This window comes from Sphingomonas aquatilis (assembly GCF_014196115.1).
GTDB classification, from domain to species: Bacteria; Pseudomonadota; Alphaproteobacteria; order Sphingomonadales; family Sphingomonadaceae; genus Sphingomonas; species Sphingomonas aquatilis.
The window spans coordinates 56,864-114,534 of record NZ_JACIDB010000002.1; the positions used below are offsets into that span (position 1 = coordinate 56,864).

The 57,671-nt window shown below is 67.4% G+C and carries 45 protein-coding genes (2 of these 45 running past the window's edge); 23 read left to right on the plus strand and 22 right to left on the minus strand.

The window, feature by feature from the left end:
- On the plus strand, positions 1-582 hold the 3' portion of the coding sequence (locus GGR47_RS06240) for a MarC family protein (RefSeq protein WP_043060971.1). The gene continues 39 nt to the left of window position 1, outside the view; 582 of the gene's 621 nt are visible here — the last part of the coding sequence; the start codon falls outside the window, past its left edge; its stop codon occupies positions 580-582.
- Between the two features lie 6 nt (positions 583-588).
- On the opposite strand, the gene GGR47_RS06245 is transcribed toward GGR47_RS06240, so the two are convergent.
- On the minus strand, positions 589-1,173 hold the full coding sequence (locus GGR47_RS06245) for an NADPH-dependent FMN reductase (protein ID WP_017980384.1): 585 nt from the start codon (positions 1,171-1,173) through the stop codon (positions 589-591).
- Positions 1,174-1,306: 133 nt separating this feature from the next.
- Between GGR47_RS06245 and GGR47_RS06250 the strand changes: the two genes are divergently transcribed.
- A complete protein-coding gene (locus GGR47_RS06250) occupies positions 1,307-3,505 on the plus strand; it encodes a transglycosylase domain-containing protein (RefSeq protein WP_147035887.1) in 2,199 nt (732 codons plus the stop codon).
- Positions 3,506-3,884: 379 nt separating this feature from the next.
- Here GGR47_RS06250 and GGR47_RS06255 read toward each other — a convergent pair whose 3' ends face one another.
- Positions 3,885-5,687, minus strand: coding sequence for a DUF885 domain-containing protein (locus GGR47_RS06255; RefSeq protein WP_147035888.1), 1,803 nt, complete (start codon positions 5,685-5,687; stop codon positions 3,885-3,887).
- 96 nt (positions 5,688-5,783) lie between these two features.
- Between GGR47_RS06255 and GGR47_RS06260 the strand changes: the two genes are divergently transcribed.
- The gene (locus GGR47_RS06260; RefSeq protein WP_147035889.1) at positions 5,784-6,785 is read left to right on the plus strand and encodes a threonine aldolase family protein; all 1,002 of its coding nucleotides are present in this window, start codon (positions 5,784-5,786) and stop codon (positions 6,783-6,785) included.
- Entirely contained in the window at positions 6,782-7,714 is a 933-nt protein-coding gene (locus GGR47_RS06265; protein WP_147035890.1) for a DMT family transporter, read from the plus strand. Before GGR47_RS06260 ends, GGR47_RS06265 begins: the two co-directional genes overlap by 4 nt.
- Here GGR47_RS06265 and GGR47_RS06270 read toward each other — a convergent pair.
- Positions 7,627-8,442 (minus strand): Rossmann-fold NAD(P)-binding domain-containing protein, encoded by an 816-nt coding sequence (locus tag GGR47_RS06270; protein WP_147035891.1) that lies wholly within the window; start codon positions 8,440-8,442, stop codon positions 7,627-7,629. The genes GGR47_RS06265 and GGR47_RS06270 overlap by 88 nt on opposite strands.
- A 142-nt stretch (positions 8,443-8,584) precedes the next feature.
- Positions 8,585-10,258, minus strand: coding sequence for a M28 family metallopeptidase (locus GGR47_RS06275; RefSeq protein ID WP_147035892.1), 1,674 nt, complete (start codon positions 10,256-10,258; stop codon positions 8,585-8,587).
- A gap of 119 nt (positions 10,259-10,377) precedes the next feature.
- Between GGR47_RS06275 and pepN the strand changes: the two genes are divergently transcribed.
- From pepN to ung, 4 genes are all read left to right on the plus strand, one after another.
- Entirely contained in the window at positions 10,378-12,996 is a 2,619-nt protein-coding gene (gene pepN, locus GGR47_RS06280; protein ID WP_147035893.1) for an aminopeptidase N, read from the plus strand.
- A 249-nt stretch (positions 12,997-13,245) separates the two neighbouring features.
- Positions 13,246-14,736, plus strand: coding sequence for a S41 family peptidase (locus GGR47_RS06285; protein ID WP_276509315.1), 1,491 nt, complete (start codon positions 13,246-13,248; stop codon positions 14,734-14,736).
- 51 nt (positions 14,737-14,787) lie between these two features.
- Entirely contained in the window at positions 14,788-15,117 is a 330-nt protein-coding gene (locus GGR47_RS06290) for an alkylphosphonate utilization protein (protein ID WP_017980375.1), read from the plus strand.
- Positions 15,118-15,825, plus strand: a complete 708-nt coding sequence (gene ung, locus GGR47_RS06295) for a uracil-DNA glycosylase (protein WP_147035894.1) — start codon at positions 15,118-15,120, stop codon at positions 15,823-15,825. It begins immediately after the preceding gene.
- A gap of 247 nt (positions 15,826-16,072) precedes the next feature.
- Here the strand turns inward: ung and GGR47_RS06300 are convergent, their stop codons facing one another.
- Entirely contained in the window at positions 16,073-16,786 is a 714-nt protein-coding gene (locus tag GGR47_RS06300; protein ID WP_017980373.1) for a hypothetical protein, read from the minus strand.
- Between the two features lie 98 nt (positions 16,787-16,884).
- Between GGR47_RS06300 and GGR47_RS06305 the strand changes: the two genes are divergently transcribed.
- From GGR47_RS06305 to GGR47_RS06315, 3 genes are all read left to right on the plus strand, one after another.
- Positions 16,885-17,184 (plus strand): type II toxin-antitoxin system Phd/YefM family antitoxin, encoded by a 300-nt coding sequence (locus GGR47_RS06305; protein ID WP_244305016.1) that lies wholly within the window; start codon positions 16,885-16,887, stop codon positions 17,182-17,184.
- A gap of 55 nt (positions 17,185-17,239) precedes the next feature.
- Positions 17,240-17,338: a type II toxin-antitoxin system RelE/ParE family toxin gene (locus tag GGR47_RS19105; protein ID WP_244305017.1), complete on the plus strand. Its 99-nt coding sequence runs from the start codon at positions 17,240-17,242 to the stop codon at positions 17,336-17,338.
- 138 nt (positions 17,339-17,476) lie between these two features.
- Entirely contained in the window at positions 17,477-18,247 is a 771-nt protein-coding gene (locus GGR47_RS06315) for a DUF3800 domain-containing protein (RefSeq protein WP_147035895.1), read from the plus strand.
- 146 nt (positions 18,248-18,393) lie between these two features.
- On the opposite strand, the gene thiC is transcribed toward GGR47_RS06315, so the two are convergent.
- The 5 genes from thiC to GGR47_RS06340 form a co-directional block, all read right to left on the minus strand.
- Complete coding sequence (thiC, locus tag GGR47_RS06320; protein ID WP_147035896.1) at positions 18,394-20,301, minus strand: phosphomethylpyrimidine synthase ThiC; 1,908 nt, start codon at positions 20,299-20,301, stop codon at positions 18,394-18,396.
- A 375-nt stretch (positions 20,302-20,676) separates the two neighbouring features.
- Positions 20,677-21,699, minus strand: a complete 1,023-nt coding sequence (locus tag GGR47_RS06325; RefSeq protein ID WP_147037283.1) for a ferritin-like domain-containing protein — start codon at positions 21,697-21,699, stop codon at positions 20,677-20,679.
- A 41-nt stretch (positions 21,700-21,740) separates the two neighbouring features.
- A complete protein-coding gene (locus GGR47_RS06330; protein ID WP_147037284.1) occupies positions 21,741-22,850 on the minus strand; it encodes a ferritin-like domain-containing protein in 1,110 nt (369 codons plus the stop codon).
- A gap of 701 nt (positions 22,851-23,551) precedes the next feature.
- Positions 23,552-24,604: a ferritin-like domain-containing protein gene (locus GGR47_RS06335; RefSeq protein WP_017980366.1), complete on the minus strand. Its 1,053-nt coding sequence runs from the start codon at positions 24,602-24,604 to the stop codon at positions 23,552-23,554.
- 11 nt (positions 24,605-24,615) lie between these two features.
- On the minus strand, positions 24,616-25,629 hold the full coding sequence (locus GGR47_RS06340; protein WP_147037285.1) for a ferritin-like domain-containing protein: 1,014 nt from the start codon (positions 25,627-25,629) through the stop codon (positions 24,616-24,618).
- A gap of 199 nt (positions 25,630-25,828) precedes the next feature.
- Between GGR47_RS06340 and GGR47_RS06345 the strand changes: the two genes are divergently transcribed.
- Together GGR47_RS06345 and GGR47_RS06350 are read left to right on the plus strand one after the other, a co-directional pair.
- Entirely contained in the window at positions 25,829-26,422 is a 594-nt protein-coding gene (locus tag GGR47_RS06345; protein ID WP_147037286.1) for a sigma-70 family RNA polymerase sigma factor, read from the plus strand.
- A complete protein-coding gene (locus GGR47_RS06350; protein ID WP_183949474.1) occupies positions 26,409-27,149 on the plus strand; it encodes an anti-sigma factor in 741 nt (246 codons plus the stop codon). The genes GGR47_RS06345 and GGR47_RS06350 overlap by 14 nt, the downstream gene beginning before the upstream one ends.
- A gap of 177 nt (positions 27,150-27,326) precedes the next feature.
- Here GGR47_RS06350 and GGR47_RS06355 read toward each other — a convergent pair whose 3' ends face one another.
- The 7 genes from GGR47_RS06355 to hemC form a co-directional block, all read right to left on the minus strand.
- A complete protein-coding gene (locus tag GGR47_RS06355; RefSeq protein WP_147037445.1) occupies positions 27,327-28,172 on the minus strand; it encodes a MipA/OmpV family protein in 846 nt (281 codons plus the stop codon).
- Between the two features lie 67 nt (positions 28,173-28,239).
- Positions 28,240-28,626, minus strand: a complete 387-nt coding sequence (locus GGR47_RS06360) for a DUF2141 domain-containing protein (protein ID WP_017980361.1) — start codon at positions 28,624-28,626, stop codon at positions 28,240-28,242.
- On the minus strand, positions 28,595-29,407 hold the full coding sequence (locus GGR47_RS06365; protein WP_017980360.1) for a sterol desaturase family protein: 813 nt from the start codon (positions 29,405-29,407) through the stop codon (positions 28,595-28,597). Before GGR47_RS06365 ends, GGR47_RS06360 begins: the two co-directional genes overlap by 32 nt.
- A 656-nt stretch (positions 29,408-30,063) precedes the next feature.
- Positions 30,064-30,570, minus strand: coding sequence for a GNAT family N-acetyltransferase (locus tag GGR47_RS06370; protein ID WP_147037485.1), 507 nt, complete (start codon positions 30,568-30,570; stop codon positions 30,064-30,066).
- Positions 30,571-30,578: 8 nt separating this feature from the next.
- A complete protein-coding gene (locus tag GGR47_RS06375; RefSeq protein ID WP_017980358.1) occupies positions 30,579-31,529 on the minus strand; it encodes an MICOS complex subunit MIC60 in 951 nt (316 codons plus the stop codon).
- Positions 31,526-32,224 (minus strand): uroporphyrinogen-III synthase, encoded by a 699-nt coding sequence (locus tag GGR47_RS06380; protein WP_147037461.1) that lies wholly within the window; start codon positions 32,222-32,224, stop codon positions 31,526-31,528. The genes GGR47_RS06375 and GGR47_RS06380 overlap by 4 nt, the downstream gene beginning before the upstream one ends.
- A complete protein-coding gene (gene hemC / locus GGR47_RS06385) occupies positions 32,221-33,135 on the minus strand; it encodes a hydroxymethylbilane synthase (protein WP_420877033.1) in 915 nt (304 codons plus the stop codon). The genes GGR47_RS06380 and hemC overlap by 4 nt, the downstream gene beginning before the upstream one ends.
- A 179-nt stretch (positions 33,136-33,314) precedes the next feature.
- On the opposite strand from hemC, the gene tsaD reads away from it, so the two are divergent.
- The 3 genes from tsaD to GGR47_RS06400 all read left to right on the plus strand — a co-directional run bounded on the left by tsaD (position 33,315) and on the right by GGR47_RS06400 (position 38,755).
- Entirely contained in the window at positions 33,315-34,343 is a 1,029-nt protein-coding gene (gene tsaD, locus GGR47_RS06390) for a tRNA (adenosine(37)-N6)-threonylcarbamoyltransferase complex transferase subunit TsaD (protein WP_147037450.1), read from the plus strand.
- A gap of 159 nt (positions 34,344-34,502) precedes the next feature.
- Positions 34,503-35,480 (plus strand): NAD(P)H-dependent glycerol-3-phosphate dehydrogenase, encoded by a 978-nt coding sequence (locus GGR47_RS06395; RefSeq protein ID WP_183949476.1) that lies wholly within the window; start codon positions 34,503-34,505, stop codon positions 35,478-35,480.
- A gap of 257 nt (positions 35,481-35,737) precedes the next feature.
- A complete protein-coding gene (locus tag GGR47_RS06400; protein WP_307724556.1) occupies positions 35,738-38,755 on the plus strand; it encodes a TonB-dependent receptor domain-containing protein in 3,018 nt (1,005 codons plus the stop codon).
- A gap of 211 nt (positions 38,756-38,966) precedes the next feature.
- Here GGR47_RS06400 and purD read toward each other — a convergent pair whose 3' ends face one another.
- On the minus strand, positions 38,967-40,226 hold the full coding sequence (purD, locus tag GGR47_RS06405; protein ID WP_147037302.1) for a phosphoribosylamine--glycine ligase: 1,260 nt from the start codon (positions 40,224-40,226) through the stop codon (positions 38,967-38,969).
- Here purD and xseA point away from each other — a divergent pair.
- From xseA to GGR47_RS06425, 4 genes are all read left to right on the plus strand, one after another.
- Positions 40,225-41,664, plus strand: coding sequence for an exodeoxyribonuclease VII large subunit (xseA, locus tag GGR47_RS06410; protein WP_183949477.1), 1,440 nt, complete (start codon positions 40,225-40,227; stop codon positions 41,662-41,664). The genes purD and xseA overlap by 2 nt on opposite strands.
- A gap of 28 nt (positions 41,665-41,692) precedes the next feature.
- Positions 41,693-41,893 (plus strand): DUF2093 domain-containing protein, encoded by a 201-nt coding sequence (locus tag GGR47_RS06415; RefSeq protein WP_147035946.1) that lies wholly within the window; start codon positions 41,693-41,695, stop codon positions 41,891-41,893.
- Positions 41,890-42,768 (plus strand): M23 family metallopeptidase, encoded by an 879-nt coding sequence (locus tag GGR47_RS06420; RefSeq protein ID WP_147035947.1) that lies wholly within the window; start codon positions 41,890-41,892, stop codon positions 42,766-42,768. Before GGR47_RS06415 ends, GGR47_RS06420 begins: the two co-directional genes overlap by 4 nt.
- Positions 42,769-43,320: 552 nt before the next feature.
- Positions 43,321-46,395, plus strand: coding sequence for a TonB-dependent receptor domain-containing protein (locus GGR47_RS06425; RefSeq protein WP_147035948.1), 3,075 nt, complete (start codon positions 43,321-43,323; stop codon positions 46,393-46,395).
- A 250-nt stretch (positions 46,396-46,645) separates the two neighbouring features.
- Here the strand turns inward: GGR47_RS06425 and GGR47_RS06430 are convergent, their stop codons facing one another.
- Together GGR47_RS06430 and clpB are read right to left on the minus strand one after the other, a co-directional pair.
- Positions 46,646-49,591: a TonB-dependent receptor domain-containing protein gene (locus GGR47_RS06430; RefSeq protein ID WP_244305024.1), complete on the minus strand. Its 2,946-nt coding sequence runs from the start codon at positions 49,589-49,591 to the stop codon at positions 46,646-46,648.
- A 219-nt stretch (positions 49,592-49,810) separates the two neighbouring features.
- Complete coding sequence (clpB, locus tag GGR47_RS06435; protein WP_147035949.1) at positions 49,811-52,390, minus strand: ATP-dependent chaperone ClpB; 2,580 nt, start codon at positions 52,388-52,390, stop codon at positions 49,811-49,813.
- A gap of 155 nt (positions 52,391-52,545) precedes the next feature.
- On the opposite strand from clpB, the gene GGR47_RS06440 reads away from it, so the two are divergent.
- The 3 genes from GGR47_RS06440 (at position 52,546) to GGR47_RS06450 (ending at position 56,409) form a co-directional block, all read left to right on the plus strand.
- Entirely contained in the window at positions 52,546-55,380 is a 2,835-nt protein-coding gene (locus GGR47_RS06440) for a M16 family metallopeptidase (RefSeq protein WP_147035950.1), read from the plus strand.
- A gap of 12 nt (positions 55,381-55,392) precedes the next feature.
- On the plus strand, positions 55,393-55,692 hold the full coding sequence (locus GGR47_RS06445) for a hypothetical protein (protein WP_017980344.1): 300 nt from the start codon (positions 55,393-55,395) through the stop codon (positions 55,690-55,692).
- 303 nt (positions 55,693-55,995) lie between these two features.
- Positions 55,996-56,409, plus strand: coding sequence for a protein NO VEIN domain-containing protein (locus tag GGR47_RS06450; RefSeq protein WP_147035951.1), 414 nt, complete (start codon positions 55,996-55,998; stop codon positions 56,407-56,409).
- Positions 56,410-56,411: 2 nt separating this feature from the next.
- On the opposite strand, the gene GGR47_RS06455 is transcribed toward GGR47_RS06450, so the two are convergent.
- Positions 56,412-57,467 carry a 5-(carboxyamino)imidazole ribonucleotide synthase gene (locus GGR47_RS06455; protein ID WP_147035952.1) on the minus strand — a complete coding sequence of 352 codons (1,056 nt, stop codon included), beginning with the start codon at positions 57,465-57,467 and terminating at the stop codon, positions 56,412-56,414.
- A protein-coding gene (gene purE / locus GGR47_RS06460) for a 5-(carboxyamino)imidazole ribonucleotide mutase (protein ID WP_147035953.1) crosses the window boundary here: on the minus strand, positions 57,467-57,671 show its end. Its footprint extends 278 nt past the window's final position; 205 of the gene's 483 nt are visible here — the last part of the coding sequence; its start codon lies off the right edge, out of view; its stop codon occupies positions 57,467-57,469. The genes GGR47_RS06455 and purE overlap by 1 nt, the downstream gene beginning before the upstream one ends.

The window sequence follows — 57,671 nt, forward strand, 5'->3', positions numbered from 1 at the left end:
GTGGTGATCGACCCGCCGGGGTGCGCGCCCATCTACGCCGGCCTGTCGTCGGGCGCGTCGCCGCTGCAACGCCGCAGCATGGCCATCCGCGCGGTCGGCGTGGCAAGCGCGATCCTGTTCGTCTTCGCGCTGTTCGGCGAGAAACTGCTGCACGGCCTGGGCATCAGCCTGGCGAGCTTTCGCATCGCGGGCGGCATCATGCTGTTCCTAATCGCGCTCGAAATGGTGTTCGAGAAGCGCACGCAGCGCCGCGAGGATCGCGCCGCGGAGGTCGCCGCCGATCCGGAAGTGGAAGACGTGTCGATTTTTCCGATGGCGATGCCGATGATCGCCGGCCCAGGATCGATCGCGACCGTGATGCTGCTGATGGCGCGTACCAACGGGCTGGAAGCGACGCTGGTCGTGCTGGCCGCGATGGTGACGATCCTGCTGCTTACGCTGGTCGCGTTGCTCGCCGCGGGGCCGCTGATGCGGCTGCTCGGTACGCGGATCGAGGCGGTGATCACGCGCTTGCTCGGTGTGCTGCTGGCGGCGCTGGCGGTGCAGTTCGTGATGGACGGGTTGCAGGTCAGCCTGCGCTGATCGGCTTTATCGCGGCGCCACCAGCGGTGCGAAGCGCGCGACCTGGCGACCGATCAGGCACAGTTGATCGTAGACGGCGGGATCGCTCGCGCCGCCTTCGTCGTCGAATTTGGTGATCTGCGTGTTGATCGCCGCGGCAAAGGGCGTCGGCCAGCCGCGCAACGCGTGGACGATCGAGCGTAGCGCCGCAATCGTCGATCCCGTCGCCTGCCAGCCATAAGCGGTGGCGATCAGCCCCACGGGCAGGTCGGCGAGATAGGGGCGTTCGTCGCGCGCGGTTTCTTCCAGCAGATCGAGCGCGTTCTTGACCACGCCAGAGATGCTGCCGTGATAGCCGGGGCTGGCGATGATGACCGCCGATGCACCGCGCACCGCGGCGACGAACGCCTGTTCGTCCTCCGTCCGGCTTGTCGCGCGCGGATCGTAGAGCGGCAGGCGCGCCATGTCGGCGCCACCGAACATCCGCGTTGCAAAGCCCTCGCGTTCCGCCGCGTCGAGCGCGATGCGCAACGCGCGCTCGGTCGAGGAAACTCCGCCGATCGTGCCGCCGATACCGACGACGAGCGGGGGTGAGGAGGGCTGCTGGGTCATGGCCCCGCGATAGCGCTCCCCGCGAGCCTGCGCCAGCCGCTGGCGTTCGCGCCTGCAAAAGGGTAAATGGGCCTGCACCTCCCCCACAGCGTCCGGCCCTTGCGCGTGCTGTTATAGGATAGTAATACACGTCATGGCTGACCGCTGGGACGAGCCGATGCGTCACGAACCGATCGATACCAACCGCCGCGGCAGCATCGGCCAGCGCTACGACCTCGACGACGGGGAGGATCGCTTCGAAGCGGCGCCGCGCTGGCGCCGCGACGAGGCGCGGGCGCCGGACGAGGATCGGTACGCCGGGCGGTTCGACGCCTTCCTCGATTCCGAACAGGACGCCGCGGCAGAGCTGCCCCCCCGTCGGCCTCGCCATATCGGCCGCTGGATTTTACGCGGCATCGCCGCGGGCATCGTCCTGCTGGTCATCGCGATCGGCTGGCTCGCCGTGACCGCGCCGCTGAGCAAGTCGCTGCAGCCGCCGACCCCGCCGTCGATTACGCTGACCGCGGACGACGGCACGCCGATCGCCCGGCGGGGGGCGATCATCGACAAGCCGGTCGACGCCGCCAAGCTGCCCCCGCACGTCACCGAGGCGTTCCTGGCGATCGAGGACCGGCGCTTCCGGTCGCACTGGGGCATCGATCCGCGCGGCATCCTGCGCGCTTTCGTCCACAACGTCGGATCGGGCGGCGTGCGCGAGGGGGGCAGCACGATCACCCAGCAGCTCGCCAAGAACGCCTTTCTCGACTCAGACCGCACTGCGGCGCGCAAAATCCGCGAGGTCATGATCGCGTTCTGGTTGGAAGCGTGGCTGTCGAAGGATGAAATTCTGTCGCGTTATCTGTCGAATGTGTATTTCGGCGACAACGTCTATGGCCTGCGCGCGGCGTCGAAACATTATTTCGGCCGCGAACCGGAAAAGATGAATATCGGGCAGGCGGCGATGCTGGCCGGGCTGGTCAAGGCGCCGTCACGCCTTGCCCCGACGAGCAATCTGGAGGGTGCGCGCAAGCGCGAGATGGTCGTCGTTCGCGCGATGGCGGATGCGGGTTTCCTGACCAAGGCCGAAGCCGCCGATGTCCAGCCACAGCGCGTGCTGGCAAGCCGCCCGACGACGCTGCCCAGCGGCACCTATTTCGCCGATTGGGTGCTGCCGCAGGCGCGCGACCAGGCGGGCGAGATCAAGACCGAAGCGACGGTGAAGACGACGCTGGACCGCCGATTGCAGCGCACCGCCGAACGCGTCGTGCGGCAGGCGGGGCTGCGGCAGGCGCAAGTGGCGCTGGTCGCGATGCGACGCGACGGCCGCGTCGTCGCGATGGTCGGCGGCAAGGATTACACCAAGAGCCCGTTCAACCGGGCGACGCAGGCGCAGCGCCAGCCCGGATCGACGTTCAAACTGTTCGTCTACCTCGCCGCGATGCGGAAGGGCATGACGCCCGACACGATGGCGGACGACACGCCGGTCGAGATCGCCGGGTGGAAGCCGAAGAACGATGATGGGCGCTATCTGGGCCCCATCCCGCTGCGCCGCGCCTTCGCGCGTTCGTCCAACGTGGTCGCGGCACGGCTGACGCAGGAAGTCGGGGTGCGCAACGTTATCAAGGCGGCGCGCGACCTGGGCATCACGACGCCGATCCCGAACGAGGCGACGATCGGCCTCGGCACGGCCGAAGTCTCTTTGCTCGAACTGACCGCAGCCTATGCCGCCATCGCCAACGGCCAATATCCGGTGCGCCCGCGCGGGCTGGAGGAAACGGGCGACAACAAGAGCTGGTACGAATCGCTGACCGGCGGCACCACCAAGATGCCCGACGACATCCGCGAGAAGATGCTCGACCTGCTGTCGTCGTCGCTGCGCGGTACGGGACGTGAGGCGGTGCTGAGCACGGATGCCTATGGCAAGACCGGCACGTCGCAACAAAGCCGCGATGCGTGGTTCATCGGCTTTGCCGGCGATCTGGTCGTCGGTGTCTGGGTCGGCAATGACGACAGCTCGCCCAATCCTGGCCTGCACGGCGGCGGCGTACCGGCGCAAATCTGGCGGAACTTCATGGTCTCCGCGCTCGGCCTCGCGCCGCCACAGGCACCGGTGGTGGTCGAAGAGAATGCCAGCGATCCCGAAGCGATCGTCGGGCCGGAAGACCCCGTCGGCGACATGATCGACCAGGCGGGGCCGGAGGTCGAGGGAACCCTCGACGGCCTGGGCCTGCAGATGAAGATGGGGCGCGACGGCAGCATCAGCATCACGCCTGGCCGCGACCGCGAACCAGATGCCCCACGAGAGCCTCGCGAGCCGCGTGCACGGGGTGATGAGGGCGGTGAAGGGGAATGATCCTGCCGACCCAAGGCATTTCGACGATTTAACCCAACCCTCAGCTTTACGGATTTTTCCTAAGGCGATGACGCGGAGGATCGATGCTGCCGCGCAACCCCGTCTGATGGCTGCCCGCCTTTTCGGGTCGCCGTTCGATGTGCCAGCCCGTTATCGCTGACGCTGATCCTGGCGGCGTAGGACGATCCGATCCTACCAATAACCTCCGCCGCCAATTCGCCGCGTTCGGCCGCCCAGGGGAATGCGATCCGACTGGTGATCTCTCCTTTTTGAGGCCACGACTTCAATGCGGCCTATGAGGGCATTCCCAATCAGACGGTGCGTCAGATGGTCGGACGGTTCCTGGCCGAGAATCATCCCGGCCCGGTCCGGTGATCGATTACTTCGTCGCCATCCACGCGCGGACCTTGTCCTCCAGCACGGGCATCGGCAGCGCGCCGCTGTCGAGGACCGCGGCGTGGAAGCCGCGCGGGTCGAACGAAGCGCCCTGCTTGGCCTGTGCTTCCGCCTTCAGCTTCAGGATGGTGAGCTGGCCGATCTTGTAGGCGAGCGCTTGCCCCGGGATGGCGATGTAACGTTCGACCTCGGCGGTCGCATCCGTCTTTGCCATGGCGGAGTGGGTCAGCATGTAATCGATCGCCTGCTCGCGGCTCCAGCCCTTGGCATGGATGCCGGTGTCGACGACGAGGCGCATCGCGCGCAGCATTTCGTCGTTCAGGCCGCCCATCCGCTGGTAGGGGTCGGTTTCTATGCCCAGCGGCTTCCACAGCGTTTCCGCATAGAGTGCCCACCCTTCGACATAGGCGGTGTTGCCGCCGAAGCGCATGAAGGCGGGCAGCGCGGCGTTTTCCTGCGCGAGGCTGATCTGGAAGTGATGGCCGGGCACCGCTTCGTGCAGGAACAGCGTTTCCATGCCCCAGGTGTAGCGGACCGGCAGGTCGTAGGTGTTGTAGTAGAAGACGCCCGGCCGCGTCCCGTCGGGGGTGCCGCCCTGATAGCTGCCCGCCGCATCGCTCTTCGCGCGGTAATCGGGCACCGGCCGGATCTCGAGCGGGGTCTTGGGGATCACGCCGAACTGTTCGCGCACGCGGGCGTCGATGCGCTTGCCGATCGCTTCAAAGCCTTCGCGCACGGCTTCGGCGCTCGTTGGCTGGAAGCGCTTTTCGGTGCGGAGATAGTCGAAAAAGGCGGGCAGCGTGCCCGTGAAGCCAGCAGCGGTCTTCTGCGCCTCCATCTCACGTGTGATCCGCGCCACTTCGCTGAGGCCCAATTGATGGACCTGCTCGGCGGGTAGTGGCAGCGTCGTATTCTGCTCGATGCGATAGGCGTAGAGCGCTGCGCCGCCGGGCAGGGCCGACAGGCCGACGGTCGCGCGCGCCTTGGGCAGATAGTCGGTCTTCAGGAAATCGCGCATGCGCTTGTGCGCCGGGGTGATGACGTCGCGAACCTGCGCGGCATAGGCCGCGGTCAACCGCTGCCGGTCGGCGGCGGAGATGCTGGCGGGGAACATCGTGACCGGCGCGTAGAACACCGATCCTTTGACGCCCTGCGCGATCAGCGCGTCGAACTGCGCGATCATATTCTCGACGACCAGCCGCGGCTGGACGACGCCTTTCGCCATGCCTTCCCGGAAGCGGGTGATCGCGCGATCGTACAGCGCGGCATAGCCGGCGTTGCGCTTCAGATTGTTCTCGTAATCGGTGACCGTCTTGAACGGTGCAGCACCCTTGCCGCCCGCAAAATCGGGATAGAAGGTCTGGAAGCCACTGAAATGATCCATCGGCAGCAGCCGGTCGACCGCCTGGATCGCAGGGGCATAGCCGCGCAGGTTGATCTCCGCCTGATTGCGAAACACGTCATAGGCGAGTTGGTCGACGCGCGTCAGCTTCGACCGGTCGATCGCCTTCAGCGCGGCGAGGTCGGATTCGAGGTTACGCTTGTCGCGCGCGGTCGCGGGATCGCTGATGTAATCGCCGAAGCGATCGGCATAGCGCAGGTCGCCGCGGAAGATCGCACTGATCGGGTTGAGCGCCAGATCGCGTTCGTCGCTGTCGTAAAACAGGCGCTTGAGCTTCATGTCCTCCGCGCCATCGCCGGGCAGCGGGGCGGGCGGCGGCAGCGCCTGGCCGAGGGCCGGCGCGGCGACGGAGGTGAGCAGCAAGGCCGCAGCAAGAAAACGCATCTATAAATCCCCTTCTGCAGCAGCACTTAGCAAGGCCGGGCGGGGATGCGATAGCCATGGTTGACGCTGTACCCCGTTGCGCCGCAAGGCAGGGGCATGCGCTTCTTTTCCGACAATGCCGCGACCGTGCATCCCCGCGTGATGGCGGCGATGGCCGACGCCAACCACCTCGACACTGCCTATGACGGCGATGGCCTGTCGCGCAGCCTCGATGCGCGTCTGTCCGATCTGTTCGGCACGGATGTCGCGGCCTTGTGGGTGCCGACCGGGACCGCGGCCAACTGCCTCGCGCTCGCCGCGCTGTGTCCGCCGCATGGCGGGGTGATCTGCCACCGCGACGCGCATATCCAGAACGATGAGGGCGGCGCGCCGGAGTTTTTCACCCACGGCGCCAAGCTGTTCCTGGCCGATGGCGACGGTGCCAAGGTAACGCCGGAGACGATCGCGGCGGTGGCCGACGCGATCCCCAACGACGTTCACCGTGTGCAGCCGCATGCGATCTCGATCACCAACGCCACCGAATATGGCCGGGTCTACACGCCGGACGACGTGGCGGCGATCGGCACGCTGGCGAAGCGCCGTGGGCTGGGCCTGCACATGGATGGTGCGCGCTTCGCCAATGCGGTGGCGACGCTCGGCTGCACGCCCGCCGCGGTGACGTGGCAAGCGGGCGTCGATGCGCTCAGCTTCGGCTTCGTCAAGAACGGCGCGATGAGTGCGGAACTGCTCGTCTTCTTCCGCCCGGACCTTGCCGACGTGACCCGCTATCGCCGCAAGCGGGCCGGACTGCTGTTTTCGAAGGGGCGCTATCTCGCCGCGCAGGTGATCGCGATGCTGGAGGACGATCTGTGGCTGGCGAACGCCCGCGCCGCCAATGCCTGCGCCAGCACACTCGCTGCGGCGGCCGGCGGCCGGCTGGTCCATCCGGTCGAAGCTAATGAGGTGTTCCTGCGGGTGACGCCCGAGGAAGCGGCGGCGCTGAGGGCGCAGGGCTTCGACTTCTACGATTGGGCGCCCGGCGAAATCCGGCTGGTGACGGCGTGGGACAGCGCGGCGGATCATGTCGCGGCACTCGCCAAGGCGATCGCGGCGCTGTGAGCGACACCGTGACGGGAGGGGCGCCGCCGCCCCAATCGACCCGGGCCGCGATCCTGATCCCGTTCGCCATCGTCACGCTGATCTGGGGATCGACGTGGCTGGTGATCCGCGATCAGCTGGGCGTCGTGCCGCCAAGCTGGTCGGTGACGTATCGCTTCATCGTCGCCGGGATCGCGATGGCGCTGGTCGCGACGGTGAAAGGCGAACGGTGGGCGCTCGATACACGCGGCTGGGTGTTCGCTAGTGCGGTCGGCCTGCTGCAATTCTGCCTGAACTTCAACTTCGTCTATCGGGCGGAACATTACATTACGTCGGGGCTGGTCGCGGTGGTGTTCGCGATGCTGCTCGTGCCCAATGCGCTGCTGGCGCGCCTGTTTCTCGGCCAGCGGATGGGGCGTCAGCTGATCGCCGGGTCCGCCGTGGCGATGGCCGGCATCGCGCTGCTGTTCCTGCACGAAGCGCGGACCGGACCGGCCGGCGCCGCGGCCACGCTGGCGGGAATCGGCTTCACCGCCATCGCGATCCTGTCGGCCTCCGGTGCCAATGTGTTGCAGGCGACGCCGACCGCGAAACGCTATCCGATGCTGTCGACGCTGGCGGTCGCGATGCTGATCGGGGCGGCGATCGATGGGGCGGTCGCCTGGACGCTGACCGGACCGCCGGTGGTCGAGATGCGCGCGGGTTATTGGGCGGGCATCCTGTATCTGGGGCTGTTCGGCTCGGCCTTCGCCTTCCCGCTCTATTATCGCGTGCTGCGGGTGATCGGGCCGGCCAAGGCGGCCTATTCCAGCGTCATCGTCCCCGTCATCGCGATGCTGCTGTCGACGCTGTTCGAGGATTATCACTGGTCGTCGCTCGCCGCGGCGGGCGCAGGGCTGGCCGGCATCGGACTGGTCATCGCATTGAGCGCGCGCAGGCCCAACCGGTAATCGGGATAGGCCGGGCGCCAGCCGAGCAGGCGTTTGGCCTTGCCGTTCGCGACGCGGCGGTTCTCGGCGTAAAAGGCGCGCGCCATCGGCGAGAGCGTCTCCAGCGCGACGATCGGTGGCGGCGGAAGGCGGAGCAGCCCGGCGGCGAAGGCGACCACGTCGTCCTGTGGACAGGGGCGATCGTCGGCGAGATTATAGGCGCCCGGCGGGGCGTTGCGGGCGGCAAGCACGCCGGCGACGATATCGTCGACGTGGACGCGGCTGAACACCTGGGTCGGCAAGTTGACGCGATGGGCGCGCCCTGCCGCCACGCGATCGAGCGGCGAGCGGCCGGGGCCGTAGATGCCGGGCAGGCGGAAGACATGCGCGCCGCGGGACAGCCAGGCGGCATCGGCGGCGGTACGCGCGGAGCGGCGGCCTGAGCCGGTGGGGGCGGTTTCGTCGACCCAGGCGCCGCCCGCGTCGCCATAGACGCCGGTCGAGGACAGATAGCCGAGCCAGCGATCGTGTAGCACGTCGCCATAGCGGGACAGGACGGGGTCGGCGTCCTCCTCCGGCGGGACCGAGGACAGGACATGGGTGGCGGTGGCCAGCGCGGCGCGGACCGCGGGTTCGTCGTCGAAGCGGAGCGTGCCGTTTCGACCGTCGCGGGTGGTGCCGATGGTCGCGTCCGGCCAGGCGGCGGCGATGCGGGCGGCGGTGTAGCCGAGGCCGAAGATCAGGAGCATGGGGTTTCCCCGCATGCTCCGTCACCCCGGACTCGTTCCGGGGTCCACTCTGCGGCTAGGGGGACGGCTGGCGCCGCTTGCCGTTCCCTTGCGGCCCGGTGGACCCCGGACCGAGTCCGGGGTGACGGGAAGGAGGTGCCGCTCACTGCGCCATCGGGCCGTTGTAGGTGGTGCCGAAATAGTCGCCCTTGTTCCACGTCGGACGCTGCGGCGCGTCGGCGACGGCGCGGGCGATGGCGTAATTGGTCGCGACGAAGCGGACACCCTGATCCCACAAGATCGGCTGGCTGAGGTCGTCGCAGGGACGATGGTAGCAGTGCTCCAGGAAATCCTCGAACGGCTTGGCGCCGGCGCCCTTGACCCCCGGCCACAGGAAGAGCGAGGGAATGCCCTTCTTGACGAAGTTGAAGTGATCCGAACGCGTGAAGAACCCCTGTTCGGGCATTGGATCGGGCGACAGGCCGATGCCGATCGCGTTCACCGCCTTTGTCACGATCGGGCCGAGGCTGGAACGGTCGGCCCCGAAGGCGATCATATCCTCGAACGTGTAGAGCAGCACCGGCATGTCGAGGTTGATGTCGGCGACGATCGTCTGGAGCGGCACGGTGGGATGATCGACGAAATAGCTCGATCCGATCAGCCCCTTCTCCTCGCCCGTCACGGCGAGGAACATCACCGTCCGCTTGGGGCGCGTGGGCGCCGTGGCGAAGCGTTTGGCCTCTTCGATCAGGCTGGCGATGCCGATCGCATTGTCGAGCGCGCCGTTGTTGATCCGATCGCGGCCGGGCGCGTCGTCGGGGCGGGCGGGCGAGACACCGATATGGTCGAGGTGCGCCGACAGGATGACGACCTCTTTGCCGACCGTGGGGTCGGTGCCGGGGACGATGCCGACGACGTTGCTGCTGGCGGCGGGGGTGAAGCTGGTCCGCGTCGTTGCCGCGAGCGTGCCACTGAGCGCGACGGGCGTGTAGGTCGGGTCGGCGCGCTGCGCTTCGGCGACGATCGCGGACCAGGGCGTCGCGGCGCCCTCGAACAACGTCGCGGCGGCGGCCTGGCTCAGCGTACCGAGCACCGGGGTGGTGGGTGCGGCGCTGGTGCCGGTGCCGTCGGGCTTGGCCCAGGTGGTCTTGGGCGATGCATAGCCGCCGACCAGTGCCGCGAACGGGCGCTGGCGCGGACCGGCGCGCGGGGCATCCAGCATGACGATGCCGATGGCGCCACGGGCCGCCGCGATCTGCGCCTTGGTGGCAGCGGAGCCGAAATAGGCGCGCTCTTCGCCGGGGAAACGCGTCGGCGATCCGGCGAAGATCGCGACGACCTTGCCGCGCACGTCCATGCCCCGATAGTCGTCGACGCCGAATTGCGGCGCGACGATGCCGCGGCCGGCGAAGACGACCGGCGCCGTGACGCTGGTCTCGGCACGCGCCGGGTTGGGGCTGGGGATGTAATCGGTGCCGAACACGAGCGGCCGGGCGCGTCCTGCCGCGTCGGTCCAGCGCATCGTGCCTTCGCTCGCCGCCTTGTAGATCGTCAGCGGCACGTGTTGCAGGTAGCTGCCGGCATCGCCCGCCGGGCGCAGGCCCGCCGCCTGGAATTGCGCCGCGACATAGTGCGCGGCGACGTCGTAATCCGGCGTGCCCGCCTCGCGTCCGCGCAGGGCATCGGAGGCGAGAAACATGACGTGCGCACGCATCGCGGCCTGATCGGCCGGCAGGACGGCTGCGGTGTCGGCCGCGGCTGTTTTGGCAGGGCCGGTCTGGGCGGGAGCGGACGCGACGAGGGTCAGCGCGGCAAGCGCGCCGGAAATACGGATCATGCTGGAAAGTCCCGACTATCGATCGTGCCAGCGTAACGGCACCGCCGCGGGTGGCAAGATACCGGAAAAGGCCGCAAGCGATGGCTGGCGGGGGGCGTGGGGGCTCCTATAAAGGACTCATGCTCGACGTTTCCAACAGCATCGCCCAGCCCGCCGTCTCTGCGCCCGCCACGGCGATCAGTCGGCACGATTACCGGCCGCCGGCCTGGGCCGTGCCCGAAACGCGGCTGGTGTTCGATCTGGATGCCGCCGCGACGCGTGTGACGGCGACGCTGTCGGTGACGCGCAATCCCGATGGGGGTGCGGGCCAGCCGCTGCGGCTCGACGGGGCGGGGCAGGAATTGCTCGCGGTGCGGGTGGACGGCGTTGCGGTGCGCGACTGGCGGATCGAAGGCGAGCAACTGGTCGTGCCGCTAACCGGCGACGCCCACACGGTCGAGACCGAGGTGGAGATCGCTCCCGAACGCAACACGCAGCTGATGGGCCTGTACGCCAGCGGCGGCATCCTGTGTACGCAATGCGAGGCGGAAGGCTTTCGGCGGATCACCTACTTCCCCGACCGGCCTGACGTGCTGAGCCGCTACAGCGTGCGTCTGGTAGCGGACAAGGCGCGCTATCCGGTGCTGCTCGCCAATGGCGATCCGGTCGAGAGCGGCGACCTGGAGGATGGGCGGCATTGGGCGGAGTGGAACGATCCCTTCCCCAAGCCGAGCTATCTGTTCGCGATCGTCGCAGGGAATCTGGCGGTCAATCGCGGTAGTTTCGTTACGCAATCGGGCCGCGAGGTCGCGCTTGGCATCTGGGTCCGCTCTGCCGATATCGACAAGACGCATCATGCGCTCCACGCGCTGAAGCTGTCGATGGCGTGGGACGAACGCGTCTATGGTCGCGAATACGACCTCGACGTGTTCAACATCGTTGCGGTCGACGATTTCAACTTCGGCGCGATGGAGAACAAGGGGCTGAACATCTTCAACAGCCGCTACATCCTCGCCGATCCCGACACGGCCACCGATTACGATTACGACGCGATCGCCGCAGTGGTGGCGCATGAATATTTCCACAACTGGTCGGGCAACCGCATCACCTGCCGCGACTGGTTCCAGCTGTCGCTGAAGGAAGGCTTCACCGTCTATCGCGATCAGGGCTTTTCGGCGGATCAGGGTTCGGCGGCGGTCAAACGGATCGAGGATGTGCGGGGCCTGCGGGCGGCGCAGTTTCCGGAGGATGCCGGCCCGCTCGCGCATCCGGTGCGCCCCGAAAGCTACCTCGAAATCAGCAACTTCTACACGGCGACCATCTACAACAAGGGCGCCGAGCTGATCCGCATGATGGCGACGATCCTAGGCCCCAAGGCGTTCCGCGCCGCGACGGACCTGTATTTCAGCCGCTTCGACGGCACGGCGGCGACGTGCGAGGATTTCGTCGCCTGCATGGAAGAGGCGAGCGGCATCGACCTCGCCCAGTTCCGCTTGTGGTACAGCCAGGCCGGTACGCCGCGCGTCGCCGCCAGCCTGGGCCATGAGGCGGGCGAGGGGCGTGCCACGCTGCGCCTCGCCCAGCACGTCCCCGCAACGCCGGGCCAAGAGACGAAGCAGCCGATGGTGCTGCCGCTGAAGATCCGCCTGTTCGGCGCCGAGACGGGCCAGCCGATCGGGCCGGAGCGGCTGGTGCTGCTGGACGCGGCGGCGAGCACGATCGTGTTCGACGGCGTTACCGAACGCCCCGTCCTGTCGATCAACCGCGGCTTTTCGGCGCCGGTGATCGTCGAGAGCGACCGCAGCGCCGCCGATCTCGCCTTCCTCAGCGGCCATGACGACGATCCGTTCGCCCGCTACGAGGCGATGCAGCAGCTGATGCTCGATACGTTGGTGGCGGGTGCGGTCGAGGGGCAGGCCGATCATGCTGCGGTGATCGCCGCGGTCGCGGATACGCTGGGCAATCGCGACCTCGATCCCGCCTTCATCGCCGAGGCGGTGCTGCTGCCGTCCGAGAGCTTCATCGGCGACCAGCTGGCGCTGGTCGATCCCGATGCGATCTTCGCGGCGCGCGAAAGCCTGCGCCGGGCACTCGGCACCGAACTCGCCGATGTGTGGCGGCATGCCTATGAGGCGGGTCCGCGCGAGGCCTATGCCTATACGCCGGTCGCCAAGGGGCTGCGCCGGCTGCGCAATGTGGCGCTGGGCTATATCGCCGCGAGCGGTGCGGAGGATGCGGCGGGCCTTGCCTTCCGCCAGTTCGAACGCGCCGACAATATGACCGATCGGCAGGGTGCGCTGACGACGCTGGCGAGCGGTTATTCGGACGAGCGCGAGGCGGCGCTCGACATCTTCTACAATCGCTATGCCGGGAACAGCCTGGTCATCGACAAATGGTTCCAGACGCAGGCGCTTGCCAGCCGTGACGATACCGGGCGGCTGGTCGAGGATCTGGCGCGGCATCCCGATTTCACGCTCGCCAACCCCAATCGCGCCCGCTCGCTGATCGGGGCATTCGGGGCGAACCAGCGTGCGTTCAACGCACCGGATGGTTCGGGGTATCGCTTCCTCGCCGAACAGCTGATCCAGCTCGACAAGCTGAACCCTCAGACCGCGGCGAAGCTGTTGCCGCCGCTGGGGCGCTGGCGGCGCTTCGATTCGGCGCGGTCGGCGGCGATGCGCGCCGCGCTGGAGCGGATCGTCGCGGTCCCCGGCCTGTCGCGTGACCTGTTCGAACAGGCCTCGAAGAGCCTGGGGTGATCGGGCGGCCATCACGGCAAAGGGGACCGCAAGCCGAGACCCGATCGGCGTAAAGGTTTGCCGACGTCGAATACTTCGGTCGAACGTGCCGATGTCCTTGCCGTCAGCGATCGGCGAGATGTGCCGCTGACGTGCTGCGGCGGCAAGACAGGACGCTGATCGAGATTAATTCGCTTGTTACTGCGATCCATGTTGCGTGTCTTTCGGCGCAAGCATAGGCTGCACAGGTCTCGGGGTGGGAGAAGACGTGTGAGCGTACGGCGTGGGGTTGGGATTCTGGCGCTGGCGGCGCTGTTGTCGGGCTGTGGTGACGGCGGATCGGGCGGCGGCGGGGCGACGGGCAGCACGCCGACTCCAACGTCCACGGCGACGCCGACTCCCACCGCCAGCAATGGGTGTTCGCTGCGCAGCCGCCAGGATTGGGTCGCGGCGCAGATGAAGGAATGGTATCTGTTCTACGATACCCTGCCGACTAACCTTGATCCGAGCGGCTACACCAACGTCGACGATTATCTGGATGCGCTGACCGCGACGGCGCGGTCGCAGCGCAAGGATCGGTATTTCACCTATCTGACGTCGATCCAGCAGGAAAACGCCTATTACAGCCAAGGGTCCAGCGCGGGTTTCGGCTGGCGGCTGGGGCTCGATTCGACCGGGCGGCTGTACGTCACCGAAGCCTATGAGAGCGCACCGGCGCTCAACGCCGGGATCGATCGTGGCGCGGAAATCCTGGCGATCGGCACGTCGTCGAGCAATTTGCAGACCGTCAGCAGCCTGTACAATGCCGGCGGCAGCGCGCTGAGCGATTCGCTGGGGCCGAGCACGACCGGTACGCAGCGCTATTTCCAGATTCGTGACGCCAGCGGCACGCGGACGGTGGCAGTGACGAAGACCGACTTCACGCTCAGCCCGGTGTCCAACCGGTACGGCGTCAAGATCATCACCGACAACGGCCAGCGCTACGGTTACGTGAACCTGCGCACGTTCATCACCACGGCGAACGACCAGCTGCGCAGTGCCTTCGCCCAGTTCAAGGCGGCGGGCATCACCAACGTCGTCGTCGACCTGCGCTATAATGGCGGTGGCCTTATCGACACTGCGGTCGTCATGAGCAACCTGTTGGGTGGCAACCGCGCGACGACCGACGTGATGAGCTACATGACCTTCCGTCCGGAAAAGGCGTCGGAGAACACGACCTATCTGTTCCAGTCCGAGCCGAACGCGATCGCGGCGACCAAGATCGCCTTCATCGGCACGGGTAGCACGGCATCGGCGAGCGAATTCGTCATCAATGCCTTCGTCCCCTATCTGGGCGCCAACGACGGGCTGATCGGCGGCAATACCTATGGCAAGCCGGTGGGGCAGATCGCGCTGGACCAGAAGTCCTGCGACGACCGACTTCGCGTGATCGCCTTCGCGTTGCAGAATGCGGCGCGGCAGGGGGCCTATTATAACGGCCTCGCGAGCACGATGGTTTCGACCTGCCAGGCTGGCGACGACATTTCGTATCCGATGGGCGATCCGCGCGAGGCATCGACACGGGCGGCGCTCGACTTCCTGCAGGGCAAGAGCTGTACGCGCATTTCCGCTTCGGCGAGCGCGAGCGCGAATGCGGGCAGCGGAACCGGCCCGATGGCAACGCGTGCCTCGCTGCTGACCGACGTGCCCGAGCGCGAGGCGCTGATGCCGCCGGCCGAACGCCGTACGCCGGCACAGCGCGAGGTGCCGGGGCTGTACTGACGCCGCGCGCTTTTGCCGATATGGCCACCCCCGACCAACATCGGGGGTGACATGCAGGACGACGACAGCTTCGTGTACGACGAGGCGAGCGGCGAGTGGATCAGCGCCAGCGACGCGGCGGCGAAGGCGGCCGCGTCCGGCGGCGCGGGTGGTGGCGGCGACAGCGCCGTCGAGGTGCGCGACGCGGTCGGCAACCTGCTGGCCGATGGCGACCAGGTGACGCTGATCAAGGACCTGACCGTCAAGGGCGCCGGCCAGACGCTGAAGCGCGGCACGCTGATCAAGAGCATCCGGCTGACCGGCGATGCGCAGGAGATCGACTGCAAGTTCGACGGGATCAAGGGGCTGGTGCTGCGCGCTGAGTTCGTGCGGAAGCGCTGAATGGACGGGACGGACATCGGCCGGCGGCTGGACCCGAGCTGGCGTGCGGCGCTCGACCCGGTGCTGGCGAGCGAGGCGATGGCGGACCTGCGCTGCTTTCTGAGCGCGGAGGAGGCGGCGGGGAAGGCCATCCTGCCGCCGCCGCAGGACTGGTTTCGGGCGCTGGAGCTGACGCCGCTCGACGCGGTGAAGGTCGTGATCCTGGGGCAGGACCCGTACCATGGGCCGGGGCAGGCGCATGGCCTGAGCTTTTCGGTGCAGCCGGGGGTGAAGGTGCCGCCGTCGCTGCGCAACATCTTCAAGGAATTGCACGACGATCTGGGCGTTGCCCCGCCGGGCCACGGGCATCTGGAGCGCTGGGCGAGGGCGGGCGTGCTGCTGCTCAACAGCGTGCTGACCGTCGAACAGGGGCGCGCCGCGGCGCATGCCGGCCGGGGGTGGGAGGCGTTCACCGATGCGGTGATCCGCGCGGTCGCGGCCAAGCCGGAGCCGGTCGTGTTCCTGCTGTGGGGCGCGCATGCGCAGAAGAAGGCGGCGTTCGTCACCGACGTGGCGCACGGCGGGCGGCATCTGGTGCTGCGATCGCCGCACCCGTCGCCGCTGTCGGCGTATACCGGCTGGTTCGGCAGCAAGCCGTTCAGCCAGGCGAACGCCTTCCTGTCCGCGCACGGCCGCGGGCCGGTGGATTGGGCGTTACCGGCGGCCTGAGGCAAGGCATGGCCGCGTCCTTCCGTTCACCCTGAGCCTGTCGAAGGGTGCTTGTCCGCAAGCGTGACGCTGGGGGCGGACCTGCCCTTCGACAGTGAGTAGCTGAAACCATCCCCCGGATGGCTTCAGTCGATCCTGGGAGGCTGGGCGACCTGCGCACCAGGGCGAACGGGGTGGGGGCAGGCGGTTTCCTCCGGCCGATTGCGCGCAGAAGTGGACGAAGTGGACGGTACGTCATCGTCCGGAATCACGCCGAGCCGGCGTCGCCCATCGCCGCGAGGTCGCGCTCCCACGCTTCGTCGCTGGCGCGCAGCTCGGCGCGGTGCGCCGCCTCTTCACGCGCCGCCGCGGCCCGCTCCTCGATCGCATCCTGCTCCGCCTCCGACACGAAGCGCGGCGGCTGGTAGCGAACGAAGGGTTTCGGCAGCGGATCGCCGGCCTCGCGCGCATAGGCGTCCGCCTCGACCTGATCGATCATGCGGTTAAGGCACAGCGTCGCGGCATCGGGCGAGCGCTCGGCGCGCACCGTGTCCATCCATGCGCCGTAGCGGACGGGATCGCGGTAGCGCAGCAGGAACATCGTCAGCTTTTCGTCATAGCGGCGGCGTTCGCCGATCTGTTCGCCCTTGTAGAAGATCGGCGTGGCGACACCGTGGATCGCGCGGGAAAAGGCGGCGTCGGACAGGCGCTGGATCGCCTGGTCGAGCGCGGCATCCCAGGCGAAGCGGAAGCTTTGCGCATCGGTGCGCGCGCGCAGGGCATAAGCGGCGCTGGTGCTGATCCCGACGCGCTTGCATGCACTGTCGACACAGCCGCATTCGGCGAGCGCGCGGATGAAGTCGACCTGCCGCTGCGGCGTCCAGCCATCGTGGCGATGGCGGAGTTCGACGGTGTCGAAATCGAGCGGGTTGCGGGGCGCGGCCTTGCGGCGGCGGGGCGAGCGATGGGGTGCATGGGACATGCGCCGCCATTGGGCACGTTTTGCGCGTGTAGGACAGGGGGTGGCGGAAAGGCGCGGTTTTCTGCGAGGTGTGGGGTGGGGGCGTCCTACAGGGGTGGATGTCGTCTTCGGCGTGGGTTGCCATTGCCGCAGGCGAAGCGCAGATTTGCCGTATGCGCGCGATGAGCTGTTTCGAGGTGAGTGCCGATCTGGCGGGCGCGATCGAGCGGGTCGTTGCCGACAGTACGCCGCTGGCGATCACGCTGGAGTGCGGCAAGGGGGCGGTGCTGGTATCGGCGAGCGAATGGGCTTCGATTGAGGAGACGCTGTATGTGCTGCGATCGCCGGCGAATGCCGAACGGTTGCTGGAGGCGGTGCGCGGGTTCGAAGCGGAGGAGGAAGGCGTCGCGTTTCCGTGAGGTGTCGTTCTAATTGATGGCGTGGGACGATCACCGCCATTGGCAGGATAATGATATGGCGCTCATCCTTAACATCAATGCGCTCTCCGAGGAATGCCGGCGTCACCTATTCAAGGCGACGGGGAAGCCAGAACCGCTCGGCGGCAATCTGTAGGCTGATTGTCGCGCCGGATCACTTCTGAGCATGGGCTGGTGTATCGCGCCGCGGGCAGTCCTGACGAGTAGGTGCTACAAGTGGCGCAGTGCCGGTATCATTATTGAGGTTCGCCAATCGGCAAACTATGCATGAGACATGCACCTTCTGTTCGTAGACGAGAGCGGTACGCCTCCAAAGCCTCACGCCCAAGAGCAAAGCTACTTTGTAATTGCTGGTTTAGTTATCCCTGAGGATCGCTGGACAGGTTTGAGAGACAAGCTGATCGGAGCCAAGCGCGCTGCGGGATATCGCGGTGAACTAAAATGGCGGTTTTTTGCTCCAAAAAACGATGATGACGACAATCCGATGCGTGATTGGGATAAGGACGCGAAGAACCAGTTCCGCGACAGAATTTTCAGAATTATCACCGAGGCGAAATCCTGCCGCATCATTGCCTGCGCATCGGAGGGGATGACGGCTTATGGCCTGGGAAACGTCAGCACCCAGGATGACCTATATTTTCGAACATACAAGCCGGTCACGGAACGCTTTCAGTATTTTCTTCAGGATGTGACGCGAACAAGCGGACGAGATACGTATGGTATCATCGTCGCTGATCACCGTGGAAAAGGCGATGATGATAGCATGCGCATACGTCACGAAAGACTTATTCGTGAAAATGGCGGATATACGTCGGACTCCTCAAATTTCATCGAGGGGCTTTTCTTTTCGCCATCTCATTTGAGTATAGGTATACAACTTGTTGATATGATAGCTGGCGCTATTTGGCGCGCGCAGTCCCACGGCGACCGGACATGGTATGATCTACTTAGACCATCGTTTCGCACGTCGAATGAAGGCCAAATCGACGGGTACGGCCTCGTTCGATTCCCAAAGAAGGGCTGGCAAGGACGTGTGCTAGATTGACGCCGGGTGAGGCCGTAGCCCCAACGTGCTAAGTGACGCACTCCCGGCCTTCCTGATATAGCGTCCCAGCATTGACAAATCAATCGTTGCCACGCCCGGCAACTGGCGACTCGGCGCACGCGAGCCGCCTCATAGAACTCTATCGGTCAATCGTGCTCCCGATTGCCAGCGCCCATGTAAAGCTCACGTCCAGTCTTGCGGTATAATTCGCTCATCGCCGCCATGCCGGCTTCGGCATCCGCCACGGTTCCGCCGTTGGCGAATGCAGCGCGATCGGTATCCGCCTTGTCCGCCGCGATGAACGTATCCGCCGGCGCATTCTGCTTCGCGGCGAAGTCGCGAACTTCCTGCGTGATCTTCATGCTGCAGAACTTCGGGCCGCACATCGAGCAGAAGTGGGCGGTCTTGGCGCCTTCGGCGGGGAGCGTCTGGTCGTGGTATTGTTCGGCGGTTTCCGGGTCCAACGACAGGTTGAACTGGTCGCGCCAGCGGAATTCGAAGCGGGCGCGGCTGAGGGCGTCGTCGCGGACTTGCGCGGCGGGGTGGCCCTTGGCGAGGTCGGCGGCATGGGCGGCGAGCTTGTAGGTCACCACGCCGACCTTCACGTCGTCGCGGTCGGGCAGGCCGAGGTGCTCCTTGGGCGTGACGTAGCAGAGCATCGCGGTGCCGTACCAACCGATCATCGCGGCGCCGATCCCGCTGGTGATATGGTCATAGCCGGGTGCGATGTCGGTGGTGAGCGGCCCCAATGTATAGAAGGGGGCTTCACCGCACGCTTCGAGCTGCTTGTCCATGTTCGCTTTGATCTTGTGCATCGGCACGTGGCCGGGGCCTTCGATCATGACCTGGACGTCCTGCGCCCAGGCGCGGTGGGTGAGTTCGCCGAGCGTGTAGAGCTCGCTGAACTGCGCTTCGTCATTGGCGTCGGCGATCGATCCGGGGCGCAGGCCGTCGCCGAGGCTGTAGGCGATGTCATAGGCCTTCATGATCTCGGTGATCTCGTCGAAGCGTTCGTAGAGGAACGATTCCTTGTGATGCGCGAGGCACCATTTCGCCATGATGCTGCCGCCGCGGCTGACGATGCCGGTGACGCGCTTGGCGGTCATCGGGATGTAGGGCAGGCGGACGCCGGCGTGGATGGTGAAATAGTCGACGCCCTGTTCGGCCTGTTCGATCAGCGTGTCGCGGAAGATCTCCCACGTCAGGTCCTCGGCGATGCCACCGACCTTTTCCAAGGCTTGGTAGATCGGCACGGTGCCGATCGGCACGGGGCTGTTGCGGATGATCCATTCACGCGTGTCGTGGATGTTGCGGCCCGTCGACAGGTCCATGACCGTGTCGGCGCCCCAGCGGATCGACCAGACGAGCTTGTCGACTTCGCTGGCGACGTTGCTGGCGACCGCGCTGTTGCCGATGTTGGCGTTGATCTTCACGAGGAAGTTGCGGCCGATCGCCATCGGTTCGGATTCGGGGTGGTTGACGTTGTTGGGGATGATCGCGCGGCCGCGGGCGACCTCGTCGCGGACGAATTCGGGCGTCACATAATCGGGGATGGCGGCGCCGAAGCTTTCGCCGTCGCGGGCGTATTCGCGCAGGCGTTCGCGGCCGAGGTTTTCGCGGGTGGCCACGTACTCCATCTCGGGCGTGATGATGCCGCGGCGGGCATAGTGCATCTGGCTGAGGTTGCCGCCGGCTTTCGCGCGGAGCGGCTTGCGCCCGGTGTGCGGGAATTGGGGGACGCCGCCGGACCGGTCCGGGCCGAGCTGGCCGTTGTCTTCGGGGCGGATGGCGCGGCCGTCATAGGCCTCGGTGTCGCCGCGGGCGTCGATCCACTGGCGGCGCAGCTGCGGCAGGCCGGCCATGATGTCGATGCGGGCGTTGGGGTCGGTATACGGGCCGGAGGTGTCGTAGACGCGGACGGGGGGCTCGCCCGACGATGGGTCGAGGTGGATTTCGCGCATCGCGACGTTGAGCGGGCCGACGTGGACTTTCTTCGAGCCGCGGATCGGGCCGGTGGTGACGCCAATTTCGGTGCGGGCGGGGATGTCGGCCATGGGTCTTGCTCTCCAAATACGGAGAGCGGGCGGTTCATGGGTGTGAAACCGCTCCCTCCCTCCGCCGGTCTTAACCGGATCAGGTTCAGCGGGTCGCGGCCTCGTGGCCGCCTCTCAAGCGCCGATAGGGACCCCATCAAAGTATTACTTTGATGGGAACCCGGTAGCGCTCCCCCGGGGATGACAGGGGTTTACGCGCTTTTTCGGGAGGGCGCCAATCAATTCCTCCCCCGCCAGGGGGAGGGGGACCGTTCGGCTTCAGCCGAATGGTGGAGGGGGAGGTCGGCGGCGCGGACTATCGTCAACGTACCGCCGTCCTCCCCCTCCGTCAGCTTCGCTGCCACCTCCCCCTGGCGGGGGAGGACTTGTTGGGGGTCAGCCGCTCGCGGCGCTGGTGCGGATGTTGCCGTTGATGCCGTTGGGGAAGAAGCCGCCCGCGGTCACCGCTGCCTTGTTGAGGAAGACGATGTTGAGCACCTGGCCGGTCGAGCGGCTGTAGACGATGCCGTTTGAGTCGGTCGGCACGATGTTGGCGGTGGTGGTGTCGCCGATGCCCTGGTCGGTGTCGCTGGCGCCATCGAGGCTGTCGCGCGCGTCAGAGATGAGACGTGCGTTGTTGAGGATCGCCGGGTTGTAGAGGATCGACGAGGCGTCGATGCCCTTGCGGTACAGGACCGAACGGATCAGGCCGGCGTGATAGCTTTCGGCGGCGAGGATGCCGGCGGCGGCTTCCAGATACACCTTGTTGCCGATCGCGGGCGCGGCGCCCTTGTACGCGCTGACGCCGACGTCTTCGAACAGGTACGCGCCGAGCAGGAAGCTGATGTCGTCGGCATAGGGGTTGAACGTGCCGCTCGACCCGACCACGCCGGCCGCGCGGGCGGCGGCGGTGAAGGCACCGTTGGCATCGCCCGAAATGTTGATCGCCGGCATCGCCACCGCCGCGCCGACGCCGTTCGCCCCAGCGCCCAAAGCGGTGCGCAGGAAGGTGACGTGGGCGATTTCGTCTTTGGCGATCTCGCGCGCATATTGCGCGACGACAGGGTCCTGGAAGGGCACCTGCGCGCCGCCGGTCACCGTGCCGCCAATGCCGACGCCGGTGGTGAGGCCGGGGTTGAGGCCCTGGCCGAACGCGGCCCAGCTGTAGAATTGCGCCTCGAGATATTCGAGGTTGAGCGCGAAATTGAGCACGTCCGCATCCGCGGCGATCGGCGTCGGGCTGCCGGTGGGCGTAGGCGTCGGCGTCGCGGTGCCGCCGGTGTCGCCACCGCAGGCGGCAAGCAGCGAGAGCGCCCCCGCCGAGGCGGCGGCGCCGCCGGCATAGCGCAGGAAGGCGCGGCGTTCGGCACGGCGATCGGCGATCGCGGAAAGGATGGTATCGGTCGGAAGATCGGTCATCGGGTCTGTCCCTGGCGAAATCGGTTGGAGCGCGTCGGCGATCAGGAGGCGGTGGCCGCCTTGATCGTGCCGTTGAGGCCGGCGGGGAAGAACCCGCCCGCGCTCGTCGCCGCGGCGTTGAGATAGACGATGTTGAGCACCTGGTTGGGGCTGCGGCTGTAGACGACGGCGTTCGCGTCCGCCGGCACGATGTTCGACACCGGGAAGGTCGGCGCGGGCGTCGGCGAGGCGGTTGCGGTGGGGGTCGGCGTGGGGGTGGGCGTCGGCGTCGGGGTGGGCGTCGCGGTGACGCCGCCCGCGGGCGCGGTGGTGGTGCCGGGCGTGATGCCCTGGTCGATGTCGGTCGCGCCGTCCAGGCTGTCGCGCGCGTCGGAGATGCCCTGCACCCAGCCGATCAGCGGCGACCCCGAGACCAGGCCCTTGCGGTACAATTCGCCGCGGATCGTCGCGGCGTGATAGGCCTCGGTCGCCATGATGCCGGCCGCAGCCTCGACATAGGTCTTGGTGAGCAGCGGCGCGGCGCCCTTGTACGCGGTGACGCCGACGTCTTCGAAGATGAAGGCGGCGAGGAGGAAGGCATCCTCGTTCGCATAGGGATTGAACGTCTGGCCGGCGGTGATGATCTTCGCGGCGACCGCGGCGGCGGAGAAGGCGCTGTTCGGGCCGACCGACAGGTCGAGCGCGGGCTGCGCGACGACCGTACTGCTGCCCAAGGCGTTGCGCAGGAAGGTGACGTGCGCGACCTCGTCCGCGGCGATTTCACGCGCGTAGCGGGCAACGATCGGATCGGCGAACGGCACCGCGGTCGCGCCGGTCGCATTCACCGACCCCGCCGTGCCGGCGCCGCCGAGCAGGCTCGACGAAATGCCCGCACCGGTGGTGGCGTACGCGTAGAATTGCGCTTCGAGATATTCGAGGTTCAGCGCGAAGTTCAGGATATCCTGATCGGTATAGGTGGGCGTCGGGGTCGCGGTGGGCGTCGGCGTCGGCGTCGACTGGGCGGACGCGCCGCTGGCGAGACCCAGCGCCCCGGTGACGGCCATGGCGCCCAAAGCATCGCGGAAGAAGGCGCGGCGCTGTTCGCGGCGGTCGACGCGGGCGTCGAGGGCGGCGATCAGCCGGTCGCTGTCGATATCGGTACGGGCGGTCATGACTTCAGGGTCCTCCCCAAACACGCGGGCGGCGGCGGACCGCCGAGAATGGCAACAGCCGTTCCGCATCCCGCCGGACGCGTCAACCCCGCATGGCGGGGAAAGCGCTCGGCTCGGCGTGTCTTCGTAACTTTGGGGAAGGTCGGGGTGCGGTCGTCAGGGGGCGGCGGCGGCGATGGTTCGTGCGAAGCCGCGAAGCCGCGAAGGAAGAACGGATTTCGCGCAGAGGCGCGGAGGACGCAGAGGGGGGGCTATGCGCCCTTGGGGTGAGGGGAAAGGAGCATCGCGCAGATCGAGATCGAAGGGAGCTTGCAGACGACGCCAATTCCTCCCCCGCCAGGGGGAGGTGGCGCCGCGAAGCGGTGACGGAGGGGGAGGTAAGAGACACATCGGTTGGTGTATCCTCCCCCTCCGTCATGCCTTCGGCATGCCACCTCCCCCTGGCGGGGGAGGACTGACTCCGGCCGTCATACTGGCGTGGGCTTGAAGCTTTTGATCAGGGCGCTGGCAACCGCGAAAGACCCCAGTCTGCGCTGGGGTGACCGTTCCGCCGTGGTGGAGCAAATCCCAAAAACGAAAATCCTCCCCCACCCGGGGGGCAGGTGGAGGAGGATCCATGACCGGCCCGTCCACGGAAGGAACGGACGGTCGCCGGGCACCCAAAGGGGGGGAGGGGGAGCGGGTGCCCGAGGTGTTACCCGTCAGCCGAGACCGACGGTGAAGGCTGGATTGGGATTGTTGGTGCCGTTGGGGAAGAAACCACCACGCGTGCGGTTCGATCCATTGACGTTGAGATAGGCGATATTGTGGACCTGCTGGCTCGTCCGGCTGTACGCGATGCCGTTCGCGTCGGTCGGCACGATGTTCGAAATGCCGGTCGTGAGGTTGCCGATATTGCTGCCGGCAATGCCCTGATCGTCGTCGCCGTTGGTGCCGCCGGTCGTGCCGTCGAGCAGATCGCGCGCGTCGGAGATCTTGGTCGTCGCGGTGATGATGTCGCCATTGGTGACGCCGCGCGTGTACAGGATCGTGCGGACGAGGCCGGCGTGATAGGCCTCTGCCGCGAGGATGCCCGCCGCCGCATCTAGGTACATCGATGAGATGACCGGCGATGCGCCCTTGTACGCCGTCACGCCGATATCTTCGAAGATATAGGCGCCGAGCAGGAAGTTGGTCGGGCTGGCGTACGGATCGAACAGGCCGTCCGCCGCGACCACGCCGGCGGCGCGCGCCGCGGCGGTGAAGGCGCCGGTCGAGGTGCCCGAAATGTCGATCGCCGGCTGTGCCACCACCGACGTGCCGAGGGCGGCGCGCAGGAAGTTGACGTGGGCGATTTCGTCATAGGCGATCTCGCGCGCATATTGGCCGATCAGCGGATCGCCGCTGAAGTCGACCGCACGCGGGAAACCCGCTCCGCTGCCGGTGATGACCGCGCCCTGCGTGCCGCTGCCGGTCAGCTGCGCGGCGGTGAGGCCGGTGCCGAAAGCGGCGTAGCTGTAGAATTGCGCCTCGAGATATTCGAGGTTGAGCGCGAAGTTCAGCACCGCGACGTCGGTGCTGACCGCGGTCGGCGTCGGCGTGGGGGTGGGAGCCGGCGTCTGCGCCGAATCGTTGTTGTCACCGCAGGCGGCGAGCAGCGACAGGCCACCGACGGCGGCGGCACCGCCCACGGCGGTCTTCATGAAGGCGCGACGCGCGTTGCGGCGGGCGGTCGTTTTCTCGATGATCTCGAGGACCGAAACTTCCTTGGTCATGTCGGGTCCCCTCAGTTCGCGCCGCTGGTGCGGATGGCGGCGTTGCCGTTGTTGATACCGGCCGGGAAGAACCCGCCCGACGAAACCGCAGACCGGTTCAGGTAGACGACGTTGAGCGTCTGCGCGGACGTGCGGCTGAAGGCGAGGCCATTGCTGTCGAGCGGCACGATGTTCGACACGAGGTTCCCCGACTGGGTGGTCGGCGAGATGCCCTGGTCGAGATCGGTCGAACCATCGACCGAGTCGCGCAGGTTCGAGATCGAATCGGCGGCGGTGCGCAGCGACGCGACGTTGAGGCCGCGGGCATACAGTGCGGTGCGGACCAGCGCGGCGTGATAGGCCTCTACCGCGAGGATGCCGGCGGCGGCCTCGAGATAGGTCTTGTTGTTGATCAGCGCGCCCGCTGCGCCCTTATAGGCGGTGACGCCGACGTCTTCGAAGATGTAGGCGGCGAGCAGGAAGCTGTTGTCGTCGGCATAGGGATCGAAGCCGGCGAGCGACGGGCTGGTGCTCGACGCCGCGGCGGCGAAGGCGCCACCCGAAGATCCGGAGATGTTGATCGTCGGCTGCGCGGCGATCAGCGCGTCGCTGCCGCTGCTCCCACGGATCGCAGTGCGCAGGAACGTGACGTGCGCCACCTCATCCGCCGCGATTTCGCGCGCATAGGCGGCGATGGCGGGATCGGTGAAGTTGACCTTGCGCGCCGAGCCGGCGCCGGTGCCGGTGATGACGGCGCCCTGCGTGCCCACGCCGCCGGTCAGCAGGTTGTTGGGCAGGCCGGTGCCATAAGCGGCATAGCTGTAGAATTGCGCCTCGAGATATTCGAGGTTGAGCGCGAAGTTGAGGACGTCGACTTCCGACAGCGCGGTCGACTGCGCCTGCGCGGCGGTGGCCAGCGAAAGGCTGGCGGCACCCGCGGCGGTCATCGCAGCGGCGCCCATCATGTTGCGGAAGAAGTCGCGCCGGTCTTCGCGGCGCCTCGCTTCGGCGTCGAACGCCTCGATGAGCTGATCCGTTTGAGTCATCGTCAGCCTGCCTTTCCTCACCTGTCCCGGCCAGCCTCGCGGACCCGGGGCGCGTCGATGCGCACGGATCGGGATGACCAACGGCAGGTACGTTCGGCGGCGACAAAAAGATGCGCGCAATAAAAATATATAACGCGCAGCCGCTTATGACGGGCTGGAGGCTTGCCCGGCCGGCGGCGGCCGCTTAGCCTTCGCCCCCGTGGTGCCCGCCGACGATTCTGCCGACCTGCCCCCCCTGCCCGCTGCGGCGGCGCGTGCGCGCCTGGTCGAGGCGCTGATGGCGACAGGGGCGGCGGACCGCGAGGCCTTCCGCCGCGTCTATGCGCTGACCTCCGCGAAGCTTTTCGGCATCTGCCTGCGTATCTGCGGCGACAGGCAGGCCGCGGAGGACGTGTTGCACGACGTCTACATCACCATCTGGCAGCGCGCGGGCGCGTATCAGCCGGGGCGGGCGAGTCCGATTTCGTGGCTGGCGACGATCGCGCGCAACCGGGCGATCGACTGGCGGCGGCGGCACGGGCGCGTCACCGCGCCGATCGAGGAGGCCGAGGCGGTGGCCGATGGCGCGCTGCGCCAGGACGACGTGCTGATGGCCGAAGAGGCGCAGGCGCGGCTGCATCTGTGCCTCGAAAGGTTGGAGGAACGGCAGCGCGGGGCGATCCGGCGCGCCTTCTTCGGCGGCCTGACCTATGCCGAGCTGGCGGTGCAAGCGGCGGTGCCGCTGGGGACGATGAAGAGCTGGGTGCGGCGCGGGCTGCTCGCGCTGAAGGGATGCCTCGATGGCGAGCGCTGAACCGGACGATATCGGGCCCGACGACCTCGCCGCGGCCGAACTGGCGCTGGGGCTGCTGGACGGCGAGGCGCGCGTCGCGGCGCTGGCGCGGGTGGCGGCGGATCCGGTGTTCGCGCTGGCGGTGGCATGGTGGGAGGCGCGCTTTGCCGCGCTGTTCGCCGATGGCGCCGACGTGGCGGTGCCGCCCGCCGTGCTGCGGCGGATCGAAGCGTCACTGGATGGCTTTGCGCTGGATGGCGGGCGACGCGTGATGGCCGCAAACGACAATCCGGGCGTCGGCGCATGGCGCGGCGCGGCGATCGCGGCGGGGCTGGCGGCGTGCCTGCTGCTCGTGGTGACGGTGATGCTGGCGCTGCGGCCGGCGCCCCAACCCGTGCGCGTCCCGGTGCCGGTCGCGGCGCAGGCGCCGTTGCTCGCTGCGCTGGCGCCGAGCGAGGGCAAGGGCGCGCCGATCGCCGCGGCTTATGATCGCGAGACCGGCGTGGTGCGGATCGGCGGCGCGGTGGCGGTGCCGGCCGGGCGGTCGGCCGAGCTATGGGCAATCCGCGGCAGCGCGGCGCCGCGCTCGCTGGGCGTGATGGCGGCGGGCCGGGTGGTCGTGCCGGCAGCGCTGCGGGCCGAGATGGCGGCGGATACGGTGCTGGCGATCTCGATCGAGCCGGCGGGCGGGTCGCCGACCGGGTTGCCGACCGGGCCGGTGGTGGCGGCGGGTAAGCTGGCGGGGTGAGGTGCGGGGCGTTACGGCCGCCCCGCCAACTTCGTCACCCCGGACTTGGTCCGGGGTCCACCGGGCCGCATGGGGGAGGCTGGAGCTTCTTGCCATTCCCCTCGCCGCAGAGTGGACCCCGGACCAAGTCCGGGGTGACGGGGATATTGGGGTGAGGGTTCGTGACCTACTCCAGCCTCAGAATGTGTACGCTACGCCCACCGCGCCGAGCCACTGGTTGCGCGAGCCGGCGATGCTGACCACCGGGCTGTCGCCGAAGTCGTTGAGCATGCGGCGATAGGTGCCGCCGGCGACGACCTTCCACCCGTGCAGCAGGTTGCCGGTCAGCGAATAGGTGGCGAGGCCGCCGATCGAATAATTCTTCCAGCCGCCGCGCGCATTGTAGGTCGGCAGGCCGCTGGCGATCGATTGCGTCGGCGAGATTGAGAAATAGCTGGTCGCATAGCCGCGACCGGCATGCTCGGCGGTGGCGAACAGGCCGACCGCCGCCTTGGTGCTGAGCGGGGTGAGATAGTTGATGCTCGGCTGCCAGATGCCGCTGTCGTGCGCGCCGGCGACGTCGTGGCGGTAGCTGAGCGAAACCGACAATTTGTCGTACGGGCTGGTGATGACGCCGGTCTTGCCGATGCCGACATAGCCGCCGAGTTCGATCGCGGTCTTCACCTTGCCCAGCGCCTTCACGCGCGGATCGTCGATGCTGTCGAGGCTGGAGCGGTTGAAGTTGACGACGCCGATCGGGCCGGCCTGGATATCCCACACGGGGCCGGGTTCGTTGCGGATCAGGTCGACGCTGGCGCGGTTGCCGGCGAGCAGGAAGGCATAGCCCTTCACCGAACCGACCGCGGCGGGCGCAGGCACCCAGCGATAGTCGTTCGAGCCTTCATAGTCGCTGAGGTACACGCCGGCGACGCCCGCGGTGATCGTGTCGCGGTTCGTGTCGAACTCGGCAGGGGTTTCCTGCGCGAACGCGGGTACGGCGAACGCGGCGGACGCGGCGAGCGCGGCCAAATACTTGAACGACACGGGAAAGGCTCCAACCTGTTACGTGACCGTAACGCAGCGGTTGCGGAATCTTTCCCGTAGCAACCGATTAGAAGATATAGCGCATTCTGATTTGTTGCTGATTTGCATCACTCGTCACCGTGAAGCGCGCGGCGGCGAAGCGCGGCGCGCCGAAGCGGATCGGCGGGTTGCGCGAAAAGCCGAAGCCTTCGCGCGGGATGCCGGCGAGCGTATCGAGCTTGGCATTGTTGTTTTCGTCGTGGATCACCGCGACCGCGTAATTGCCGAGCGGCAGCCCGTCGAAGTGCAGCGCATGCGTCGAGGCGGGGACGGAGCGGGTGACGGCATTGGCATCGTCGACGCAGGCGGGGAAATTGTCCGGGTCCGCGGTCAGGCAGACGCGCAAGGATCCCTTGGCCGAGCGCATCTGGCTGACGCCGACGTCAAGCCGCGCGATCGGCGCGGCGCCCAGCATCACCACCGCCGCCGGCAGCAGGCCCGCCAGCGCCAGCGTGCGCGCGCGCCGCCTTGGCGTGGGCCCGCGCGAAATCCCCGACCCCCCGGTCGGTGCCGCACAGGCGATCCCAGAAGCGGAAATACAGCCCATAATTGCACCCGTATTGCTCATGATGGCGTTGATGATGGCTCGCGGTGATGAGCCAGCCCCCCAATGGTCCCCCCCACATGAACCGCGGGAAAACCTCCCATCCCATGTGATTGGTTACGCCCATAACGGTCATGAGGCCGAGCACGAAGCCCAGCGCGCCGATGTGGATCGGAATCAGCAGCACCAGTAGCGGAATTACCACAGCGCCGGTCACCGCCTCGATCGGGTGGAACGCCATCGCCGCCCAGGCGGTGGGCGGCCGGCTGGCGTGGTGGACGGCATGCGCGGCCTTGAACACCGCGGGCCGGTGCATCCAGCGATGCGTCCAGTAGAACCAGGTGTCGTGGAGGAACAGGTAGACGACCACCGACAGCGGCACGTACCAGAGCGGCCGCGCGTGGACGTCGTCATAGATGCGGGTCCAGCCATGCGCCTTCCACCCCCAGGCGAGGATGCCCGCGGGCACGCCGTAGATGGCGGCGGAGGCGAGGCTCCAGGCGATCTCGCGGCGCATCTGCGCGTCGAGCCCGCGGTAGAGGCCGGGGTGCTTCAGACGCGTCGCCGCGGCGAAGGCGCCCGACACGATCAGATAGCGGACACCGACGATCAGCGTCATCGCCAGAGCGGACAGGGTGACGGCGAGCAGCATGCCGGTGGTGTAGCGGATTGTGGGGGTGGGGGATACGGGGTGCCCGCATCCGTTCGTCACGCGGAATTGGTGGAAGGCCCCTGTTCCGGGACGACGGCGTGGGGTGCGGAGGGCGAGGAGGTGATCGGTGGGGATGACGTCCGCCACACGTCCTCCGTCACCCCGGACTTGGTCCGGCGGCCACCGGGCCAAAGGATAGTCGGTGCCCTGCGCTCATTCCTCCCCCGCCAGGGGGAGGTGGCGCCGCCGAAGGCGGTGACGGAGGGGGCGGACAGGAACGCCTCCGGCTGTCGAAGCGCTGCCCTTACCTCCCCCTCCGTCATGCCTGCGGCATGCCACCTCCCCCTGGCGGGGGAGGACTTTTCGGCCAAACCGGAGGTGACGGAGTTGGTGGGGCGAGGGTTCGTGCGACTCAACGTGGACGGGGCGGCGATTGTCGGCCGCGTTGCGCACGCTCTACTGCCCGGCTTGGTGGGTGACGAAGCCTGCTACACTTCCTCCGTCACCCCGGACTTGGTCCGGGGTCCACCGGGCCGCTGGGGGGCGGCATGAGGCACTGGCCATCCCCCTCGCCGCGCAGTGGACCCCGGACCAAGTCCGGGGTGACGGTGTGGGTGGGGTGCGCGTCGGTGTCTCACGACGGGGGTGGACGTCGATCAGCGTTCGAGGACGTGGATGGGGCGGTCCTTGTACAGGGCGTCGCGCACCGCGGTGTAGCCGAGCTTGGCCGCCAGGCGGAGCGAGGGGGTGTTGGCGGGGTCGATGATGCAGGTGGTGCGGGTGATGCCCTGGGCGTCGGCCCAGCCGAGTGCGGCCGTCATCGCGGCATAGGCGAATCCGCGGCCGTGGGCGTGGGGAGCGAGGGCCCAGTTCGCTTCGGGCAGCGTCAGCGGCGGGTCGATCGTCCGGCGCGCCTCCATCAGGCCGCCTTCGCCGAGGACGGTGCCGTCGGGCGCGCAGAACACCCAGCTGCCATAGCCGAACGCCTGCCACTGACCGATCGAGCGGAGCAGGCGCAGCCATACCTCTTCGCGGCTGCGGGGCACGCCGCCGATCATCGTGTAGACCGCGGGGTCCGACCACATGGCGGCGAGCGCGTCGAGGTGATCGGGGTGGTGGCCGGTGAGGATCAGCCGGTCGGTGGTGACGACGGGGGCGATCATGCGCGCCGTTACATGCCGACCGAGGTGGTTTCCTGCGTGTTCGTATCGGGATCGGTCGCCGGCGTGGTATCGGCGGGCGTCTGCGCCTGCACCGTCGTCGGCGGGATCGGGCGGGCGACCGCCTGGCCCATCAGCGCGGCGTTTTCGATGAGATCGAGCGCGCGGCGCGCCTCGATATAGCGGTCGGCGGCCTGCATCCAATTGCCGGCCTGCGCGGCGCCGGGCAGGCGCGCGACCTCGGCACGGGCGGCCTCCACCTGCCCGCCGTCGAGCAGGCGGCGCGCGCGGGCGAGCCGGTCGGCGGGGCGGGGCGAGGGGGTGCCGGCCTGGCGCAGCACGACAAGGCCGGCGACTTCGCGGCGCAGGCTGGCGAGCCAGCCGTCGGTGCTGACCGAGGCGATGTCGGGCGCGATCGCCTCCAGCCCCTGGCGCAGATCCTCCAGCGTCACCGGCTGGCGCGCGGCGTCGATGACCGCGGCGACCGCCTTGGGCTGCGCGGTGCCGAAGCGGCTGCGCAACTGCTCCTCGAGATAGCCGAGGCCGACACCGCGATCGAGCGCACGGCGCGCGGCGACGGCGATCAGCAGTCCCTCCGCCCGGCCCGCCTGCGCGGCGGCGGCGTTGGCGTCGGTGGTGACGGCGGCGGTGCGTGTCTCCAGCGCCGACAATTGCCCGGCGAGCGTCGCTTCGCGCGAGGCGAGCGCATTGGGGTCGAGCTGCGGGTTGGTCCGCTCGCCATTGGCGTTGAGCGGCAAGGCGGGGTTGTAGTTGACCGGTTCGGGCGTCGCCTTTTGCGCGCTTGTCGTCCCGCCCAGCCAGGGGACGTGGCGCATCAGATAGCCGGTCAGCACCGCGCCCGCGACGAAGGCCAGCGCGATGATCGCCAGGAAGACGCCGGTGCGCAGGCCCTGCGCTCCGCGGGCGCCCGACGGCGGATCGATCGGCACGTAATCGCTCATGGCGCCTTATCCCCGGCCCCCGCCGCAGGGTCAATCGCTGGCGTGCATGCCGCCGCCCCGACGCGGCACAGGGCGGCGTCGGTGGGGGTGTCGGCGGTCAGCGCGAGCGCCCAGCCGTCGCCGGCCGCGGCACGGACCGCGGGGCTCAGCGCAGCGATGCCGGAGGCGCTGCGGTCGGGCAGCAAGGCGGCGACGCGGGTGGCGGCGCGGACCGAATGGAGCAGGACGATGCGGTGTCGCGCGGCGCGGGCGAAGGCGGCGGGGTCTACGGCGATCGTGTCGCTTGCGTAGACGATGCGCGTCGGGTGGCCGCTGTCGATGTGGTCGCGGCCCGCGAGGTGGAGCGGGCGGGTGAAGCTGGCGGCGGCGAGGGCCTCGGTCACGCCGCCGGTGCCGACGACCGCGACCGAGAGGCCGGCGCCTCGCGCCGCCTCGGCGGTCTGCGCCCCCACCGCGATGACGGGCAGATGCGCGAGGCCTGCGAGCTTGGGGCCGGCGTGGCGCACCGCATTGGCGCTGGTGATCAGCAGCGCGTCGTGGGCGGCGGGGTCGGGGGCATCCCACGGCACCGGCACGGTCGCGAACAGCGGGACGGCGGCGGCGTCCACGCCGAGCGCGTGCAGGCGGGCGAGGGTGCGCGCGGTGCCGGGTTCGGGGCGGACGACCAGCACGCCCGAGAGCGCGATGCCCGTCACGGCGCGAACAGGCTGCGGACGCTGGAGGGCGCGCGGGCGAGCAGGTCGGCGGCAAGCTCCGCGGCAATGAGCGCGCCGTCGGTGCCTTCGCCGGTGCCGTCGACGTGGAGGCTGCCGTCCTCGGCGATCAGTTCGGCGCGTAGCGTCAGCATCTCGCCCGACAAAGCGGCAAGCGCGGCGACGGGGGAGTGGCAGTCGGCGCCCAAGGCGGCGAGCAGCGCGCGTTCGGTCAGGACGCAGGCGCTGGTCGCGGGATCGTCGATCGCGGCGACGGCGATCATGGCTTCGTCATGGCTGGCGAGCACCTCGATCCCGACGGCGCCCTGGGCGGGGGCGGGCAGCATCTCGTCGGTCGGGATCGCGCGGCCGACGCCGTCGCGCCCCAGCCGATCGAGTCCGGCGGCGGCGAGCAGGGTGGCGTCCGCCTCGCCTGCGGCGAGCTTGGCGAGGCGCGTGTCGACGTTGCCGCGGAACAGCACGACCTTGAGGTCCGGGCGCAGCCGCAGCAGCTGCGCGCGGCGGCGCGGCGAGCTGGTGCCGACGACGGCGCCGCGGGGCAGCTCCGCGACGCTGTCCGCGCCGATCAGCCGGTCGCGCACGTCGGCGCGCGGCAGCATCGCGGCGATGCGGATCTCGGCCGGCCGGATCGTTTCGACGTCCTTCATCGAATGGACCGCGGCGTCGATCTCGCGGGCGACGAGCGCCCGGTCGAGTTCCTTGGTCCATAGCGCCCTGCCGCCGATCTCGGCGAGCGCGCGGTCCTGCACGCGGTCGCCGGTGGTGCGGATGACGACGAGGTCGATCTCGTCCGGCGCCCAGCCGTGGGCGGCGCACAAAGCATCGCGGACCATATTGGCCTGGGTCAGCGCCAGCGGCGATCCGCGCGTGCCGAGTTTGAACCTGATCGCCATCGTTTCATCCATTCACACCCTCACCCTTCCGGCGCTGCGCGCCTCCCTCCCTCTCCCGCCGGGAGAGGGAAGAGCCGCCAAAGGCGGCGAAGGGTGAGGGTGTTTTACAATCCTGCCGCCAGCCATGCCCAAACCCCCACCCTTCGACAACCTCCGTGCGGCGCGATAGAAGGCCGGCCATGCCCCCCCGGATCATCCTCGGCCTCGAATCCTCGTGCGACGAAACCGCCGCCGCGCTCATCACCAGCGACCGGCAGGTGCTCAGCCACCGGCTTGCGGGACAGGAGGCGGCGCATGCGCCCTTCGGCGGCGTGGTGCCCGAAATCGCGGCGCGCGCGCATGTCGAGGCGCTGGAGCCGCTGGTCGCAGCGGCGCTGCAGGATGCCGGGCTGCGGCTGGATCAGGTCGATGCGATCGCGGCGACCGCGGGGCCGGGGCTGATCGGCGGCGTGATGGTGGGCCTCGTCACCGGCAAGGCGCTGGCCCATGCCGCGAACAAGCCGTTCGTCGCGGTCAATCATCTGGAGGGGCATGCGCTGAGCCCGCGGCTGTCCGATCCGGACCTCGCCTTTCCCTATCTGCTGCTGCTGGTATCGGGCGGGCATTGCCAGCTGCTGCTGGTCGAGGGTGTCGGCCGCTATCGCCGGATCGCGACGACGATCGACGATGCCGCGGGCGAGGCGTTCGACAAGACCGCGAAGCTGCTGGGCCTGGGCTTTCCCGGCGGGCCGAACGTGGAAAAGGCGGCGGCGCTGGGGCAGCCGGTCGTGCCGTTGCCACGGCCGCTGAAGGGATCGGCCGAGCCGCATTTCTCCTTCGCCGGCCTCAAGAGCGCGGTGGCGCGGGCGGTGGGGCATCATGCGCCCGAGGATATCGCCGCATCCTTCCAGGCGGCGGTGGTCGATTGCCTGATCGACCGGACGCGGCGGGGAATCGCCGGTGTCGAAGCGACGGCACTGGTCGTCGCGGGCGGGGTCGCGGCGAACGGTGCGGTGCGTGCGGCGTTGCAGGCGCTCGCCGCCGAGCATGGCCTGCGCTTCGTCGCCCCGCCCCTGTGGCTGTGCACCGACAATGCCGCGATGATCGGCTGGGCGGGGGCGGAGCGCTTCGCCGCCGGGCTGACCGATCCGCTCGATACGCCGGCGCGGGCCAGGTGGCCGCTCGATCCGGGGGCAGAGGCGGTGCGCGGTGCGGGGGTGAAGGCGTGACGCGTGACGCGTGACGGCAATGGCATGATGTCTTATCCCCGTTCGTGCTAAGCCTATCGAAGCACGGCCATCCGCGAACGCTATGCCCGCGGCACGGTGCCCTTCGACAGGCTCAGGGCGAACGGAGTGTGTGAGGTTGGGCGTCCAGGGATGAGCAGCATGAAGATCGGGGTCATCGGCGGCGGCGCCTGGGGTACGGCACTGGCGCAGGTCGCGGCGCATCGCGGCGAACCGGTGACGCTGTGGGCGCGCGAGCCGGAGGTGGTGGCGGGGATCAACGAATCCCACGAAAACCGGCTGTTCCTGGCCGGTGTGCCGCTGTCGCCGTCGATCCGCGCGACGTCCGATTTCGGCGACCTCGATGCAGCGGATGCGCTGCTGGTCGTCGCGCCGGCGCAGCATGTGGGCGGCGTACTCGCGCAGGTCGACGTCGGTACGCGGCCGCTCGTGCTGTGCGCCAAGGGGATCGAGGCGGGGACGCGGCGGCTGGTGGGTGAGGTGGCGACGGCCGTCCATCCGCAGGCGCCGATCGCCGTGCTCTCCGGCCCGACCTTCGCGCATGAGGTGGCGGCGGGCCTGCCGACCGCGGTGACGCTGGCGGTGGCGGACGAAGCGCTGGGCGAGGCGCTGGCCGCGCGGCTCGCGGCGCCGCACTTCCGCCCCTATGCCAGCCGCGACGTGATTGGCGCGGAAATCGGCGGGGCGGTGAAGAACGTGCTCGCGATCGCGTGCGGCGTGGTGGAGGGCGCGGGGCTGGGGCAGAATGCGCGCGCGGCGCTGATCGCGCGCGGCTTCGCCGAGATGACGCGCTTCGGCCTGGCGCGTGGCGCGCGCGCGGAGACGCTCGCCGGCCTGTCGGGGCTGGGCGATCTGGTGCTGACCTGTTCGTCGACGAGCAGCCGCAATTTCTCGCTGGGGTTGGGCTTGGGGCAGGGGCGCGCCGCGGCCGATCTGCTCGCCGACCGGCGGACGGTGGCGGAGGGCGCGTTCACCGCACCGGTGCTCGCCGAGGCGGCGGCGGAGGCCGGCGTCGACATGCCGGTGACCGCGGCGGTGTGCCGCCTGCTCGATGGCGCCCCCGCGGCGGACGTGATCGGCGCGCTGCTCGCCCGCCCGCTGCGCGCCGAACTGGGCTGATCGCGCCACAATCCGAACGCTGCATGAACGAGTGCGTCGTGCGGGCGGGCGTTCGGCGCCCGCGTCGCACGGCTCGGCGTGGCGAAAGGGTGAGTGATGCTTTCCTGTCACAGCGGTGACAAAATGGTATGCAAAGGTATCACTGCGGTATTGACGCCGTCTCCCGGATAGGAAAACTTGTCTGACGTAAAGAGGCTCCATGGTAGCGAGCCTCGGTGAGAGGCAAGGCTATGATTGGGAAGAATGGGGTTTCGCTCGTGGCGCTGGCAGGCAGCCTGGCGATGGTGAGCGCACCCGCGCTGGCACAGACCACCACGACCGACGATACCAATATCGGACAATCGCCGCAGGAAGCCGCCGCCAAGGCCGCGACCGCCGCGGGCGAGACGCCGCCGGCCGCACAGCCGGGTGGCGATATCGTCGTGACGGGCACGCGCATCGTTCGCCCCAACGTCACCGCCGCCGCGCCGATCACCTCGGTCACCTCCGCTGACATCCGCGCGCAGGCCGCGGTCAACGTCGAGGACGTGCTGAACCGCTTGCCGCAGATCGCGCCGGACGCGCAGCAGACCTACAACGATTCCGACGGGCGCCAGCGCATCAAGCTGCGCAGCCTGGGCTTCGAGCGCACGCTGGTGCTGATCGACGGCAAGCGCCTGGGCACGCAGAACGGCCAGGACACGGGCATCATCCCGGCGACCCTGCTGGAGCGCGTCGACGTGCTGACCGGCGGCGCCTCGTCGGTCTATGGATCGGACGCGGTTGCGGGCGTGGTCAACTTCGTCCTGAAGAAGGATTTCGAAGGGCTGCAGCTCGACGCCAATTACAATTTCTACAATCATAACAACAAGGACACGGTCGTGTCGCCGTTGGCGCGTGCGGCGGGCTTCACGTCGCCGCGTGGCTGGACCAACGACGGCGGCCGGGCCGACCTGACGCTGACCGCGGGCCACGGCTTCTTCGACGACAAGGTCCATGTCAGCGGCTTCGTCAATTACAAGAACACCGACGAGATCGCGCTGACCTCGCGCTCGAACGCCGGCTGTTACCTGACGCAGCTGCAGCTCAACGGCCCGCTGTCGTGCGGCCTGACGCCGAGCAGCTCGACGAGCGGCCTCATCACGCCGCAGTCGGGCCCGAATGCCGGCGCGCAGCTGGTCAACAACCCCAATGGCACGCGCACCTTCGTGCCGTTCGGCGCGGGCCAGGGCAATGCGTCCAACTATTTCAGCGGCTATGCCTATCAGCGTCCCAGCGAGCGCGTGAACGCCGGTGGCTTCGTGACCGCCGAGCTGGCGCCGGAGGCGGAGCTCTACGCGTCGGGCCTGTGGTTCCGCGACAAGTCGTACACCAACTATCCGACGATCGCGAGCGGCACGGTCAACGTGTCCTGCGCCAACCCCTTCCTGTCGGCCAGCCAAGCGACCGCGATCGGTTGCGGCGTCGCGGGTGCGACCAGCGTGCCGGTCAGCCTCGCCTATCGCCTGGGCGAGATGAACGACCGCCCCGACACCTTCGTCAACACCGGCGTGCGCCTGACCGGCGGCGTGCGCGGCAAGGTGGGCGATGCGTGGACCTATGACGTCGGCGGCGTCTATGCGCGCAACCATCAGGATTATATCCCGAGCTTCCGCACCCCCGGCAATCTGCAGAATGCGGTGAACGTCGGTGGCACCGCCGCGAACCCCGTCTGCGCGAGCGGCGCGGCAGGCTGCGTGCCCTTCGACATCTTCAGTGCGGGCGACACCAATCCGGCGCTGATCAGCTATCTGTTCACGACGGGCACGTCGCAGACGACGGGGACGCTGTACGACGTGCTCGCCAACGTCAGCGGCGACCTGGGCAAATACGGCATCACCTCGCCGTTCGCCGAACAGGGCGTGGCGATCGCGCTGGGCGCCGAATATCGCATGGACACGCTGAAATCGACCGCCGACGCCAGCTATCGCAGCGCGCTGGGCGGCACCGACAGCTATCTCAGCCAGGACGTGTGGGAAGCCAACGCCGAAGTGCAGGTGCCGCTGATCGAGCACAAGCCGTTCGTCGAGCTGGCGCAGGTCAACGGCGGCTATCGCCTGTCGAAGTACAGCAGCAATCCGTCGACCTTCAACACCTGGAAGATCGAGGGCATCTACGCACCGGTGAAGGACATCACCTTCCGCGCCTCGTTCAACAAGGCGCAGCGCGCGCCGACGGTGGTCGAGATCCGGCAGGCGACGAACATCGACTTCGCCGCCGGCGGTGCGGGCACGTTCAACGACTTCTGCGCGCCGACGCCGATCCCCGGCCCGAATGGCGTGACCTATGGCGCGCCGCTCGCCTCGCGTGAGGTGTGCCGAGCGACCGGCCTGTCCGACGCGCTATATGGCAGCACCAGCCTGTTGTGCAGCAACGGCACGACGCCGAACGGCACCGCAGCCTGCACCGTGCGCTCGGGCGGCTTCACCGCCGATCCGGAGACGGCGTACACGCAGACCTATGGCCTGGTGCTGAAGCCGCGGTTCGTGCGCGGCCTGGTGTTCTCGGTCGACCGGTATCGGATCAAGATCGACAACTCGCTGGGCTACAACGATTACAGCTATTACACCGATGGCTGTCTGCGCTCGGGCGGCGACCAATTCTTCTGCCAGGGCATCGTCCGCAACGCGAACGGCACGTTGTTCTCGAACGCGGCGAGCAACCCGACGACGGGCTTTATCCGTCAGGGCACCAGCAACTATTACACCTCGATCGCGCGCGGCTATGACTTCCAGGCGCAATATCCGATGGAGCTGGGCAGCGCGGGCCGCATCGACTGGAGCTTCAACGGCTCGCTGACCACCTTCGCCGGGGGCCAGGATTCGCCGGTGCAGCCCGAGCGCAACTGTGCGGGCTATTACGGCAACGGCTGCGGCCAGCTGATCCCGAAGTGGAGCCACGGCCTGCGCGCGACCTATACGACCGAAGGGCGCGGCTTCAGTGCATCGTTCAACTGGCGCTATGTGGGGTCGCTGACCAACGCCGACAATTCGGGTGATCCGGCGATCGGCGGCACGGCGGCGCGTGCACGGACGAGCTATTACCGGGTCGCCCCGGCGAATTACTTCGACCTCGCGCTCAACTTCGCGATCGCCAAGCAGTTCTCGCTGCGCCTGATCGCGAACAACCTGCTCGACAAGGCGGCGCCGATCGTGCCGGATTCGTACAATATCAGCCTGGCCCGCGGGAACACGATCCCGCAGCGTTATGACTCGCTGGGTCGCAACATCGCGATCGGGACGACGATCAACTTCTGATCGGTGCGTTCGGTATGAGAAAAGGCCCGTCGGAGCGATCCGGCGGGCCTTTTTTGTGTCCCGCTACCCTTCGTCGTCATTCCCGCGAAGGCGGGAATCCAGACACGCTAGCGTCGCGCCTCCAGCCGAAACGTCAGAGGTCATGGATTCCCGCTTTCGCGGGAATGACGGTGTGGGTGTGGGTGTGGGCGAGGGTGTCGGTTGGCGTCCCTTATCGCGCCAGTTCGCGCCAGCCGATGTCGCGGCGGCAGAAGCCGTCGGCGAAGTCGATGGCGTCGACGCCGCGATAGGCCGCGTCGCGGGCGGCGCGGATGTCGGGGCCGGTGGCGGTGACGGCCAGGACGCGGCCGCCGGACGCTGCCAGCGTATCGCCGGACTGCTTCGTGCCTGCCTGGAAGACGATCGCGCCGGTCGCTTCCGCCGCATCGATGCCGCGGATCGCGCCGCCGGCCTTGGGGGTGCCCGGATAGCCCGCTGCGGCGAGGACGACCGTCATTGCGGTGTCGTCCGAAAAGGCGATGTCGCCGAGCAGCGCGAGCCGGCCTTCGGCGGTGGCCAGCATCACGGCAAGCAGATCGCCCTGGAAGCGCATCATCAACACCTGGCATTCGGGGTCGCCGAAGCGGGCGTTATATTCGATCAGCTTCGGACCCGTCCGGGTCAGCATCAACCCGGCGTAGAGGACGCCGCTGAACGGCATGCCTTCCTCCCGCATCGCCTTGACGGTGGGCGCGACGATCTCGGCGATCGCACGCTCCTCCAGGTCGGGGGTGAGGACGGGGGCGGGGCTGTAGGCGCCCATGCCGCCGGTATTGGGGCCGGTATCGCCCTCGCCGACGCGCTTGTGATCCTGCGCGCTGCCGAACGGGAGGAGCGCGGTCCCGTCGGTCAGGACGAACAGGCTGGCCTCTTCGCCCTCCAGGAATTCCTCGAGCACCACGGGCGCGTCGCCCTGCGCGAACATCGCGTCGAACGCCTGCGCCGCCTCCGCCTCGCTGGTCGCGATCACCACGCCCTTGCCCGCGGCGAGGCCGTCCGCCTTGATGACGACGGGATAGCCGAAGGTCGCGGCGAGGGCGGCCTCCGCGTCGCGACGATTGTCGACGCGGACATAGCCGGCGGTCGGGATGTCGGCGCGGCAGCACAGATCCTTGGTGAAACCCTTCGACCCTTCCAGCTGCGCGGCGGCCTTGTCGGGGCCGAAGACGGGGACGCCTGCGGCGCGCAAACTGTCGGCAAGCCCATCGACCAGCGGCGCTTCGGGGCCGATCACGACCAGGCCAATCGCTTGCGCCCGCACGAAATCGATCACCGCGGCGTGATCCGTCGCGTCGAGGGCGACGCACGTCGCATGCTGCGCGATGCCGGGGTTGCCTGGCGCGGCATAGAGCGTATCGAGGGTCGGCGATTGCGCCAGTTTCCACGCCAATGCGTGTTCGCGGCCGCCTGAGCCCAGCAGCAGGACGTTCATGCCAGAGTTCCTATCCGATACCGATGATGCCCGGCTGCTAGCCGAGGAGCGCCCCGGCGACAACGCGCTCGCGCTGTCGGTGGGCGAGCTGAGCTTCAAGCTGAAGCGGATGGTGGAGGGCGAGTTCGGCCACGTCCGGCTGCGCGGCGAGATTTCGGGCTACAAGCGGGCCGCCTCGGGCCACGTCTATCTGGCGCTGAAGGACGATGCCGCGGTGATCGACGGCGTGATGTGGAAGGGGCAGGTGAACGCGCTCGCCTTCGCGCCGCAGGACGGGATCGAGGTGATCGCGACGGGGAAGCTGACCACCTATCCCGGCCGGTCCAAATACCAGATCGTCATCGAGCGGATGGAGCTGGCCGGCGCGGGCGCGCTGATGGCGCTGTTCGAGAAATTGAAGGCCAAGCTGGCGGGCGAGGGGCTGTTCGATCGCGAGCGCAAGGTCCCGCTGCCCTATCTGCCGCGCACGATCGGGGTGGTGACGTCGCCGACCGGCGCGGTGATCCGCGACATCCTGCACCGGCTGGAGGATCGCTGCCCTAGCCATGTCATCGTCTGGCCGGTCAAGGTGCAGGGGCAGGGCGCGGCGGAGGAGGTGGCGGCGGCGGTGCGCGGCTTCAATGCGATCCCCGCCGATGGCCCGGTGCCGCGCCCCGATCTCGTCATCGTCGCGCGCGGCGGCGGGTCGATCGAGGATCTGTGGGCGTTCAACGAAGAGGTGGTGGTGCGCGCGGTCGCGGACTGCACGATCCCGATTATCTCGGCCGTAGGGCATGAGACCGACACGACCTTGTGCGATTTCGCCGCCGACCTGCGCGCGCCGACGCCGACTGCGGCCGCCGAGCTGGCGGTGCCGGTGCTCGCCGACCTGCGCTACACGATCCAGAGCCATGGTAGCCGGACGCAGCGGTGCGCCAACCGCTATGTCGAGCGGGGGCGCGAGCGGCTGACCGCGCTTGCCCGGCTGTTGCCGAAGCGCGAGGCGCTGCTGGGGCCGCAGCGGCAGCGCGCCGACGACGCCGGGCAGCGGCTGGACCGGGGGCTCGAGCGGCGGGTGACGCTGGCGCGCGGCAGCCTCGACCGGTCGGCCGGCGCGCTGCGGCCGGCGGTGCTGGAACGACAGGTGGAGCGCGGGCGCGAGCGGCTGGCGGCGACGTGGCGGCTGGTGCAGTCGCTCAACCCCGATGCGGTGCTGGACCGTGGCTATGCACGGGTGACGGCGCGCGACGGCACGACGCTGTCCTCGGCGGCGGCGGTGCGCGCGGCGGGCGCGGTGACGCTGCGCTTCCGCGACGACAGCGTCGATGCGGTGGTGGGCGATGAGGCGCCGGCGCCTGCGCCCGCTCCAGTACCCCCCAAGGTTGAGCGCCCCAAGGTTGAGCGCAAGGCGGCGCGCGCCTATGTCGCCCCCACGCCCGACCAGCCGACGTTATTGTGACGGCTGGGCTCTGATACGGACACAAGACATGCTCGTTTCCAATTCCGATCGGCCCGCGCGGCTGCACTATATGGCCAATGGCTTTCGCGTGCTGGCGCCCGGTGATCATGTCATCTGCGCGGTGAGCGGGGCACGCGTGCCGATCGATCTGCTGCGTTATTGGAGCGTCGCCCGGCAGGAAGCCTATGCCACCGCCGCGATCGCCAGCGAGGCGATGCGCCCGCAATGAGGCGTGCCGGCCCGGTGCTGGCCGTGCTGCTGGCCGGGAGCGTCCCCGCCGGTGCGCAGATCGTCCGTCAGCCCGAACCGCCGCTGCCTGAGCTGGCGGGCGCCTCCGCGCTGCGGCTGGAGGGCGCGCCGGTACAGGGCGGACTGGTGCGCGGTCACGTCCGCCCCGGCACACGGCTGACGCTGGACGATCGTGAGGTGGCCGTCGCCGCGGACGGGTCGTTCGTCCTCGGCTTCGATCGGGATGCACCCGCCACGATGCGGGTCGCCGAGCGTGTCACGGGACCGGCCGGCACCGCGCTGGGCGCGGTCACGACGCTGACCGTCGCGCCGCGGGCGTGGCGGATCGAGCGGCTCAATACCCTTCCGCGCTTTCCGGCGCCCGATCCGGTGATGGCGCAGCTGCGCCCGCCCGAACTCGCGCAGATCGCTGCGGCGCGCGCGATCGAGACCGACGCGCAGGGGTGGCGGCAGCGTTTCGTCTGGCCGGCGATCGGCCGCATTTCGGGCTGGTTCGGGTCGCAGCGCGTCTATCGCGGCGAGCCGGGGGCCTATCATTCGGGCACCGACGTGGCGCTGCCGGTGGGCGCGCCCGTCGTCGCGCCGGCGGACGGCGTCGTAATCCTGGCCGCGGATCACCCCTTCACGCTGGAGGGCAATCTGCTGATGATCGACCATGGCATGGGGCTGAACAGCGCGTTCCTGCACCTGTCGCGCATCGACGTGGCAGTGGGCGATCACGTCCGCCAGGGGCAGGTGATCGGCGCGGTCGGCAAGACCGGGCGGGCGACGGGTCCCCATCTCCACTGGAGCCTGCGCTGGCGCGATGCGCGCCTCGACCCGATGCTCGTCGCGGGGGCGATGCCGGCCAAGTAAGCCGGCTTTTTCACGATCGGATGATGGCGCGCTCGCAGGGCACGCGGTAGCGGACCCGCGTGCCGCAAAGGCAGGGCATAGTAGATGTCCTATCCTTTTCAACTCGACCATGGCGACGGGTGACGGTTGGGGAGGGTCCAAACCAGGTCATTAGGTCAGCATGCGTCCAATTTACCCCGTCGCGCAGACGCAGGCTTTGCAGGCCGGACGATGTGGGTGTTCCGCCACACCCGACGACATAAATCTATGATAAAAAGCCGTTTCGGAACAAATTAGCCGGTCGGTGAACCAAGATGCCGGTCAGCGCGTTCTGCCCGTTATCGGGCAGGATTTCCGATCCGGCCTGCCATGCAGGGCAGGCATTGTGTCATTTCGGCGACACCGGCGCGCAAAGATGAGCCGCGGATGAATGACGGCTTTACACCCCAAATACGTGAACGCATTCCTGTCCAATGTCCTTTGGAAGCCGAATGCGGCTTGAGGGGGCTTGGCCATGCCTGGAACCGGCACCGTCACAACGGGCCGGCCATCCGGGTCAAGCGAGGGAAGACGATGACCACGATGTACCGCTTTACGCGAAAGGCGGCCCTGCTCGCCGCCGCGACGCCGTTCGTGCTGCTGTCCGCCGGCGTCGCCGCGGCGCAGACCACCCCGGCGCCGCAGCCGACCACCGATTCGTCGGATCAGACCGCAGCCGCCGCACCGCAGACCCCAGCCCAGCCGCAGGAAGCGTCGACCGGCAACGACATCGTCGTCACCGGCTCGATCATCCGCGGCGCCGATGCCGGCCCGTCGCCGGTCAGCACGATCACGACCGAGAATCTCGATGTGCGCGGCATCAACACCGTGCAGGCGGGCATCCAGGCGCTGTCGTCGAACAACGGCCCGGCGCTGACCAACTCGTTCACCGCCAATGGCGCGTTCGCTTCGGGTGCGTCGTCGGTGTCGCTGCGCGGCCTGTCGACCAACTCGACGCTGGTGCTGTTCGACGGCCTGCGCGCCGCTTACTATCCGCTGTCGGATGACGGTTCGCGCAACTTCGTCGACCTCAACACCATCCCGGACGACATCGTCGAGCGCGTCGACGTGCTGCGCGACGGCGCCTCGTCCAGCTATGGCGCGGACGCGATCGCGGGCGTGGTCAACATCATCACCAAGCGTTCGTTCCAGGGCATCGCCGGCCGCGTCGAAGCGGGCATTGCGGAGCGTGGCTACAACGCCAACCAGCGCCTGTCGCTGACCGCCGGCACCGGCGATCTCGATGAGAAGGGCTATAACGCCTATATCAGCGGCTTCTATTATCGCAGCGAAGGCGTGAAGGCGTCGTCGCTGCCGGCGCCGTACAACACGAGCGACGAGCGCAGCCTGTGCAGCAACCGCACCGGCACTACGGTGTGCGGCCCGAACAACATCGCCAACAGCGTCGGCCCGAACGGCACGCTGCCCGGCTTCTCGATCGGCACCGGCAACTTCTACGTCCGTCCGGCCGATGCGACCAACACGACTGCGCTGGGCCGCTATCAGTTCCTGAACCCGGCGCTGGGCTGCGTCGTCGGCACGCCGTACAACCTGACCGCGACCGACCTCACCAACAACCCGACCGCACCGGGCACCGTCTGCCAGGTCGATACGCAGAACCTGTACGGCAACGTGACCCCGGACATCGAACGCTTCGGCGGTTCGGCCAAGTTCACCGCCAAGGTCGGCGACACGTCGGAAGCCTATTTCCAGGTCAACTTCCAGCAGTCGACGTCGAGCTACACGGGCGTTCCGGCGACGATCCGCGCCAACGCACCGGCGGGCATCCTCTTCCCGCAATATTCGACCTCGCAGGGCCCGACGCCGTCGATCGATCCGCGTTCGGCGATCCTGGCGCTGCCGGTCTACATCTGCCCGCGCGGCACGACCGCGGCCTGCACCGCGGCGAACGGCACGCTCAACCCGAACAATCCGTTCGCCGGCCTGGGCCAGGTGGCGCGCATCGTCGGCACGCTGGCCAACGAGCGTGAGTTCAACGAGACCCGCAGCCGCGTCTATCGCGCCGCGATGGGCATCAACGGCACCATCTTCGGTGACGTCGACTATCGCGTCGACGCGACCGCGATGCACACCGACCTGCGTCGTCGCACCGACGGCTACGTCTACATCCAGCACCTGCTCGATGTCATCAACGACGGCAGCTACAACTTCCTCAACCCCGGCCAGAACAGCCAGGCGGTGCGCGACTATCTGACGCCGCAGTTCATCAACAACAGCTCGTCGGATCTGTACCAGGCGCAGTTCACCCTGGGTAAGGCGCTGATGGCGCTGCCGGGTGGCGACCTGCGCGTGGCGCTCGGTGGCTCGATCTTCTACGAAGCGGTCGACGCCCCCAGCGGCAACCCGGACACCAACGGCCCGACGCAGCGCTATTTCCGTCTGAACGCCTTCGGCACCAGCGGCAACCGCACCGTCACCTCGGCCTTCGGCGAAATCAACGCGCCGATCCTCGACCAGCTGACGCTGAACGCCTCGGGTCGCTACGACCATTATTCGACCGGTCAGAGCGCGTTCTCGCCGAAGTTCGGCGCGATCTTCAACCCGATCCGTCAGGTCACCGTGCGCGGCACCTATTCGCGTGGCTTCCGCATCCCCTCGTTCGGCGAGGCGAACGCCCTGCCGACGACGGGTTACGTGACGCAGCAGCTGTCGAGCATCCCGGCGGCGTTCCTGGCGCAGTACACCAACCGCGGTTCGACCACGCCGTGCTCGGCTGCGGCACCGACCGCCTGCTCGTCGTACATCACGGCCTATTCGATCGGTCAGACCACGCTGGCATCGCCGAACCTGCAGCCTGAAAAGTCGCGCAGCTTCACCGCCGGCATCAAGTTCGAGCCGATCCGCAGCCTGTCGTTCACGGTCGATTACTACAACATCCGCAAGACCGGCGCGATCACCACGCCCGATCTGTCGCCGGCGATCGCCGCTTACTATGCGGGCAACGCGATCCCTGCGGGCTTCGACGTCATCGCCGACGCGGTCGACGTCAACAACCCGACCGCCAAGCCCAAGATCGCGTTCGTCCGCTCGCAGCTGATCAACGCGCAGACGATCAAGTCGGAAGGCATCGATTTCGGCGCCAACGGCTTCGTCAACTTCGGCAACGTGAAGTGGACCACGGCGCTGAACGCCAGCCTCATCCTGGAGCTGAGCACCACCGTCGACGGCGTGCGCCAGACCTATGTCGACACGCTCGGCAACTTCAACCTGACGGCCGGTTCGGGCACGTTCGAGTGGAAGGGCAACTGGGCCAACACGTTCGACTTCGGCGATTTCGCGCTGACCGGCACCGTCAACTACACGTCGGGCTACGACCTGTCGGCGATGGACCAGGGCGACGCGTACAAGGACTGCGGTCAGGCACCGGCCTATTTCGGCTGCCGCGTGAAGAGCTACATCACGGCGGATGCGAACGCGACGTTCCGGGTGAACGACAAGTTCTCGTTCTATGTGAACGTGCTGAACGTCTTCAACCGTCTGCCTCCGATCGATCCGGTCACGTACGGCGCGTATCTGTACAACGCCGTCCAGGGCGGCGACGGCATCTTCGGCCGCCAGTATCGCGCGGGCGTGAAGTTCGGCTTCTAAACGCCGCTACCCTGCCCCTCTGCGGAGGGGTGGCGACTCAAGGACGGGGCGGCTCTGCAGGGCCGCCCCTTTTTTTTGTCAGCGGTGACGCCCAATCAGGGTGAACTAGTCGACGATCGCAAAGCGCGAAGCTGCTTGGGCTTTAGAGCGGGCGCCGTCATCTGGGATGCAAGTGAAGGAAACTAGGCTTGCCCATAAAAAAGGCGGCCTTCGAACCGAAGGCCGCCTTAGTACTTTAGTCGGTGTTAGATCAGAATTTGATGGTGGCGCCGGCGTAGAACATGCGCCCATAGAGGTCGTAAGTATCTGCCACGGTCTGCGTGCCAGGCCACGTTACGGGATTCGTATCCCCGAACATCGGCGGCTTCTTGTCGAACAAGTTGTTCACGCCGACATATAGTTCCATCTTCCGGCCCTCGCCCACGGCAATCTTGCCCTGGACGTTATGATACCAGTAGGCGGGGATCGGAGTGATGACCGTCGTGCTGCCATCCAGGTTGTCCTTCAACGGACCAAGATAGTCGACACGATAATTGAGCTGGTAGCGTTCCGTGCCCAGCGTGAAATTGCCGGTAACCCTGTCCTTGAACCCAGAACCGAGGCGGCCGCAGCTGTAGCAGTCTGCTTGGCCGAGTTCGTTTTGCACCGGACCGCCCGGGAAGGGAGTCTGCTGCTGATTGAAGCGATGGTTATAAAGCACGTCGATATCCAATCGCGTCCCACCGAGCGGGATCGAATAGCGACCTTCGACGTCAAGACCTGAAACAAGGTAGGACCCCGTATTCAAGTTCAATGCGTTTACGCGGGTGATGAAGCCGTTCGCATCGCGGATGACGTTGTTACAGAATAGCGGCTGGCCACCGGTGAAGCATTGCGAAACCGAAACCTGCTGGCCGATGATCCCAATCGCGTTCTTCACCTTGATGCGATAATAATCGACCGTCAGGCTGAAGTTGCGGATCATAGTCGGCGTGATGACGGCGCCCGCGGTGATCGTGTCGGCGGTTTCCTGCTTCAGGTTGCGATTGCCGCCGAGCAGGCCGTCGATCGTTTGGATCTGAGACGTGCTGTACTGGAAGCTGCCTCGCGATGCGACGGTCGCTGCAATGCCCGGGATCGCAGAGCAACCCGCGGGTAGCGGCACGATCTTTGCCCCATCGCCGTTGCCCTGCGCCTGGTCACAGGGATCGTTTACGGCAGGGAACGTCTGGCTGAGCGATGCGAACAATTCGCCGATATTCGGCGCGCGCGTGGCGCGGGCGAAGACGCCGCGGAAGCGGATGTCAGCGGTCGGCGCATAGGTCGCACCGGCCTTGAAACTCCACACTCCACCAATGGTGGAATAATCCGCATAACGCGCTGCACCCTCTATTCCGAGGTAATGGAGGCCCGGACGGTCTTCGACGATCGGTGCGACGACCTCGACGAAGCCTTCCTTAACGTTGAATTGGCCTTGGGTGTTCGTGATCTGATTGCCCGACGACAGCCCGGCCTGCGTGAACGGATCGAAGACCTCAGAGCTTTTCTCGTGGCGATATTCACCGCCGAAGGCCACGGCGACCGGGCCGCCCCACAAGGAGAACAGGTTGCCACTGATGCTACCGGAGACGACGTCTTGGTTGACCTTCGCCAGGTAGTCGAACGTCACGTTCGAGCCGTTCTTCAGCTGGACGACGTTACCATCGACCAACGTCACGTTGGTGGTCGGGCCGGTATAAGTCTGCAAGAAGCGAGACGCGGCAGCGCTGGCGGTATTATACCCGAAAATGTTGATGGGAACGCAGCCCGCGGCCCGCGCTGCGGCATTCGAACAGCGAACCTGACCGTCCGGTCCGATTTCGTTGCTCAATGCGGCGCCATAGTTCGGCGTATAGATAGCCTGTGCCGTCGTGTGGTCACGGCTTTGCGAGTGTTCGTAATACAGGTCGTACGACCACTTGCCGCTGCCGCCGATATCGCCCTTTACGCCCAGTACACCGCGGTAGAAATCGCGATCGTTCTGATTGCTGCGGCTGAAGATGTCGTTTGATCGACGACGGAACTGGATCACGTTGGTGCCGTTCGCAATGGCCGCGGCACGGACCGCCGCCGGAACGTAAGGGCTGGTGATCGGAATGCCGGCATAGGCCGAACCGTCGAAGTTCAGCGCAGCACCGGGGCCGCTATTCGCAATTGCAGACGGTTCGAGCGATGCGTTGGAATTGGTATGAACGTATTCGCCCTCGGCATAAACCTTGAACGCATCCGAGAAGTCGTAGCTGCCCAGAAAGGTCCCTTGCAGTCGTTCAACCGGCACCGACAGCAAGCGGTCGCCATTGCGGTTGTAGCCATCGACATTGGCGCCCTGATAGCCCTTCAGCGCGTTGTTGCCATCGAAGGTGAAGGTTCGGCCGGTCGCCGGAGAGAAGGTCGTCTGGGTAGCCGGATTGCTGACATCGAAGAGCCCCTGCGCTGCGTAGGAGCTGCGGTTCGGTACGTCCTTGGCCGAAAAACTGCGGTTGCGAGACGGTAGCCCGTGGTCGTTGTCGTAGCTGAAATTCGCAGCGACATGGCCGCGATCATCGGCAAAACCATGACCGGCCGTGATCGATACGTATTGGCGCGGTGCATCGCCCTTGTCCGAGATGGTGTTCTGCGCACGGACGCGCAGCCCCTCGAACTTACGGTTGAGGACAAAGTTTACGACGCCGGCGACGGCTTCCGATCCGTAAACGGCGGAGGCACCGCCAGTGACGACTTCGACGCGTTCGATCAGGTCGGTCGGGATATTGTTGACGTCGACAGCGGACGAACCCGCGATACCGAGCGACCTGCGCCCATCGATCAGCACAAGAGTGCGCGACGCGCCCAGGTTGCGCAGATTGACGGTGGCCACGCCGTTGCCGGTGTTCGAAAAGTTCGAGCTGGTGCGACTGACGTTCTGGCCCACCGCAGGCAGGGTGGCCAGAACATCCTGGATATTCGACGCGCCGGTATCCTGAATCCTCTCGGCGCCAATGGTCACGACCGGCACCGATGCCTGTAGGTCGGGTCTCGCGATGCGCGATCCGGTAACGACGATATCCGTGGATGCCGCGGCGGTTTGGTCTGGCTGTGCTCCTGCGGTTTGTCCGGTGGTTTGCGAGGCAACTGCCCCGCCGGTCTCCTGAGCGACAGCCGGCATGGCATAGGCAGTGCCTGCCAGAATCGTCGTCACCAGGAAAATGTTACGCGACCGTTTAATCACTGTGTTCCCCTCTTGTGGCCAATGCCATGATCGCCTTCGCAATCGCAGCATGATCCGCCGAGGGTTGCAGGCCAGCAACCCCATCGCAAATGACAGAGCTGTCACATCGAAAGATTGCTGGCCGAGTGTATCAATTTTGTTACAGGCGCTGTTGCCGAGTTGATCGCAGAACTTCGCGGTCGCGGCTGACTAATCTACTGTCACTATTAGCTTTCCATCCCCCTCATCCACCTTCACCGTCGATCCGTCCTTCACTTCGCCCCGCAGGATCGCTTCGGCGAGGGGGTCCTGGAGGTGGCGTTGGACTGCGCGTCGCAGGGGTCTTGCGCCGTAGACCGGGTCGTAGCCGACTCGGCCGAGCCATTCGCGGGCGGCATCGGTGAGTTCCAGCGCGATCTTGCGATCTGCCAGAAGTTTCGCGACGCGGGCGACCTGGATGTCGACGATCGGGCCCATGTGGCCTTGCCCCAGACGGTGGAAGAGAATGATCTCGTCCAGCCGGTTGAGGAATTCCGGGCGGAAGTGGGCGCGGACGATCTCCATCACCTGCGGTTCGACGCTGTCGACCGACTGGCCGTCCTCGAGGTTCGCCAGATACTGGCTGCCGAGGTTGGACGTCAGGATGATGATCGTATTGCTGAAGTCGACCGTGCGACCCTGGCCATCGGTCAGGCGGCCGTCGTCGAGGACTTGCAGGAGCACGTTGAAGACATCGCCGTGCGCCTTTTCCACCTCGTCGAACAGCACGACCTGATAGGGCCGGCGCCGCACCGCCTCGGTCAGCACGCCGCCTTCCTCATAGCCGACATAGCCGGGAGGCGCGCCGATCAGGCGGGCGACGGCGTGCTTCTCCATGAATTCGCTCATGTCGATGCGCACCATCGCGGCGGGATCGTCGAACAGGAATTCGGCGAGCGCCTTGGTCAGCTCGGTCTTGCCGACGCCCGTCGGCCCGAGGAACAGGAAGCTGCCCAGCGGCCGGTTCGGGTCCTGTAGACCCGCGCGTGCGCGGCGGACGGCGGTGGAGACGGCGCGCACCGCATCGGACTGGCCGATGACGCGGGCGCCGAGCACCTCCTCCATCTTGAGCAGCTTTTCGCGCTCGCCTTCCAGCATGCGGTCGACGGGCACGCCGGTCCAGCGGCTGACGACGCCGGCGATATCGTCGGCGGTCACTTCCTCGCGCAGCATCGCGCCCTGCGTTGCGCCCTGTGCCTCGGCGAGCTGCTTTTCGAGCGCGGGGATGCGGCCGTAGGAGAGCTCGCCTGCCTTGGCGAGATCGCCGCCGCGCTGCGCCTGTTCGAGTTCGAGCCGCGCGGCGTCGAGCTGTTCCTTGAGCTTGGCTTCGCCGGCGATCTTCTCCTTTTCCGCCTGCCAGCGCGTGGTCAGTTCCGCCGATTGCTGTTCGAGATTGGCGAGTTCGCCCTCGAGGCTGCCGAGGCGATCGACGCTGGCCGCGTCGGTTTCGCGGCGCAGGCCTTCGCGCTCGATCTTGAGGCGCAGGATGCGGCGGTCGAGGCTTTCGATCTCCTCGGGCTTCGATTCCACCTCCATGCGGATGCGGCTCGCCGCTTCGTCCATCAGGTCGATCGCCTTGTCGGGCAGGAAGCGATCGGTGATGTAGCGGTTGGACAAGGTCGCCGCGGACACGAGCGCGCCGTCGGTGATCCGCACCCCATGGTGCATCTCATATTTGTCCTTGAGGCCGCGCAGGATGCTGATCGTATCCTCGACCGTCGGTTCGCCGACGAAGACGGGCTGGAAGCGACGCTGGAGCGCCGGGTCCTTCTCGACGTATTTGCGATATTCGTCGAGCGTGGTCGCGCCGACGCAATGGAGTTCGCCGCGGGCGAGCGCGGGCTTGAGCAGATTGCCGGCGTCCATCGCACCGTCGGATTTGCCGGCGCCGATCAACTGGTGCATCTCGTCGATGAACAGGATGATGTCGCCCTCGGCGCCCTTCACCTCGTCGATGACGCCCTTCAGCCGCTCCTCGAACTCGCCGCGATATTTCGCGCCCGCGATCAGCGCGCCCATGTCGAGCGCCATCAGCGTCTTGTCTTTCAGGCCGTCGGGCACGTCGCCATTGGCGATGCGCAGCGCGAGGCCCTCGACGATCGCGGTCTTGCCGACGCCGGGTTCGCCGATGAGGACGGGATTGTTCTTGGTACGGCGCGCGAGGACCTGGATCGTGCGGCGGATTTCCTCGTCGCGGCCGATCACGGGGTCGAGCTTGCCGTCGCGCGCCGCCTGCGTCAGGTCGCGCGCGAATTTCTTGAGCGCGTCGTAGCGATCCTCCGCCGAGGCGGTGTCGGCAGTGCGGCCGCCGCGCAGGTCGTTGATCGCAGCGTTCAGCCCCTCGGCGGTGACGCCCGCGGTCTTGAGCGCCTTGCCCGCGGCGGTGGTCTGCGCGAGCGCGAGGGCGAGCAGCAGCCGTTCGACGGTGACGTAGCTGTCGCCGGCTTTCTGCGCGACCTGTTCGGCCGAATCGAGGACGCGGACGGTGTCGTTGTCGAGACCGGGCGTCTGTTGCGCGCCCGAGCCGCTGACCGCAGGGATCTTCGCGAGCGCGGCGTCGGTGTCCGCGGTGGCGCGGCGCGCGTCGCCGCCGGCCGCCTGGATCAGTCCGGCGGCCATGCCCTGCTCGTCTTCGAGCAGCGCCTTCAACAGGTGTTCGGGCGCAATCCGCTGATGATTCATGCGGATCGCGACGGTTTGCGCCGATTGCAGAAAGCCCTTGGCGCGGTCGGTAAACTTTTCGAGGTTCATCACTTACCCCTTCCTAACTGGGCAGGAATGTAGTGTTGCCTTTGTGCAACACAATAGTCGTCGATGGTTTCATCCGACACCGCTTGCCAGTTGTCGGGGCGGGGCTATGCTCGCCGCCGTTCACGTCCATTACGGGACGCTCTCGGGGGGATTGCATGACGACGATGAAATTTGCCGCGCTGGCCGGGGCCGCGACGCTTGCGCTTGCGATGCCCGCCGTTGCGCAGACCACGCCCGCGGCGGTGAAGGCCGCGCCGGTGTCGGCATTGGTCAAGGAAGTGAACATTCCGTACCAGGAGTTCACGCTGAAGAACGGGCTGCGCGTGATCGTCCATACCGATCGCAAGGCGCCGGTCGTCGCGGTCAGCGTCTGGTATGACGTCGGGTCGAAGCACGAGCCGCAGGGGTCGACCGGCTTTGCGCATCTGTTCGAGCATCTGATGTTCAACGGATCGGAAAATGCCCCGGGCGACTTCTTCGCGCCGCTGAAGCAGATCGGCGCGACCGACCTCAACGGCACGACCTATTTCGATCGCACCAATTATTTCGAGACGGTGCCGACCGGCGCGCTGGACCGTGCGCTGTTCCTGGAGAGCGATCGCATGGGCTATCTGCTCGGTGCGATCACGCAAGGCGTGCTCGACGAGCAGCGCGGCGTCGTCCAGAACGAAAAGCGTCAGGGCGACAACCGCCCTTACGGCCTGCTCGATTATGCGGTGACCGAGGGGCTGTTCCCGACGACGCATCCGTATGGCCATGACACGATCGGTTCGATGGCGGACCTCGACGCCGCCAGCCTGGAAACGGTGAAGAATTGGTTCCGCAGCCATTACGGCCCGAACAATGCGGTGCTGGTGCTGTCGGGCGATATCGATGCCGCGACCGCCAAGCCGCTGGTCGAAAAGTATTTCGGTGCCATCAAGCCGGGCCCCAAGAGCCAATTGCCGGTCGCGCCGGTGGTCACGCTGCCCGCGGCGAAGACGGTGACGCTGAAGGACCGCGTCGCGGCGGTGATGCTGTCGCGCAACTGGGCGGTGCCGGGCCTGAACGACAAGGACAGCGCGGGGCTGGACGTCGCGGCGGGCGTGCTGGGCGGCATGGCCTCGTCGCGCTTCGCCAACGAATTGGTGCGCAAGGAAAAGCTGTTCACGCAGCTGAGCGCCGACAACAGCGACTTCGCGCAGATCGGCGTGTTCTCGATCAACGGTCTGGTGCGGCCCGGCGTCGATCCGGCGGTCGCGGCGCAGCGGCTGGACGCGGTGGTCGCGGACTTCCTGCGCACCGGCCCGACCGCGGACGAAGTGTCGCGCTATGTCACGGCGACGATCTCGGCGCGGCTGCGCAGCCTGGAATCGGTGAACGGCAAGGCATCGGTGCTGGCGGAGGGCGCGCTCTATTCGAACGATCCGGGCTTCTACAAGAAGGAGCTGGCCGAACTCGCCGCGCAAACGCCGGCGAGCGTCAAGGCCGCGGCGGACAAGTGGCTGAGCCGTCCGGTGCTGGCGGTGAACGTCGTCCCCGGCGCGCGCGACGCCTATGCCGAAGCCAAGGTGCCGCCGAAGGTGGATGTCGTCGCAGCCCCGGAGCAGCCCGCCAAGGGCACGCGCGGCGCGATGCCCGGCGTGGGCGCGATCACCGGCCTCACCTTCCCGAAGATCGAGCGGGCGCGGCTGAAGAACGGCATCGAGATCGTCTATGCGCAGCGCAGCGCGCTGCCGGTGACGCAGGCGGTGCTGAGCTTCGATGCGGGCTATGCGTCGGACGTGTCCGACAAGCTGGGCACGCAGCTCGTCGCGCTGATGATGATGGACGAGGGCACCGACCGGTATGACGCCAACGCGCTTGCCGAGGCACGCGAGCGGCTGGGCATGCAGCTGAGTGCCTCTGCCAGCAACGATCGCAGCACGCTGTTCATGGGCGTGCCGAGCGCGAACCTGAACGGTGCGCTCGACCTGTTCGCGGAAGTCGCGCGGCACCCGACCTATGCCGATGCCGAGGTCGCGCGCTTCAAGGCGCAGCAGGTTGCGGGCATCCAGCAGGAGCTGACCAATCCCGGTGCGCTGGCGCAGCGGATGACGACGCGGCTGCTCGCGGCGGGGACGCCCTATGCCAAGGCGCAGGGCTCCGGCGATCCGGTGGCGGTGGCATCGCTGACCCCCGCCGATCTGCGCCGCTTCGAACAGGCGTGGCTGCGCCCCGACAAGGCGAAGATCTTCGTCGTTTCCGACCGGCCGCTGGGCGAGGTGAAGGCGGCGCTCGACGCGCGCTTCGGCGACTGGCAGGGCACGGGCACGCCCGGCACCAAGACGTTCGGGGGCGCGCAACCGTCGCTTACCCCGCGCATCGTGCTGGTCGATCGTCCGGACAGCCCGCAGTCGATCGTCGTCGGTGCGCAGCGTACCGGGCTGAAGGGCACGGATGATCTGCTGGCGCTCAACACCGTCAACGACGCGCTGGGCGGCAGCTTCCTCAGCCGCTTCAACATGGACCTGCGCGAAGAGAAGCACTGGTCCTATGGCGCGGGCGGACGGTTCCAGGTGTCCGAATATGCCGCGCCCTATGTGATGCAGGCGGGCGTGCAGGCGGACAAGACGGGACCGTCGGTCGCGTCGGCGCGCGAGGACGTGACGCAGTTCGTCACGACCAAGCCGATGACGGAAACCGAATATGGCCTGGCGATCAACGGCGCGATCCTGCAGCTGCCCGGCCAGTTCCAGACGTCGCAGGCGGTGCTTGGCGCGATGCAGACCAACGACCTGCTGAAGCGCCCCGACGATTATTACGCGACGCTGCCGACGCGGCTGCGCGCGCTGACGCTGCCGGAATTGCGCAGCGCGGCGGCGCAGACGATCAAGCCGGGCCAGTTCAGCTGGATCGTGGTGGGCGACGCGGCCAAGGTGAAGCCGCAGCTTGACACGCTGGGCCTGCCGGTCGAGGTCATCCCGGCAAGCGCGGTGGCCAATGTAACCCCCTCTACCACCGCGAAATAAGGAGAGATGCGCATGGCCGATGTCGATGGCAGCTGGGATTGCACCGTAAAGTCGCCGCTGGGCGACCAGAACCTGACGCTGACCGTCCAGAGCGACGGCGGCAGCTTCACCGGCACTGCATCGGGCGCGATGGGCTCGAGCGACGTGTCGGGCGAGGTATCGGGCAACACGATCCGCTGGAAGCAGCAGATGACCGTGCCGATGCCGATGACGCTCGACTGCGAAGCGACCGCCGAGGGCGACACGTTGACCGGCACCGTCGGTGCAGGCGCGTTCGGCAGCTTCCCGCTGAACGGCAAGCGCACCGGCTGATCGTTCGGTTTGTCAGGGTAACGGGCGGCCCGTCTTCCGAAAGGGAGGCGGGTCGTTGCGGTTTTGGCTGGCAGAAATGACAAACCCCAGCCGGCGAACCGACTGGGGTCTATCGAGCCTTTAGCTTGCATCGCCAAGGACCCTGCCGGATCGCTCCGGACTTAAGCCTGATGCCCGGCAAGCCGGGCAGCGCAGGAACACCGGCTATATAGGGCCGTGTGACTTTGCATCACAACGGGTCGTCTTACTTACGACTACGATTTGGGCTGTCGAGTTGGCAGACTTCTGTTTAAGCAGCCCGAAATGCCGACCAAGCTATCGCGTCTCCAAGCCGGAACACTGGGTGAACTGCTTGCCGTCGCCAAGCTCAATACGCTTGGCTATGCCGCATACATAAGTCCGGAAGGTGCGCCTGGGCATGACATCATCGTCGTGGTGGCGGGTCAGGCAAGATCGATTGAGGTCAAAACGCGGCAGTTTCTTAAGCGTCCATCCGAAATCACGCGGTGGCCGGTAGACATGTCGACCAAGGGTGAGGCTGACTTCTTTATTTTTGTCGAGTTGGACCTACGAACACTATCGCCGATCTTCTACCTGCTTACAAAGAATCAGGCTCTGGCAACATGGCGGGACTATGCAGGGGGAGGCAATTGCTATCCGCCGCATGTTCGACAGATCGTTCCAGCCAATGACTTTTCCGCATTGGCTGCTGCCTGACGTTACCGCGTCACCCGCGTCACATGACCCATCTTGCGGCCCAGTCGGGCCGAGCCTTTGCCGTAGAGGTGGAGGTGGGCGCCGGCTTCCGTCAGGGCGGGTTGCCACGCATCGTCGCCGATCAGGTTTTCGAGGCTGACCTCGCGCCCCGTCAGTGTCGTGGCGCCGAGGGGGAGGCCGCAGATCGCGCGGATATGGTTTTCGAATTGCGAGGTGTCGGCGCCCTCGATCGTCCAATGGCCCGAATTGTGGACGCGGGGGGCCATTTCGTTGAACACCGGGCCGTCGCTACCCACGAAGAATTCGCATGCGAGGACGCCGACATAGCCCAGTTCGTCGGCGATGCGGCAGGCAAGCGCGGTGGCTTCCTCGGCCTGCGCGACGATCTCGGCCGGTGCGGGGACGGTGGAGGTGCGCAGGATCGCGTCGCGATGGACGTTGTGCGGCGGATCGTAGCGGACGCTGGCGCCGTCCTGACCGCGGGCGATCAGGATCGAAAATTCGTGGGTGAAGGCGATGAAGCCTTCGAGCACCGCGGGGCCGCCGATCGTCGCCCAGGCTTCGGCCGCATCGGCGGCGTCGCGGATCACCGCCTGGCCCTTGCCGTCATAGCCGAAGCGCGTCGTCTTGAGGATCGCGGGATAGCCGATGCGGTCGAGCGCCGCCATCAGGTCGGCTTCGCTGTTCACCGGTGCCCAGGGGGCGGGGCGGCCGCCGACGGTCTCTACGAAGCGCTTTTCGGCGATGCGATCCTGCGCGACGCGCAGCGCGGCGGGGTTGGGGTGGACGGGGACGCGCTGGCTGAGCCATTCGACGGGCGTGACGTCGATATTCTCGAACTCGTAGGTGACGACGTCGCAGGCGGCGGCGAAGTCGGCGAGGACGATGCGATTGTGGTAATCGGCGCGCGTCAGGCTGGAGGCGGTCTGCGCAGCGACGCTTTCGCGGTCGGGGGCGAGGACGTGGGTGCGATAGCCCAGTTGCGCTGCGGCGACGGCAAGCATGCGACCGAGCTGTCCACCGCCGAGGATGCCGATCGTCGAACCGGGGGGCAGCATCAGGCGGGCTCGTCCGCGACGGCGTCGGTCTGGCGCTGGCGCCAGGCCTGCAACCGCTGCGACAGCGCGGGGTCGTTGATGCCAAGGATCGCGGCGGCGAGCAGGCCGGCGTTGGTCGCCCCCGCTTTGCCGATCGCGAGGCAACCGACGGGGATGCCGGCGGGCATCTGTACGATCGAGAGCAGGCTGTCCTGGCCCGAGAGG

Bases quoted from the DNA above. Each gene is read 5' to 3' on its own strand.
- GGR47_RS06420 (WP_147035947.1), top strand. From the start codon at position 41,890: ATGAGGCGTGCCGGCCCGGTGCTGGCCGTGCTGCTGGCCGGGAGCGTC.
- GGR47_RS06350 (WP_183949474.1), top strand. From the start codon at position 26,409: ATGGCGAGCGCTGAACCGGACGATATCGGGCCCGACGACCTCGCCGCG.
- GGR47_RS06255 (WP_147035888.1), bottom strand. From the start codon at position 5,687: ATGCGTTTTCTTGCTGCGGCCTTGCTGCTCACCTCCGTCGCCGCGCCG.
- xseA (WP_183949477.1), top strand. From the start codon at position 40,225: ATGCCAGAGTTCCTATCCGATACCGATGATGCCCGGCTGCTAGCCGAG.
- GGR47_RS06365 (WP_017980360.1), bottom strand. From the start codon at position 29,407: ATGCTGCTCGCCGTCACCCTGTCCGCTCTGGCGATGACGCTGATCGTC.
- GGR47_RS06375 (WP_017980358.1), bottom strand. From the start codon at position 31,529: ATGAGCGATTACGTGCCGATCGATCCGCCGTCGGGCGCCCGCGGAGCG.
- GGR47_RS06305 (WP_244305016.1), top strand. From the start codon at position 16,885: ATGTCGTCTTCGGCGTGGGTTGCCATTGCCGCAGGCGAAGCGCAGATT.
- pepN (WP_147035893.1), top strand. From the start codon at position 10,378: ATGCTCGACGTTTCCAACAGCATCGCCCAGCCCGCCGTCTCTGCGCCC.
- GGR47_RS06245 (WP_017980384.1), bottom strand. From the start codon at position 1,173: ATGACCCAGCAGCCCTCCTCACCCCCGCTCGTCGTCGGTATCGGCGGC.
- GGR47_RS06340 (WP_147037285.1), bottom strand. From the start codon at position 25,629: ATGACTCAAACGGATCAGCTCATCGAGGCGTTCGACGCCGAAGCGAGG.
- purD (WP_147037302.1), bottom strand. From the start codon at position 40,226: ATGAACGTCCTGCTGCTGGGCTCAGGCGGCCGCGAACACGCATTGGCG.
- GGR47_RS06335 (WP_017980366.1), bottom strand. From the start codon at position 24,604: ATGACCAAGGAAGTTTCGGTCCTCGAGATCATCGAGAAAACGACCGCC.
- GGR47_RS06330 (WP_147037284.1), bottom strand. From the start codon at position 22,850: ATGACCGCCCGTACCGATATCGACAGCGACCGGCTGATCGCCGCCCTC.
- GGR47_RS19105 (WP_244305017.1), top strand. From the start codon at position 17,240: ATGGCGCTCATCCTTAACATCAATGCGCTCTCCGAGGAATGCCGGCGT.
- GGR47_RS06370 (WP_147037485.1), bottom strand. From the start codon at position 30,570: ATGATCGCCCCCGTCGTCACCACCGACCGGCTGATCCTCACCGGCCAC.
- hemC (WP_420877033.1), bottom strand. From the start codon at position 33,135: ATGGCGATCAGGTTCAAACTCGGCACGCGCGGATCGCCGCTGGCGCTG.
- clpB (WP_147035949.1), bottom strand. From the start codon at position 52,390: ATGAACCTCGAAAAGTTTACCGACCGCGCCAAGGGCTTTCTGCAATCG.
- GGR47_RS06360 (WP_017980361.1), bottom strand. From the start codon at position 28,626: ATGCTGGGCGCCGCGCCGATCGCGCGGCTTGACGTCGGCGTCAGCCAG.
- GGR47_RS06395 (WP_183949476.1), top strand. From the start codon at position 34,503: ATGAAGATCGGGGTCATCGGCGGCGGCGCCTGGGGTACGGCACTGGCG.
- thiC (WP_147035896.1), bottom strand. From the start codon at position 20,301: ATGGCCGACATCCCCGCCCGCACCGAAATTGGCGTCACCACCGGCCCG.
- GGR47_RS06325 (WP_147037283.1), bottom strand. From the start codon at position 21,699: ATGACCGATCTTCCGACCGATACCATCCTTTCCGCGATCGCCGATCGC.
- GGR47_RS06270 (WP_147035891.1), bottom strand. From the start codon at position 8,442: ATGCTCCTGATCTTCGGCCTCGGCTACACCGCCGCCCGCATCGCCGCC.
- GGR47_RS06300 (WP_017980373.1), bottom strand. From the start codon at position 16,786: ATGTCCCATGCACCCCATCGCTCGCCCCGCCGCCGCAAGGCCGCGCCC.
- GGR47_RS06425 (WP_147035948.1), top strand. From the start codon at position 43,321: ATGACCACGATGTACCGCTTTACGCGAAAGGCGGCCCTGCTCGCCGCC.
- GGR47_RS06250 (WP_147035887.1), top strand. From the start codon at position 1,307: ATGGCTGACCGCTGGGACGAGCCGATGCGTCACGAACCGATCGATACC.
- GGR47_RS06415 (WP_147035946.1), top strand. From the start codon at position 41,693: ATGCTCGTTTCCAATTCCGATCGGCCCGCGCGGCTGCACTATATGGCC.
- GGR47_RS06440 (WP_147035950.1), top strand. From the start codon at position 52,546: ATGACGACGATGAAATTTGCCGCGCTGGCCGGGGCCGCGACGCTTGCG.
- tsaD (WP_147037450.1), top strand. From the start codon at position 33,315: ATGCCCCCCCGGATCATCCTCGGCCTCGAATCCTCGTGCGACGAAACC.
- GGR47_RS06450 (WP_147035951.1), top strand. From the start codon at position 55,996: ATGCCGACCAAGCTATCGCGTCTCCAAGCCGGAACACTGGGTGAACTG.
- GGR47_RS06455 (WP_147035952.1), bottom strand. From the start codon at position 57,467: ATGCTGCCCCCCGGTTCGACGATCGGCATCCTCGGCGGTGGACAGCTC.
- GGR47_RS06260 (WP_147035889.1), top strand. From the start codon at position 5,784: ATGCGCTTCTTTTCCGACAATGCCGCGACCGTGCATCCCCGCGTGATG.
- GGR47_RS06290 (WP_017980375.1), top strand. From the start codon at position 14,788: ATGCAGGACGACGACAGCTTCGTGTACGACGAGGCGAGCGGCGAGTGG.
- ung (WP_147035894.1), top strand. From the start codon at position 15,118: ATGGACGGGACGGACATCGGCCGGCGGCTGGACCCGAGCTGGCGTGCG.
- GGR47_RS06315 (WP_147035895.1), top strand. From the start codon at position 17,477: ATGCACCTTCTGTTCGTAGACGAGAGCGGTACGCCTCCAAAGCCTCAC.
- GGR47_RS06445 (WP_017980344.1), top strand. From the start codon at position 55,393: ATGGCCGATGTCGATGGCAGCTGGGATTGCACCGTAAAGTCGCCGCTG.
- GGR47_RS06275 (WP_147035892.1), bottom strand. From the start codon at position 10,258: ATGATCCGTATTTCCGGCGCGCTTGCCGCGCTGACCCTCGTCGCGTCC.